The following is a 55,300-nucleotide window of genomic DNA, read 5'->3' on the forward strand; positions in this document are numbered from 1 at the left end:
CGCCTGGGCGGTGGCACCCCGCTCGCGGGCGACGAGCCCGAGCGCGAGCAGACAGGTCGCCCCGGTGCGGGTGTTGCCGAGCGCGTGAGCCCGGCCGACGCCGTCTTCGAACAGCTCTTGCGCGCCGGCGAGGTCGCCCCGGCGCAGCCGCATCAGGGCGAGCTGGAGCACGCACGCCAAGGCGAGCCCATGGTCCCCGATGCGCTCAGCCGTCGCGTGCGCGAGCTCGAACTGGCCGGTGGCGGGATCGAGCTCGCTGTCGCCGACGAAGATGCCGCCGAGAACGAGCCGCGTGGTGGCGACGAGCTGGTCGCTGCCCAAGCGTTCCGAGAGCGCGATCGCCGAGACCAGCGCCTCCCGGGCGCCCGCGGGGTCGCCCAGCGAGGCGTGGATTCGCCCCAGCTGCTGCTGTGCGACGATCCGGCCGCGCCGGTCGTCGAGGGCGTCGGCGCACTCGGCGAACATCTCGTAGGTGGACCGCGCGTTCTCGTACTCGTGCCGGTTCACCTGGACCTCGCCGAGCAGCTGGAGGCAGGACGCCTGCAGCGGAACGTCGTGCGCCTCCACCGCAAGGCTTTCCGCCAGCTCGAGGTGCTCCTCGGCGTCGTCGAGCAACCGCCTGGTCAGCGACACCGCCCCGAGCTGCAGCGACGCCGTAGCGACCAGCCGGCACATGTCGAGGTCCGCCGCGTCCATTTCCAGGGCCAGCAGGCCGTGGCGCTGGGCCTCCTCGACTTCGCCGACGGCCGCAGCCACCGCGGCGAGCTCGAGGTTGGCCGACGTGTCCGCCGCCTCCTGCTCGATCTCCCGGGCCAGTTCGAGAGCTCCCAGGCTGAACCGCTCGGCGCGGTCGTCGTCGCCGGATCCGAGCGCGAGGCCGCCGAGCCGCTGGTAACAGCCGGCGAGGAGCACACGGGCGTCGATCCGGTCGGCGACCGATGCTTGGCGGACGATCGCCATCGCCCGGTGGTAGGCCTCTTCGGCACCGCTGTTGTCGCTTCGCAGCTGAGCGATCGTGCCGAGTTGCTGGAAGCCGACGGCTGTGGCGATGCTGTCGCCCGAGGTCTCCGGCATCGCCTTGCGCTGGCACGATTCGGCGACCGGGAGCGCGTGCCGCCGCAGAGCGATGACAGACATGCGGTGGTGGAAGACACGCGCGTCCGGTGAGCCCGGGCCGATGCGCTCGATGATCTCCTCGCACAGCGACCATTCCCAGTCCTGCCTGCCGAGCCGGTCCAGGACCGAGCACATCTCCGCGGTCACGGCCACCGCTTGGGCCGGCAGGTCCGCCGCCCAGCTGTGGTGGCGGGCCTCCTCCAGGAGCTCGACCTGCACCGCCGGTTCCCGTACCCACAGCTGGGCCCGCGACCGGTGGTACGCCGCGGCCCGGGTGTGCGCCGCGGCCAGGACCGCGGGATCCACGTGGTGCGCCAGTTCCCGCGCCGTCCAGCGGTGGACCAGGTACTGCTCCGGCGGCGGACCGCCGTCGTCCGCCGGCTGCCGGATCGGCGCGAGCAAGGTCAGCTCCAGCAGCCGGTCGCGGGCGGCGGCCAGGCCGGGGCGCTCGGGCGGCTGAGCCATGACGGCGAGGTCGCGGATGAGCTGCTCGCACTGGTCCCGCGGCAGTCCGCGTCCCTCGCGCAGTGCCCGGTGGGCCTCGGTGAGCCGGTCGCGCATCGCGGGGTCCTCGTCCAGGGACCGGACGGGCGTGACGGCCCACAGCAACGCGGCCGCGTCGACCGGCACCCGGTACACCGATGCCGCCACGAACAGCTCGGCGGCCAAGGGAAACGAGGCGGTCAGTTCGTCATGCAGCCGATGCAACAGCACGTCGGACGCGGTGATCGCCACCGTTTCCGCAAGGGCGGAGTCGAAGGTGCGCTCCCGCCACCAGGACCCACTGTCGAGGCCTTCGGCCTGCAGCGCCAGGCCGATCCGTTTCATCACGCCGTCGAACTGCGCGCCTGACCCTTTCCGGGCCTCCAGCGGCCGGCCACCGCGCAGCACGGCGTCCAGGTACTCGAGGGCCCGCGGATGACCGCCGAGGTCGTGGTGGACGCGCCGCCGGTCCGCCGCCGGCAGCCGGTCCAGAGCGGGCAGCCGGAAGATCAGCTTCCGGGTTTCGGCCGCGGACAGCGGCCCGAGGTGGTGAACGCGCAGGCGGTGCCCCGCACTGCCGGTCAGCGGTTCGCGGTGCCGCGAGGTCACGATCAGCCGGGCGAGTTTCCCGAGCCCGAGCCACGCGTCGAGGAAGTCGACGAGACCGGCTTCGGGTTCGCCGTACTCACTGCCGTCCCGCGTCCCGGACTCCAGGGGATCACCGATGGGGTCGTCCAGCACCAGCAGGATTCCGGAACGCAGTGACGGAAGGACGTACGCCGCGAAGTCGTCAAGCCGGTCCCGCCACGGCACCTCGTCGTCCACGAGGTCGGCGAGGACCTCCCGGTCGCGGCCGGGCTGGTGGCGGAGACGCTTGGCCACGGTGCGCAGCACGCGGTCGACGGTGCACCGGCCGTGCAGCGTGACCAGGACGGTCCGCTCGTCACGCACCATGTGCACCAGCTGGGCAGCGAGACTGCTCTTGCCGACCCCGCCCATGCCGTGAATGAGCACACCACCGCTTACGCGCAGTGTCCGGGCCAGCTCGCGCAGTTCCACCCGCCGTCCCACGAAATCGCCGAGCCGAAGATCCACGATGCCCCGCAGACCGACCCGGTGGGCCCGGCTGCCGGGCTCTTCGTGCTTCCCGGGGCCAATCAGGTCGCCGCCGCGCACGCGCTGGAAATACGCCGGGGTGGCCCATTCCGCGAGCAGCAGGCCCCGGTCGTCCCTCCGGCGCCGCTCGAGTTCCCGGCGCGCGATCGCCACGGCCGCGAGAGGGTCGGACCCGTCGCGCTGCACGGCCAGCTCCCGGTAGGTGCGTGCGAGCATTTCCGTGGCGTAGTCGTCGCTCACCGAGGCCGTCATCGCCAGCACCGAAGGCACGCCGCGCTCCAGCAACGCGTGGGCGACGCTGGGCAGGCCGTCCGCCCGGCCGGCCTGGGCGGTGGAGCACCCGGCCAGGACCACCAGGGGCACGGGTTTCCCGGTGACGGCCAGTTCGTCCGCGAACCGCTCGGCGCGGACCCGGTCCACCCCGCCGTCCTCGGTTTCCAGCAGCAGTTCGCCCGGCCGGGCGTGGCAGGAGACGTGCAAGACGTGGAAGCGTTCTTCGGTGAGTGCCTCGCGGATCGCCGTCAGGGAGCCCCAGTTGAGGATCCGGACGTACGCACCGGCGTCCTGGCGAGCGGTTTCGACTTCGTCCAGGATCCGCGAGAGCTCGTACTCGTAGTCCAGCAGTTCCCCGCCGCCGGTGTCCGGGCTCGCCACGGCGGCGAGCAAGCGCAGCGGGCCGGGCACGTCGGGCCGCACGGTGGGCCCGAGGCCCGCGACGTGCCGATACAGGCGCACCGAAGCCTGCAGGCACAGGGGATCCGGGTCGCCGGGGAGCACGACACTCTCCCACGGCAGGTTGCTCAGGCTGTCGTCGAGGTGCAGAGCGAAGTGGACGATCCGCCCTGCCCGCGCGACCTCGTCCAGGTGCTCACGGACCGCGGTGAGCACCGGTCCCTTGAGGAAGTCCTCCGCCAGCCGACGGCCGACGGCTCGGCAGGCGTCGTCGAGATCGGGCGTGGTGGCACCGCCCTGGCCGGGCCCGCGGGCGCGGAAGGTCCGGTCGGCGCTGCGCCGCACCCGGTCCATCGTCCACAACGCGTTGCGCAACGCCTGGGTCGGTCCTCCGTGGGTCGCGGAGACCGGATCTCTGCCCTCGACGGCCAGAACCGACTCCCGGGGACCGACGCGCAGAGTCGTCCACACCGGCGAATCCACGACGCGAGCGGTGTCCGGAGGCACCGGGAAGCCGGTCTCGACGAAGCCGCGAGCGCGGCGGTCGCGCAAGGCGTCGGCCAGGATCCCCACGCGCGCACGAAAAGCTTCGGTGTCCGCCACATCGGCGAAGCTGAGGGGTACCTGGTCGCTCAGGTGGGGCGGGAGGTGAACCTCCAGGCCGTCCGCCCGGAGCACCGGGACCAGTCTGCGCAACCGCCTGGCGTTGAACTGGCGAGCGAGGGTCCGGTATTCGTCCGTCACCCCGTGCGAAGCGTGCCCGACGACGATGACGGCGCTGTCCGCCCCGGCAATGCCCTCGTCGGTGCGCCCGATTTCGGATTGGCCCGCCGTGATGTCCCACGCGCGCAGGAACACACCGAGGCCGAGTTTTTCCAGTTCGCCGCCGAGGTTCTCGGCGAACTGCTCGTCCGCCTTGCAGTAGGAAACGAAGACATCCCAACGAGTCAGATCGGTGTCCTTTCGGTGGGGGTGACCATGGTGACACCGCGGGGATCGGATCGGCAAGGTCGCGCCGGAAAAACGATTCCGGAATCCCTCCGTTCGGCCGAATCGGTGACCGAGTCCCCCTGTGTGCCGCCGGTCGGGGTATCGTCTTCGACGCAATAAAGATGACCATTGCGCAAATACGTCTCGTGATTGATTTGGCCGGCTTCGACCATTTCCGAGGAGATCCGCTCCGGTGAACGCCTCTGCACACGAACACATCGACCCGGCCGCGAAAAAGCCGTCGAGGACCTTCGGTATCGACCTGGGCACCACCTACTCGTGCATCTCCTACGTCGACGACAGCGGACGTCCGACGATCGTCAAGAACGCCATCGGCGAGGACACCACGCCATCGGTGGTGTTCTTCGAGACCGAGGACAACGTGATCGTCGGCCGCATCGCGAAGAACTCGCAGAAGACCAATCCCGAACTCGTCGCCTCGCTGATCAAGCGGGACATGGGGGAGAAGACGACGCTGTCGTTCCACGGCACGGAGCACAGCCCGGAGTCGATCTCCGCGCTCATCCTCCGCGAAATAGCCGCCGCCGCCACCGCCGAGCTCGGCGAGCCGGTCCACGACGTCGTCATCACCGTGCCCGCCTACTTCGGCGTCAGCCAGCGGGAGGCGACCCGGCACGCCGGCGAGATCGCCGGTCTCAACGTCGTCGACGTCGTGCCGGAACCGGTTGCCGCCGCCCTGCACTACGAGGCCGCCGGCGGCGGCGACCGCACGATCCTGGTCTACGACCTCGGCGGCGGAACGTTCGACACCACCGTCATCCGGCTGGTGGGCGACGACATCAGCGTCGTCTGCACCGACGGCGACCACCACCTCGGCGGTGCGGACTGGGACGAGCGGATCAGCACGTGGCTGCTGGAGTGTTTCCTCGCCGAGAACCCCGCCTCGGCCGCCGGCGAGCACGAGGATTTCCTGCAGAGCCTCGCGACGTCGGCCGAGGAGATGAAGAAGGCGCTGTCGCGGAAGACCGGTCAGAAGCAGCCGATGCGCTTCGCGAGCGAAGTGGCGACCGCCGAGCTCACCCGCGAACGATTCGAGCAGCTGACCGCGGACCTGCTGGAACGGACCTTCGACATCACGGCGCGGACGATCGAGACCGCCACGGCGAAGGGCGTCGACCACTTCGACGACGTCTTGCTCGTCGGCGGCTCGACGCGGCTGTCGGCGGTCGCCGCCGGGCTGCGGGCGCGGTTCGGGTTCGAACCACGGCTGCACGATCCCGACCTGGCCGTGGCGAAGGGTGCCGCGCTGTTCGCACTGATCCAGACGGTCAAGACCGCCTTCCCGGAGGGGGACGATGCAGCTCCGTCCGCCGTCGCGATGGTCGCCGACCAGCTGGGCATCGCCCCCGAAGAGGTGCGCAGGCTTTCGGAAAAGAAGGTGGTGACCGTCGCGCCCCGGGCCTTCGGCATCAAGGCGCTGCGGGCGGGCAGCCTCACCGATTGCTACGTCGACCACCTGATCAAGGCCAACGACGTCCTGCCGGCCACGCCGCCCGTGCAGCGGTACGCGACGGTCCACCCGGACCAGACGAACATCCGGATCGAGGTGTGGGAACAGGCGGGTGCGGTGGCCTCGGCGGATCTGGAGCACAACAACCGGATCGGTGAGGGCAACATCGCGAACCTCCCCCCGCTGCCCAAGGGATCGCCGATCGACGTGACCTTCAACATGGCCCAGAACGGCACCCTGCGCGTGCACGCCGTGGAGACGACCACCGGCGGGGACCTCGACATCGAACTGCTCATCGGCGGCCTCAACCGTGACGAAGTCGCGCAGGCCCGGGACGCGGTCGCCCGGTACTCGGTCGGCGGGTAACGTCGATGCCGTCCGAGTTCGACACCTACCGGGTCACCGTGCTGGACGCGGCCCGGCGGGCGGGCAACATCCCCCCGGCCGACCTGTTCCTCCGATACGACATCGACCCGAACCGGGTCCGCGACCCGGCGGAGTTCAAGCGCCGGGTGGCCGCCATCGTGAAGTTCTGGCGGTCGCTGAAACACCAGCGCAAGTACCTCCCGCTCGCGACCGCCCTGCTCACCGCCGACACCGACCTGAGCCGGCGTGGCAAGCTCACGCTGGAGGCCTTCGCCGAGCAGCACGCGGAAGGCCGCAGCCGCGCACGCGCCAGGATGGACGATCGGATCGCCGCGATCGCCCACTCGGCGTCGTGCCTGACCGTGTCCGGTCTGCGCCGGCTCCTGGCCGTGTTGGACGGTGCGTTCACCGAGCCCGAGGTGCGAGCGGCGCTGGCGGAGAAGAACATCACGGTGATCGAACCGCCGTGGGACCTCCCGGCGGCCCCGCCCGCTCCTTCGGCGCGCTCGCTGACCGGCCCGCTGAGGGCTCTCGGGAGCCGGCTCTCGCCTGACGTGGTGTTCGGCGCCGACGCGGTCCGCGCGGGCTTCCGGCTCAAGGACGGCTTCCGGCTCGCGGCCGACGGGAAGACGGTGACGCACGCGGAACTGCTCTCCCTCCGGGAAAAGAATTCGCGGAGCAAGCACGACGAGCACAAGACCGCGGTGGAGACCGTGCTTGCGATCCTCATCGGGCTCGCCGAGCAGACCGACGCACTGCACAAGCTGTTCCTGTGGGAGGTGGCCGAACAGCTGCGCCCCGACGTGGAAGCGGGATTGCCGGTGCGGGTGGTGACCCAGAGCGCCACCGATCTCGGGCTGGATCCGGCGGAGGCGGTCGAACTGGCCGTTACGCTGACGGCGGGCACCGGCCGCCCGGCCAGGGACGACACTGCGGGACGGCGGATCGCCGAGGCGATCCGGTGCGGTGAGCTGAATGAGGCGCGAAGCTTGCTCGACGAGGTGCCGTCCGGCGAATGCCGCCAGGAGCGGGCCGAACTCGAGGCGATCACGTGCCGGGTCGCCGACCTCACGCGTCAAGCCGAAAGCGCGCTGGCCGGCGGGAATTCCGAGGAAGCTGCCGCGCTACTGGCCGAGGCGTCGTCGGCGGCGGCGGACGACGAAAGCCTTCGAGCACGGCTGGCGGCCATCCCGCCGCCACCGCCGTGCGAGGTCACGGCCGGGATCGACTGCGTCCGCGGGCGGATCCACGTTCGGTGGGCACCCAGCAGGGCCCGGACGCCCGAGGTGCGCTACCGCGTCGTCCGCACTGCCGGGTCTCCCGCGGTGACCAGCACGGCGGGAACGACGGTCGCCGAGACCACGGGCAACGAAGCGGAAGACGAGCTGCCACCCCCTGCCATGCCCGTCTGCTACACCGTCTTCGCGTCGCGGGGAGGCGAAGCCTGGTCGGCGGGCGTGGCCGCGTCCCCGGTCGAGTCGGTGCCGGGGGTGGCCGACCTCGAACTCCGCGCGACGGAGCAGGCGGTGGCCGGTTCCTGGCAGACGGCGCCCGGGACCTCGGGCGTGCTCGTCACGCGGAGCGCGGTGGACGCCGTCGAGGAGGATTCCGGCGAGCCCGTGGCCGTGCCGGCCCGGGGGACGTCGACGTTCACCGACCCGGCGGTGCGGACTGGGGTGACCTACGAGTACGCGGTCACCGCGCTCTACAGGTCCCCGTCCGGCGAGGAGCGCCGATCGGCTCCCGTCCGTGCTCTCGCCACCCCGACCGCGCTGCCGACCGCGGTCGAGGAGCTGCGGTGGACGGCGGCCCAGGACGGCGGCGCTTCGGTCGTCGAGCTGAACTGGCCCAGACCACGTAGCGGGACGGCGGAGATCAGGGTCTCGGCCGGGAAACCCGAGTGGCCGGTCGGGACGGTCGTGCCCCGGGCCACGGCCACAGGTATCGGCAAGCTGGTCAGCGGCACGGTGACGACCGACGACCGGGGGTACGACCACCTCGTGTTCCGGCCTCCGCAGGGCCGGGTGGTGCTGACGGCGATCACCGTTTCGGGGGACCGGGCCGCGATCGGGGCCGGCACGACGGTGTCCTTGCTCGATCCCGTCAGCGACCTGCGAACCTGGCGCCACGGCGAAGTCGTCCGGCTCTTCTGGACCTGGCCGCCGGGTGCGAGCCGGGTGCGCGTCGCGTGGTGGCCGACCGCGACCGGCTCGCCGTCGGCGCCCCTCGGCGAGTTCGGCGCTTCCCTGCGCGAGCACACCGCGTCCGGTGGGGTCACGTTCACCGCGAGGCCCGGACCGATCACCGTCTCGGTGCGCACCGTCACCGGACGGCCCGGTGCCGACGAATCGTCCCCGACCGTCACCGCCATGATTCCCGGCGAACGGGCGAAGGTCACCTACGCGGTCGAATCCACGGGACTGCCTGGCCGGCGGCGGCACGAAATAGTCCTCACCAGCGACCAGACGTGCCACCTGCCGGCGGTGCTGGTCGTCCACCGCAAGGACGGCATCCTCCCGCTGCGCGCCGGCAGCGGCACCACCCTCGCCACGATCACCGCGCGCGAGCTGGCGGGGGGCCAGCGCGTCTCGGTACCGCTCGAAGTCCTGGTGCGTCCCTTGTCCGGCCTCGCCTGCTTCCTCGATCCGTCTTCCGCCGCTCCCGACGAGGTGATCCTTGTTCCCGCTACGCCGCAGTGATCTGACCTGCCCCTACTGCTACCAGCGCTTCCGGGTCAAGGAGATCCTGTTCCGCTGCTCCGGGCTGCCCGGCCGCCGCAAGCGGTGCTCGACGTCGGTCGACCACGTCCTGGGCGAGCAGATGGAAGAGTTCGAGCCCAAGCCCCCCACCTTCGCCGCGGACGGGCGGCGGCAGGAGGCCGTGCACCCCGAGTGCGAGGCGGTGACCCACTACCGGCTCTGCCCCCGCTGCCACAGCACGCTCCCCGTCCAGTACGTGGAGACCGACAACCGGCTGATCGCCTTGGTCGGGGCCAAGGAGAGCGGCAAGACGGTCTACATGACGGTGCTGCTCCACGAGCTCGCGAACGCGGTCGGCGAACGGTTCGGCGCTTCCCTGCTCGGTGCCGACGAGCCGACCAGGACGAGGTTCGAAGATGACTACGAGAAGCAGCTGTACGAACGGCACCAGCTCTTCGGGCCGACGAAGTCCGCGGTCGCGACCGCGGGCGGGCGGCGTCCGCTGGTGTTCAACTTCGCCGTCGGACGGCCGAAATCGCGGGCCCGCGAGGTCACCCGCACGACGCTGTCCTTCTTCGACACCGCGGGCGAGGACATGCGGAGCGACCGCGACGTCGACCAGCACGTGCGGTACCTGTCCAGCGCCGACGCCATCATCCTGCTGCTCGATCCGCTGCAGCTGAGCGGGGCCCGGCCGCTCGCGGACGCCGACGCCCTCCTCCCCGCGGAGGGGCGGGCCGCCGACGGGCCCGCCGCGGTGCTGAGCAGGATCATCGAGCTGCTGCAGGCCAGCGGGGCCGCGCACGCACAGCGGAAGATCGACAAACCGCTCGCCGTCGCGTTCACGAAGATGGACGCCCTTGCCGGCACGCTGCCCGAAGGCAACCCGTTGGCGCACCCGCCGTCCGGCCGGCCGGTCTTCGACGACGCCGACGGGCTGGCCGTGCACCGCTACATGCAGGCCCTGCTGCGTGATTGGACGGGCCACAACATCGAAACCTCGCTGGCGAACAACTTCGCGCGCTACCGCTTCTTCGGTTTGTCCGCCCTCGGGGAAAGCCCCCGGTTGGACCAAGAGGGCGGCATGCAGCGCGTGTCCAGCCCGCACGGCTGGCGGGTGGAGGACCCGCTGTTGTGGCTGCTGACCGAGTTCGGCGTCATCGACAAGGCCGGCCGCCGATGAGCGCGGCGTTCGGGCAGCTCTACTACACCTCCTGTGAGAACGGGCTCGCCGGTTATCCGGGTTTCCAGTTCAACGCGTCGACGCCCGGCCTGCGCCCGGACGTCCTGGCCGACGTCGAAGCCCTCGCCGGCTACGAACCGCCGCGGGAGCTGGCCGCCGAGGCCGGGGTGGCCCGGCTGGACCGCTACCCGGTCAACCTCTGCTACCGGCCGGGGCCGCAAACGCTGCTGGCCAACACGGTCTTCGTCGGCAACGACTATTCGCACCGGTTCGGCAACTACTTCGCGCACGCCCTGGTCAGCGAGGACGCCGAAGCGTCCCTGGGTGACTTGCTGCCGATCGAACTGTGGCGCGCGCCGTTCTGGACCAGTTCCGCAGTGCCCGATCCGGCACTGCCCGAACTGCCCGCCCCTCCGCAGCGGGGGCGGCTGGACCGCGCCGGCGTCGACAAGTTCGTGCGGTCGCACCCGTGCTGGGAACGGCTGCCCGACCTCCTCACCGCGGTGGACGCGGCGGTCCGTGGCGGCGAGCGCAAAGTCGTGCTCGTCGAGCACGACGCCGACGCCGTCGCGCAGTGGATCGCGGCCGTCTCCTACCTGCTCCCGGAGGACCTGGTGCGCCTCATGTCGTTCGCGACCTACCTGCACCAGCCGCAGTACAGCAGGCTCGACGTCATCGGCACGGTCCCGGGTTCCGACGTGGACCGCTCGGCGTTCGACAGCTACCTGCTCTTCGACATGGTCGCCGGGCGCAGCAGCCCGATCGCTCCGCATCGGCTGGCCGGGCTGCTGACCGAAATCGGCCTGCTCGACGCCCCCGCGGTCTGGGACCGCGCCGGACCGCTGGCGGACGGAACCGAGCAGGGCCTCGACGACTGGCATCCGGTCGTGGCGGCCGCCGTCATGCGGCCGGGCTTCGGCGAGCCGGCCGACGCGGCCGCGGTCGCACCCTGGCTGGCCGGGCGCGCCGGCCGACTCGGCGCGCACGTCGTCGGCGACATCGGCGCCCGCGTGCTGGCTGCCGCCGCTTCCTGCGCCGACGCGGCCGGGGCCTTGCGATCTCTTTCCGAAGCCGCGCGAACCGCGGGGGCGGACGGTCTTCTGAGGAGGATCGAATTGGACTGGGCCGATGTGGTCCTCCGGTCCGCTCTTCGCGGCCGGCGGGAGTTCGACGGTGACCTCGAGCTGTCCACGGACGAGGCACGCACTCGAGCGCGCAACACACTGGCTGAAGAATTGCCTCGAACGAGCCCGGAGAACGCCGTGGACGCGTTGATGTGGGCTGCTCGCTCCGGCGTCGAAGTCGGCGAGCGTACCCTCCGCGACACCGGGTACCACGTCTTCGGTCCGCTGGTGCTCGAGAACCGGACGGACGAGCGGAGCCGGTCACTCCTCGGCGCGCAGCCACCGCTGTCCTGGGGCGCGGTCGACCACCTCGTCACGGTCGCCCGCACGGACATCGGCGCGGTGGTCGCCGTGCTCGGCTCGGGGATCGGTGACCTGCTCGAGGCCGGCAAGGAACACGAACTCGTCGCGGCCGTCGCGGTCGCGGACGTCCGCCGCGGCAGGCTCACCCCGGCCGAGGCACTGCGGGAGATCACTCCTGTCGAGGTCGACGTCGCGGTGCTCCGGTTGCTGTGGCCGTCCGGTGGCTGGACGCACGGTGAGGCACTGGATGTGCTGGGTGCCCTGCGTCCGGAGGATTGCCGGGCTCCGATCGTGCTCGAGTGGCTCACGAGGTCGGTCACCGGTCCACCGGTGGTGGGCCAGGAGCACCTGTTCGACCGGTTGTGCGGCCGGCTGGACGAGACCGGCCTGTACCACGACCTGCCGGCCGTGGTCCGCGACCGGATCGACACCCACGCCACAGTCCGGCGGCTGATCGACGAGATGACGGGCGCCGGTGAGCGGAGCTTCGGGACGTTGCTCGACGCCGTGTCCCGCAGCTACCGGTCCTCCGGCCCGCAACGCCGCGAAATGATCGTGCGGTGCCTCCTAGGCCGGATCGACGAGCTCCCGAATCACCAGCGGGCTCAGGTACTGGTTCGGTTACCGGACCTCCGGCAAACCTACCTCCGCATCCACGGCTCGGCCGGGCGGCCCGGGCTGCTCGACCTCAAGAACCACGTGCTCGTCGCGTGGATGATCGCCCGGATGAGCGGTGATCGCACGTCCCGTCCGGCATTCGATGAGATCTCGCAGGTGGTGTTGGAGCTGCGCGACCTGTTGCCGCGCAGAGACGTCCGCAAGGTCGTCACTCTGATCGAGCGTGCGGATCCCACCGCCGCGGTCTGGTTCGCCGAGCAGCCGCGGCGGACCAGAACCGGGTTCTGGCCCTTCCGGGCACGGACGCGACGGCCGTAGGGGAGGAGGAGCCGATGCTGATCACCGCGTTGACGGTCGCCATCTGCCTGGTCCTGGCGTTGCCTGCTATCCACGGCGTCCGGTACGCCACCGTCATCCTCGGCGCGTCCGGCCGTGCCTTCGCCCGGGCGATGGGCCTCGGCAAGGAGCCCCTCACCGCCGAGATCCCGAAACCGGCCAAGGGCGTGGCCAACCGCGAGTACGCGCACGAGCGTTATCTGCGCAGGCAGTCCTGGCGCGACTTCCGGCACGCGAACGTGCGAGTCTGGTCCGAGGTCGGAAAAACGATCAAGTCGTGCTGGGAGAAGCTCCGCGTCCTGCACCCGGCACAGGCCAATCCGCCCCGGCCGGAGTACACCACGTTCCGGCGCACCGCCGGTGCCGGTGTGCTGATCGGCACCGCGGTCGCCGCGGTGGTGATCGCCGGGCTGGCGCTGGCCGAGGCGGTCGCGCTCGGCGTGCTCTTCGTCGCCGAGTACGGCTTCCTATGGGTGCTCGCAGGCGTGGACGCGCTCGTGCTGCGCGTGCGCGGGGTGACGATGACGTGCCGGAACTGCGGACACCGGCTCACGTGCGCCGAATACACCTGCCCGGGGTGCAAAGTCCGGCACCACAACCTGCGGCCCGGCCGCTACGGGTTGCTGCATCGCACGTGCGGCTGCGGGTACCGGCTGGCGTCGACGGCGTTGTCGAAGAACTACCGGCTCGAGAGCTGGTGCCCGCGCTGCGACAAGCCGCTGGCCAAGGAAACCGGCCTGGCGGGCGAGATCGTCATCCCGCTGTTCGGCGCGCCGGGCGCGGGGAAGTCTCAGCTGATCACCGTGCTGACCGTGGCGATCGAGACGCTCGCCGACCGCACCGGCGGCACGTTCGCCTTCGCCGACGACCAGACGCGCGGCAACGCCACGAAGGCGTGGCGCGGCCTGGTGACGACCAAGCGGTCGGAGAAGACGACGCTGGTCAGCGGCGCGACGACCGTTCCGGCGTACTCGATGTACGTCAAGCCGCGGCGCGGTCAGAAGAAGCTGCTGCACGTGTTCGACGCCCAGGGCGAAGTCTTCTACCGCTCGGACAAGATCCAGCAGCTGGAGTACCTCAGGGTGGCAAAGACGTTCGTGTTCGTCGTCGACCCGCTGTCGATCGACCGGCTCTGGACGTCGATCGCCGAGTCGCACCGCCCGGAGATGGAGAAGATCCGCGCGCAGCAGGAACCGTCCAAGACGTTCGACGAAACGGTGATGACCGTGATCGCCATGGGAATCGACCTCCGCAAGGTGCACCTGGTCGTGGCGCTGAGCAAAGCCGACCTGATCAAGGATTCACTGCGCACCGTCGACCGGACCGACGACGGTTCCATCCGCGCCTGGCTCGTGGACAAGCTGGCCCAGGGCAATCTGGTACGGGCGATGGACAACAACTTCAAGTCGGTTTCGTTCTTCCTGACTTCGGCGCTGGCGACGGGGCATGACACCGCGGACAGCAGTGTCGAGTCCTTCGCCGAACGCACACTCGCGACCCAGGGGTTCAAGCTGTGACCGCAGAGGATCCTTTCCGCCGGTGGCGCGTGTCAGTGGTCGTGATGGTCGCGACGACGGCACTGATCGTGGCCTGCCTGTTGGTCATCGCTGTTGTGAACGCGGTCCTGGCGGTTCTGTCCCGTGTCACCTGACGAGGTGGGCGTTCTGCGTATTCGTACGCAGAACCGCGACAGCTGCTCCAGTAGACAGTCGGCATGCTTGATACCGCGTGGCCTCCCACTACCTTCGCTGGCCAGCTGACCACCGCCGAGCTGGACTGGGCGCTGACCACGGGCAGTCAGGTCCGCTACGAGGCCGGCGAGTGCCTGACGACCGAGGGCGACGTGCTGCTGATCTGTCACGGCGAGGCCAAAGTGGTGGCCGAAGGCGAGTCGGGACAGCGGCTGCTCGGATTCCGCGGCCCGGGGGACCTGGTCGGCGAACTGGCCTATCTCGCCGACCCGCAGTGGGTGCCTTCGGTGATCGCACTGCGGCAGCGGCCGGTGTCCGTCGTCCGCCTCGACCGGGACCGGTTCACGGCGTTCCTCGACATCCACCCCCGCGCGGCGCTGGTCCTGGCACGGACGATCGCTGAACGGCAGTGCGCACTGGAGCGAAGCCGCCTCGTGCCGTCCAGCCTGCCGATGGAACGCAGGGTATCGGCCGTCCTGGCCGAGCTGGCCTGGTTGTCCGGCGCGGGCTCGCGTTCGGCGGACGTCGACATCCCCCTGACCCAGCTGGAGATCGCGCAGCTCTTGGACGTCGCCCAGGTGTCGGTCCAGCGGGCATTGCGCACTCTGGCCGCGCAGGAACTCGTCCGGCCCGGTTATCGCAAGATCCGGGTCCGTTGCCTCGCCTGCGTCCAAGATGCGGCCGGAAACCTGGTCGCGGGGTCATGTCGCCATTGAGGGATGCGCTGTGCGTTTCCGGAGCTGCGACGATCACGGCAGAGATCGTGGTGGAACCGGGTGCGGTGCCGGCTTGTGGCACCGCCCTCCGCTTTCGGCCTTCGACCGCGCGCAACCTGCGTGGGTCGGTGGCTCGGGCCGCTCGGCCGTTGTCCTGCTCGCAGGCAGTCGCTGCGGCTCCCGCCGTCCGCGTGCTGTACCCGCGACGTTCGTTGCCTCCATCCCGCACGCTCGCAGTAGCCGAAGGTCCTGACCTTGATGGGTACAGATGGCCATCCATGTCCCGCTTCGCTGGCCGGGAGCCGCCGCCACGGCGCTTTAACTGCAACTCTCGGAGCGGTAGCGATACAGGCAGCCCCGCCACCAGCTTGGACGGAGATGGCAGCGCTGGCCATGCGATGCAATCGCTGAACCAGGCGAGTGCACCGAAGCCGCGCCCGAGGACTCAACCGAAGGACCGGCTCGGGCGTGAGGGGTTCGGCCGGTCCGCGCGGGCCCGCCGGTTCACCAGGGGAGGAAACGTGGGTACAGGGTTGAAGATACTGGCCGCCGTAAGTGTGCTGGTGGTCGCCGCGCCGGCGGTGGCGTCCGCGGCGGAGCTCGCTCCGGCAGCGGTGTGCCGGGTGACCGAGCTGCCCGGGTCGGTCGCGGGCGAGGAGGTCTACCCGGCCGGTACGGACGACCACGGCACGTTTGTCGGTCTCGGGCGGTCGCACTTCGGCGACAACGAACACGGACTGCTGTGGCGCGACGGTGTCACCACGGACCTCGGAACGTTCGTCCCGTCCGCGATCAACTCCGGCGGGGTGATGGTCGGTTCGCAGTTCGCCGACGGGACGCAGCGCGCCGCGATCCGGTCGGGTGGCGTGACGACGTTCCTGCCGGAACCGGGCGAGCCGGGCTCTGGAGCGACCGACATCAACGCCCGCGGCGACGTCTCCGGGTATGCGTGGGTCGGTGGCCTGTCCCGCGCCGTCGTCTGGCCGGCGGGCACGCGGACGCCGCGGGTGCTCGACGACGGGCCGGTGTACACGATGGCGCTGAAGGTGGACGACCTCGGATTCGTCCTCGGTTCGGCGGGGTTCGCCGGCGACGAGGTGCAGACGGTCTACCGGCTGGACGGCACGGTCGTGCGGTCGTTCCCGGTGATCGGCCCGGGCGGGCACCGCGCGTCGGACCTGGCGGGCGGTGTGCTGATCGCCGACCGCGGCGGCGCCGAAGGCGACGAGCTCACCTTCATCGACGTGGTGACCGGGGCTGAGCACCCATTGCCTGACAGCACGTATGCCCAGGGCGGGGTCCTCGCGGCGAACGGCGTCGTCGCGGCGAAGAACCGCTCCGGGTTCCCGGCCCGCTGGAAGTACGGCCGCCAGCTGCAGCTGCCCCAGCTCGGGAGCACCTACCCGCTCTACCCGACTGCGATCAGCGCTGACGGGCGGCAGATCGCGGGGGTCAGCACCGACAACACGCGGCAGATCGGCACGCTCTGGACGTGCCGGAACTGACCTCGCGGTCGAGCGGCAGTGGCCGTGGCCACTGCCGCTCACCTCAGGCGGGGAAGTCCGCGTACTCGATGTTCGGCCCGTACAGCGCTTCCTTGACCGCTTCCAGCAGTTCCTCGAGGCTGACCTGCCTGGCGACCCCGTCCGGCCCGGTGAGGGTCCAGGTGTCGGTCCAGGTGATCGTGTACACCTCGTGCCGGTAGTTCTCGAACTCCACGAACAGGTCTTGCCGGCCCTCGCCGCGGGTTACCGTGCTGATCATCGACTTGAGCCCGGCGAACCCGCGTTTCGCCTGGACGGAACCCGTGGCGCCGCGGTAGCGGTACTTCAGGTACGGGGACGGCGGGCGGTCCCAGCGGGTGCCGCGGATGCCGCTGCCGCGGCTGTAGCGGTACTCGGCGTCTTGGAGGTTTTCGTCGCCGGCCACTTCGCAGCGGTAGACCGGGATGACCGCTCGGACGGCGTCGTTCATCTCGGGGTCGTCCGGGTACAGGCGGTGCAACACCGGGGCGGCCGCGGCCACCGCGTCGAAACCGGATCCCGGGTGGGAGAAGCCTTCGGCCAGTGTCAGCGGGGCGTCGGTGGTCAGTTCGGTGCCGTGCGAGCGGGCGAAGGACAGCAGTGCGACGGCCAAGCCCTCGTCGTACGAATCCAGGGCGTAGGCCTGGAACGCGCGCTTGCCGTCGTCGTACAGGGCGGCGCAGGAATCGAAGCCGGGGGCGGTCGCCCAGTGCCAGGCGTCGGGCAAGTCGTCCAGAGCGGCGACGTCGGGCATCGCCGCGTAGGTTTCGCGTGGGTCCACTGTCCGCCTCCCGATCTTGCGCTTGTCAGTGCAAGGTACACGGATGCCGCGGTCCCGGCTCCGTCTCCGCGTAGCGGTCGGTGAGCTGCGCGCCTTCGGACGAGTTCTGCGATCTGCCCATCGCTTCCATGTCGTCGGTGTTGTTGTACCAGGCCTTGCGTTCCTCATCGGTCATGTTGTGGCCCTCGTCGCGCCAGTGCTCGACGACCGGCGGAACGTGTTCGTAGGTCAGGTTCCGGTTGCCGTTCGCGTCGTAGTACGGGATCGGGCGGCCCTGCGCGTCGACCCAGTGCAGCTCGTCGTGGGGAATGCGGGCACCGCTCGCGTCGCGCGGGACGTCGCCCAGTGCCCGGCCCTCCGTGGTCCACTTCGCCGCCATCGCGTCGTGGGTCGATTGCCAGTAGCCGCCGGGGTATTCGGTGCCGCGGTTGTGGATGTGGTCGGCGGGCGGCAGCGCGGGGTCCCGAGCCCACTGCTGGCTCGCCGGGTCCCGGTAGCCGGCCAGGCCCAGCGGGTCGGCCACCGCCAGGGGGTTCGGGACGTACGTGTAGTGGTTCGCGGACGGGGTCAGCCCGATCGGGTCCGGCGACAGGTACCGCGCGGTGTGCGGGTCGTAGTAGCGGTGGACGTTGTAGTGCAGCCCGGTTTCGTCGTCGTGGTACTGGCCCGGGAAGCGGAGCGGACAGCCCGTTCCGTCCGAAGTGGACATGGCGATCGTGTTGCCCCAGAGGCCGCTGGTCCGGTACCAGGCGACCCGGCCGGAGGCGTCGACCAGTTCGGTCGGTGCGCCGATAAGGTCGGCGACGATGGCGTGGAAGCGGGTGTCGATGACCGCGGCGGGAGCGTCCGCCAGCCAGGAGCGGGTGGTCTGCGCGATCGGCTCGGCCGAGCCGCCGCGGTAGTCCCAGGACGTGACTGTGGTCCGGCCGTCGACGGTGCGGGCGGCTTCGGCCAGGACGGCGCCGTCCCAGGAGAACGTGGTTTCCTCGGCGATGCCGCCGTCGGGGGCGAGGCGCTGCTTGGCGATCCGGCGGCCGAGCGGGTCGTAGCGGTAGCGCCAGCGGGTGCCGTCCGGGGTGGTGACGCCGATCAGCTGGTCGCGGTCGTTCCACGTGTAGTCGCGGGTCCGGCGCCGCCCGGACAGGCTGCGGCGGACTTCCCGGACGACCCGGCCGGCAGCGTCGTAGGAGTAGGCGGTACGGCCCGCGCTGCGCAGCAGCATTCCTTCCACCGCGCGGGGACCGGCCACGTCCAATTCGTCCTCAGTGGACGGACCGGGCTGGGCGGAGACCAGGTTTCCCAAGGCGTCGTAGGCGTACTGTTCGGTCCAGCCGGCGGCTTGCACGCCGGTGACCCGGCCGCCGGGGGTGAGTGCGAAGACGCGCGCGCCGTGCACCCGGTCGTCGATCGCGAGCACCTGACCGTCGGCGCGGTACCGGAAACCGCGTTCCTGGAGCACGCGATCCGGTTCGCCGGTGGAAGAGAGCGTCTGACCGGCGAGGCGGCCCAGTTCGTCGTGGCGTTGGGCCAGGATCGCGTTTTCGCCGAGGCGGCGGAGCACCTCCAAGCCTTCCCGGTATTCGAAGGCGATCGTTCCCGCGGTCCCGGTCAGCGCGGTTTCCCGGCGCAACTGGTCGTACTGCCACCGCGCTTCGACGCCGGACGGGGTGATCCGCCGGACGCGGCGGCCGGTCAGGTCGTACTCGCTGCGCAGCACCCGGCCGTCGACGGATTCGGCGACCGGGCGGCCGAGCAGGTCGCGTTCGTAGGTCACTTCGACCGCGTCGTCGGCGACCCGGCGCAGCCGGCCGCCTTCGTCGTAGTCGTAGGCGACGGTCGTTCCGCCGGAGGTCTGCCGGGACACCCGGCCGCGGACGTCGCGGGTCAGTTCGGTCACCGCGCCGCCCGCTTCGGCGCGCGAGATCATCGCGCCCATCGCGTCGACCCGGTATTCGAGCGCCCGGCCGGTGAAATCCTGTTCGCCGACCAGGTTTCCGGCCGGGTCGTAGCGGTAGGACCAGGTTTGCCCGGCCGGGTTGCGGACGCCGGTGAGCCGCAGTTCGGTGTCGTGGGTGAAGGTGTGCCGGACGCCGTCCTGGCCGGTGCGCGCGGTGAGCAGGCCGAACGGCCCGCGTTCGAACACGGTGGTCGCGCCGGAGGCCGAGCGGGCCCGGACCAGGCTGCCTTCGAGGTCGTAGAACCGTTCCTCGCGGTCGCCGTTGGCGGCGGCGTGCCAGGCCAGCGCGCCTTCGCGGGTCCAGCCGTACCGGGTGGTGCGGCCGCGCGGATCGGTCGCTTCGATCGCCCGGCCGAAGCCGTCGAGCCGGAACGTGGTGGTTTCGCCGTCCGGCGAGGTGATCGACAGCGGACGGCCGGCGCCGTCGCTGGTGTACGTCCAGCGGGCGCCGTCCGGTTCGACGGTGGCGGCCAGGTGGCCGCGCTCGTCCAGTTCGCTGGTCGCGACCGCGCCCAGCGGGTCCACTGTGGACACGATGCGGCCGGCGTCGTCGTAGGTGTGCCGCCAGACCGCGCCGTTCGGCTGGGTCACGGTGACCGGCAGCCGCCAGCGCGGGTCGTACTCGATGGTGAGCGCGGTGCCGTCGGGGTAGTCGATCCGCGTCGGGTCGCCGTTCTCGTCGCGTTCGTAGCGGGTGACCGCGCCGTTCTTGTCCGTGAACGACAGCAGCCGGTGGAACCGGTCGAACTCGGGACGTTCGACGCCACCGTTGGGGTCGACCACCGCGGTGATGTGGTTGTGCTCGTCGTAGTGGTATTCGGTGCGCCCGCCGAGGCTGTCGGTGACGACGGTGACCCGGCCGGCCAGGTCGTAGTCGAAGGTCGCGTCGAGGTAGCCGTCGACGCCGGTGCCGCGGACGACTCGGCCGTCCGGGCCGTAGGCGTACTCGTACCGGTAGCCGGTGCGGTCGGTCCAGGCGACGATCCGGTCCGCGTCGTCGTAGTCGTACTGGTACGGCGCGCCGGTCGAGTTCACGATGCCGGAGAGCCGGCCGCGCCGGTCGTAGCGGAACGACACGATCGGCACGTCTTCGCCGTGCTCGCCGCCGCCGAGCAGGCGGTACCCGGCGATGCGGAGGCCGTCCGCGCCGTCGACGGTGTCGACGCCGACCCGGTAGCCGCCGGAATGCGTGACCGCGAGCGGGCGGCCGGTTTCGTCGCGCAGGTAGTCGACGCGGTGCCCGCTGCGGTCCGACAGCGAGCTGATCTGCCATTCGCCGGGCGCCGTGGGGTGCGCGGCGAACCGGCGGGTCCAGCCCGACTCCTCGTCGACGATCAGGTAGGTTTCCGCGGCGGCGTCCCAGCTCAACGGCCAGCGGGCGCCGAAGCTCGGCAGCACCGGCGAGCCGTCGCGGGCCGGGTGGATGTAGCTGAGCACTTCCGCGTCCACGCCGTAGTACCGGACGAAGTCGTCGGTCAGCACCAGCCGCTGGTCCACTGTGGACGCCCAGCCGGGGCCGAAGGAACGGCCGTCGGCGTAGCCGGAGGCGTACGCGCGGTTCAGCACCAGCGGCAGCAGCCCGGGCAGCTCGACGTCGGTGCCCGCGGTGATCATCTGGCCGGACACCGCGTCGACCGGGTCGCCGCCCTTGCCGTCGCAGCCGCCGGTGCCCTCGGACTTCTGCCCGCCGGCCGCCTCCGGGTCGTGGCTGCCGGGCGCGGCCGGGTCGGTGCCGTGGCTGCCGGGCGGGGTGCCGTCGGGGACGCTGCCGTCCGGTTCCGGCGCGGACGACGGCGACGTGCCCTCGTGCGGGGCGCCGGGTTCGTGCGGCGCGGAGTGGCCGGGCTCGGCCGACGAGACGTGCGTGCCGCCTTCGCCGGGACGTCCGTGCAGCTCGGACATCACCTTCTTGACCGCGGCGAAGATCTCTTCGAGCTTCGACATCAGCGGCCGCAGCTTCTCGACCGAGTTGATCAGCTTCTTGACCAGCGCGCCGATCTTCTCGATCCACGCCGACACCTGCTCGACCACCTGCGCCACCACGACCGGCGTGCCGAGCCCGAGCGAGCAGACCTCCTCCAGCGCGTCCTGGATGAAGTCGCCGACCGCCTGGGTGATCATGTCGCGGACCATGGCGCGCACCGCGGCGGTGATCACCCCGACGACCTCCACCACGGTGCTGATCCCGTTCGCGCAGGTCGCGGCCGCGTTGAGGTGGTCGATCTTGTCCTTGACGTTCGCGCGGTAGGCGTCGGCGGCCCGGCCGGTCCAGTGCGCGGTGTCCTTCTGCACGCTGTCGCCGAGGTCTTTGGCCGCTTTTTCGACGGCCTTCGCGATGTTGCCCCAGGTCTGCGCGTAGGCGGTGATCTGGTCGGCGTCGCCGGCCAGCTGGTTAAGCGCGTCCTGCAACGGCTGGACGTGCTCGATCAGCCAGTTGAGGCCGTAGGAGATGAGCGTGCCGACCGGGTTCATCGCGATGGTCAGCAGGTCCATCGCGGTGCCGAGCGCCGCGATGCCGCCCTCGATCCACGAACCCGACTTGATGCCGTCGTAGGCGCCGATCGCGTCGTCGAGGACGTTGACGCCGGTGTGCCAGGTCGTCGAGTCCGGTTTGGCAGCGACCAGCGGATTGCTCACGACAGGTCCTTGCCGAGGCCGGTGATCCGCTGCGAGTGCGCCTGTTCGGCGTCCTGGTAGGTCTTCGCCGCCTGCCGGACCGACTGCGCCAGCGTGCCCATGGCATCCTGCGCGGCGCCGAGGGTGATCATGCCGGGCGCGCTGACCCCGAGCACCATCGGCACGAAGAGCGGGCCGCAGATCAGGCCGTACGCCTGCACGCCCATCGTGACCTGCTCGGCCGCGGCGAGCGCCTGGCCGAGCGTCTGCCCGACCTGCTCGACCGCTTTCGCGTGGGTGAGCAGTTCGTCCGGGCGGACCTGGTAGCCGCCGCCGTTCGCCGCACCGTCCGGCATGATCGCCTCCGTCCGGCTATTCGCGGATCATGACCGGGCCGCCGAAGCCCTCGTCGTCATCGTCGGGTGGGGCCGGCCGGCGGGGCGGGCGCGGCGGCGGTGGCGGCGCTGCCTCGGGTTCATCGGCGAGCCGGCCGATCCGGCTGGTCGGCGGCGCCGGGGTTTCGTCCGGCTCGGGTTCGGGCTCCGGGAACTTCGCCCGGTAACTGCCGACGATGGTGTCGCGGGTCTGCGGATCGTCGCCGATGGTGTCCGCCATGACCTCGTCGAGCGTGTCCGGCAGCTTCGCCTGCGCGGTGCGCAGCGCGGACAGCACCGCTTTCGCGACCTGGTCGCCGGACATCTCCCGGACGCGGTCGGTGATCCGCAGGTCGGTGACGTTCCCCGCGGAGTCGACGGTGACCGTGGCGGTGCCGTCTTTGCTGGCTGCCGACACCGAAACCCGCTCGACGGCTTGCTGCATCGCGCGGTAGCGCAGCGCTTTTTGCTTCGCTTGCGCGACCAATTGATCGACGCGGGCCGTCGCATTCTCCGCTTTGTCCGATATCGGATCGCTCATCCGGTTGTCCGCCCCCCGTCGCCAAGCCAGGTACGAGGAAACCATCGGAATCCGGCCGGTGTGCGGCGGACGTTCCGGAATTACCCCGAATGGCGCAAGGCCAGGGAAAAGCTGCGTTTCTCGGACGGGGTGCCGGGTGGTATCCGGTTTTCCGCGGATTTGACCTGGCCGGCGAATTCGGGCCAGCCGAATCAGGACCACGATCAGTCCCGATAGGACGATAACCGCCGGCCGGCGGCGCCGGCCCCGGCTGGTCGACTCGGCGTGCACCGCGCCGGCCGCGAACAGCGCGATCAGCGCGGGTACCGGGTACACGTCGGAACTTCCAGGCGTCGCTGGTGATTTCGCGCAGATCGGGCTTGCTCGGCTGCCAGCCGAGTCTCGGTGTGACTTCCGGCTGGAGGCCACCGTGGAGACCGCGTCGCCGTCTCGTCTCGGTGCGAGCTTGACCGGGACCGGTCGCCCGGTGACCTCCCGGTCCCAGCCGGCTCACCGCGCCGGAGAACACATCCGGGCGGGTCACCGACTCCGCGACCTCGATCAGACCGGCTCAGAGCCTCCCACCTGGAGGACGACCTTGCCGCCGGGACGCTGGGACTGGCTCAGCTCGATGGCTTCCCGCCAGTCGGTGAGGGAAATGACCCTGGCGACCGGGATGCCGAACCGGCCCTCCGCGGCGAGCTGGGCACACTTCTCGATGACGTCGTAGCGGTGGCCCAACGGTCCCTCGGTGAACGCGTCGCGGGCGCCCAGCTCGCGGGCTGCGGCCAGGTTGCTGATGGTCAGGACGTGCTTGGGGTCGGTGACCGTGCGGAGGAGTTCGGGAATCGTCGCGTCGTCGGGCGGCGATACGTCGAGGACGACGTCCACCGGCCCGCTCGCCAGTTCGCGTACCCGCTCGGCCATGCCCGTGCCGTACGGGGTGACCTCGGCCCCGATCGCGCGCAGGGCTTCGGTGTGGGTGGGGCCTGCCGTCGTGAACACGCGGGCGCCGCTCAGGCGGGCGAGTTGTACGGCGGCGAAGCCGGTGGTCGTGCCGCCGCCGCTGATGAGGAGGGTTGTGGCTGGGGTGACGGCCAGGAGGTCCAGGCCGAGTTGTGCGGTGTCCACGGCCATGGGCAGCGCGGCGGCTGCCGCCGGAGTCAGTGCGGGTGGCCGGGGGAACCAGGTGTCGAGCACCGCGTGGTCGGACGCTCCCGCGGTCGGGCCGGTGAACGGGGCCGGGCCGAACACCGCGTCCCCGAGCCGGACGCCGGTGACGTCCTCGCCGATGGCGTCGACCGTGCCGGCGACCTCGAGCCCGATCCCGCGGGGCAGGTCGCCGGGGTAGAGGCCCCGGCACAGCGCCAGGTCGGCGGGGTTGATCGTGCAGACCTCGACCGCGACCCGGATCTGTCCCGGGGCCGGGTGGGGCGGCTCGGCTTCCTCGAGCCGCAGGACGTCGAGGGGTTCGCCGGTGTGGTGGAAACGCAGGGTGCGCATGACGATCTCCTGACCGAGACTGAGTGACAGCAGATGCTGTCGTCACTCGACGGTAGCACAGCGATGACAGCATCTGCTGTCGCTATGCTGGGGCCATGGCTCGGTGGGAAGGCAACACGCGTGAGCGGCTCGAGCGGGCCGCGTTGGAGCTGTTCCGCGATCAGGGCTACGACCGCACCACGGTCGCGCAGATCGCCAAGCACGCCGGGTTGACCGAGCGGTCGTTCTACCGCTGGTTCACCGACAAGCGGGAGGTGCTGTTCGCCGGTGACGAGCTGCAGGCCTGCCTGGAAGCGGGCATCGACGAGGTGCCCGCGGGCACCGGCGCGCTCGCGACGCTGATGGCCGCGTTCACCGCCGTGCCCGACGTGCTGCGTCCGCCTGAACTGCTGATCGAGCTGCGTGCCGTCATCGCGGCCAACCCGCCGCTGCGCGAACGCAGCCTGATCAAGGAAGCGATGCTGGCCGAGGTGACCACCGCGGCGCTGTGCCGCCGCGGCTACGACGAACAGACCGCACGGCTGGCCACCGCGCTCGGCATGGCGATCCTGGCCTCGGCCACCCGGCGGTGGGTGCTCGGCGAACGGGCCGACTTCCCGGCCCTGCTGGCCGACAGCGCCGCCGACCTGCTCGCCGTCGCCGCCGACCTGCCGGGCGAACCGAAGTAGCCGATCAGGGCTCGGTGCCCCAGGCGAGGGCGCCGGCCTGGTAGGCGGTGACGGTGGCGAGGTCGGTGAACGACGCCGCCGCGCGGTAGCTGTAGTCGTCGGCCTGGTTGAACGCCGCCCAGTCGGCCTTGGCGACCCGGATCTGGAGCTCGCCGGTGCTCGCGCCGGCGGCGAGGGTGCCGCCGGCGAAACCGGCCTCGACGTAGGCGTCGGCTCCCGCCCGCGGCGTGCTGAGCTTCACCACGCGCAGCGTGACGTTGGCGCAGCCGGCCACCGCGTAGTCGCACCAGATCTGATAGCCCGGGTTGGTCGCGTCGCCGGTGAACCAGTAGCGCGCGGTGACGCCGTTCAGGGCCACGGAGGTGGTGCCCCGGTTGACGATCTGGAGGCTGGTGCGGATCTGGTTGTCGGCGGCGCCGCTGCCGGAACGCTGCTGGACGGCGAGCGAGCCGGTGCCGGTGTTGCCGCCCGTCGTCGTGGTCGTGACCGACACCGGGCCGCCAGGCGGAGACTGGTTGCCGGCGGCGTCCCGGGCGCGCACCGAGAACGTGTACGCGGTGCCGGGGGTGAGGCCGGTGACCTGGTAGCCGGTGCTCGTGGTGCTGCCGATCGTCGCGCCGGCCGCGTTCAGCACGTCGTACCCGGCGACGCCGACGTCGTCGGTAGCCGCGGTCCACATGAGACTGACGCTGGTGCTGCCCGCGACGGCCGTGATTCCGGTAGGTGCCGACGGCGGGGTGGTGTCCTCTGTGGATGGTCCGGGTGGGCTGCCCCACAGCACGGTGGAACCCTGGGCGAGCACCAGCCGCGAGGCGTTCGCGGGCGCGGAACCGCTGGGGGCGAGGCCGGTGTGCGACCAGTCGTTGCCCGGGTCCCAGGTGCCGGTGCTGGTGATCCGGAACTGCACTTCCTTGCGGTAGCGGGACTGCCCGCCGGGCGCGACACCGCCGGAGCACGACACGTCGACGTAGTAGACCGAGCCGGAGAACTGGCGCACGGCCGGCGCGTCACACTGGTTGTACGCGGAAGAAACCGAGATCTGGCCGGGCGTGGTGGCGCCGTCGAGCGTGAAGTAGTACCGCAGCGAGCCGGTGAACGTGCGGGCCGGCCACGCCGACTTGTTGATCACATACGCTTTGACCTCGGTGAACGTGCCGCCGTCGGGCTGGTTGAGCGCGCCCTGGGCCAGGATCTCCGGGCCGTCCGGGGTTTCCGTCGGCGGGAAGGACGCCAGCGGCGCGCCGCCGTACTCGCCGTAGAGGCGGGCCAGCGCGCCGGTGAAGCCGGCGTTGTAGTCGAGTGCCACCTCGTTGGTCGTGTAGTTGGTCCGGTCGTCGGTGTACGCGTCGTTGGGCGAGGAAGGGCCGCCGACGAGCGCGCCGTACAAGGTGTGCCGGCTCTGCGCCGGTTCGTTGATGCTGTCGGACCAGGAGCCGTGCGCGGTGCGGTGGTGCGGGTTGCGGGGCGGGTTGACGCCGAACCCGACCTCGAAGCTCGCGCCGCGGGGGTTGTCGCCCAGCGCGTAGTCGATCTGCCGGACGCCGAAGGCGTGGTACGTCGCCGCGCGCGTGGGATCGCTGGAGCGCAACCAATCCGAGTACGTCAGCGCCACGAACGCGGTGTTCGCCGCGTAGCGCAGCGAGCCCCACTGGTCGAGCACGGCCTGGCCGCCGGGGGAGTAGGGCACGCGCTGGCCGTTGACGCCGGTGGTCCACCAGTCCAGCCAGCGGTTGGCGTCGGCGACGTACTCGGGGTCGCCGGTGAGCTGGGCGAGCAGGACGTAGGCGCCGTAGGACTTGTCGTCCCAGGCCAGCGTCCAGCGGTAGGACCGGGTGGTGGTCTGCGGTTCGGTGGACAGCTTCTCGTACTCGCTGCGCGCCTTGGCGAGGTAGGCGCTGTCACCCGTGGCCTTGTAGAGCCAGATCGCGCCCCACACCAGCTCGTCCTGGTAACCGCTCCAGGACTTGTAGAAGTTCTGGGCGTCGGTGATGCAGTTCGAGTAGACGCCCCGGTGGTTGTCGGCGAACGAGTACAGCTGCTTGGCGTGCGTGAGCAGGGTGGCCGCGTAGGCGGGATCGTCGGCCTGGAACACCAGTGAGCCGGAGGCCAGCTGCGCGGCGGCCTCGCCGGCGAGGTCCGAGCCGGGGCAGGAGTCGTCGACGCGGTAGGCGGGCCGGGCCATGGTCATCGTCTCGGCGGGGCCCCACCACTTGTGGTCATCGTCGCCCTTGCCGACCTGGCCGTACAGCACGTCGGGCTGCGGGTGCGCCTTGATCAGCCAGTCGGCGCCCCAGCGCAGGTTCGCCAGCAGGTACGGCCACTGGCCGGAATCCCGGTAGGCGACGCGGTTTTCCAGGCCGCCCCAGGCGAGCATCGTCATGCTGAACTCGAACGGCAGCCCGAACTTGACGTGGTCACCGGCGTCGTAGAACCCGCCGGTCAGGTCCAGGCCGGCGTCCTTGCCGTCGTCGAGGGCGGACGGGCCGCGCCAGGAGACCCGGTTGCCGGCGGGCAACACGCCGGAGCGCTGGGCGTCGTAGAACCAGACGGCTTTCTGCAGTGCCTCGCCGTAGTCGAACTTGCCGGCTGCGGCAGCGGTACCCGCGGGGATCACCAGGCTCAGGCCGAGCACGAGCAGTGCGACGACCACCCGGGAAATCGCCTTCGTCGTCGAAGTGCGCACGCCGCCTCCTGGCATCTGGGAGCGCTTCCAGTCCGAGGGTATGGAGGTGGGGCGGGTTGTGTAAAGAGGCGGCGTCCGGACTGCGCGGTGACGCACCGGTGACGTCCGGATCACAGCGTCGCGACAGGCCTGCTGGCATCCTGCTCCGAGCCGATCGACGAAGGCGCCGGATGCCACCACCTCTCAAGGCCCTCAGCCCGCGACCGCTGGTGTCGCCGGCTGTGGTGCCGGCGTCCCCGAAAGCGCGCGGCGTCACGGAGGTCGCCCGCCCGGTGGCCGGCAACGCCGCCGTGACCGCGGCGATGAGCGGGCTGCCTCGCGGTGCCGTACCCACCGCGTTGCCGGTGCCGGTGCGCCAGGATCTCGTCGGCAACCAAGCCGTCGCGGGCCAGGTCTCCGCGGGGCCGCGCTCGCCGGGGACGGATCCCAAGTTCAAGGCCCTCAAGAAAGACGTCGACACCAAGAAGAAGGCCGTCGGCTCGAGCCATCCGCCAGCTGCCGCCGAAGCGGGCGCCGCCCAGGATGCCGCCGAAGCGCCCGCCGACGACCGGGAAGCCCGGGGCAAGGCGGCCCACGCGGCGGACATGGAAGCCGCCCAGCCGAAGGAGTTCGACAAGCAAGCCTTCGTCGAGGCGGTCAAGAAAGCCGTCGCCGACAAGGCGCCGAAGAACCTCGACGAGGCCGACAACTTCAGCGGATCCGGCAAGGCCGACGAGGTCAAGACCGAAGTCCAGGGCAAGGTCGGCGAGGGCAAGGACGCCTCGGCGCGGGAGATCGCCGACACGACCGCGGCACCGCCGAAGCCGGCGCCGGATGCCAAGCCGGTCGTGCCCATGGCCGCGGACAAGGTGCCGGGCAAGCCGGGCGCGCCGAACCCGGCCCGAGCTGCCCCGGACCCCCTGCCGCCGGAAGCCACGGACATGTCGGCCGGTCCGGACCGGGTCGACCGCCAGATGGCGGACGCGCAGGTCACCGAACAGCAGCTGACGTTCGAGCATTCCCGTGAACCGCAGTTCGACAAAGCCGTCAAGGACAAGAAATCCCTGGACGCCCACTCCGAGGCCGCCCCGCGGAAACTGCGCGCCGGCGAATCGCGCGAACTCGAGCAGGTCAAGAACACCGCCGCCGCCCAGGGCTCCGTCGCGATGGCCGGTATCCACGCCGCCCGCGTGAGCACCGGCCGGCGGGTGGGCACCGGCAAGCAGGGCACGAAGATAACCGACGAGGACAAACGCAAACAGGTCACCGCGCTCCTGCAGGAGGTCTTCGACCGGACCAAGGGTGACGTCGAAAAGATTCTGGCCGACCTCGACACGAAGGTCGACGACCAGTTCACCACGCAGGAAAAGCGCGCCCGGGAGCGGTTCACCGTCGAGCACGAACTGGGCATGCGCCGCTACAAGGCGGAACGCTACGGCGGGTGGGACGGCCCGTTCCTCTGGGCCAGGGACCTCTTCCTGCCGCTGCCGGACGAGGCCAACCGCGTCTACGTACGAGCGCGCGACAACTACCTGGCGGCGATGGACCGGATCATCACCGAAATCGCCGGCACGGTCGAAACCGAGCTGAAACGCGCGAAAGACCGCATCGCCGATGGCCGCAAAGAACTGAAGACGGCCGTCGACAAGCTTCCGGCGGATCTGAAGGCATTGGGGCGCGAAGCGGCGTCGGACTTCGACGGCAAGTTCGACGAACTGAAGGACACAGTCAACGACAAAGGCACGGAACTGGTCGACACCCTCGCCACGAAGTACACCGAAGCGGTCAAGTCGGTGGACGACGAGATCGCCGCCGAGAAGGAGAAGAACCGGGGCCTGCTCGCGAAGGCCGCCGACGCGATCGGCGGGGCCGTCAAGGCCATCATCGACCTGGGCCGCATGCTGCTGGACGTCCTCCGCAAAGCCGCGTCGGCGATCGGCGCGATCCTGAAGGACCCGATCGGCTTCCTGGGCAACTTGGTCACGGGTGTCGGCGGCGGCCTCAAGCTGTTCATGCGCAACGCCGGGCGGCACCTCGAGGCGGGCGTGCTGGCCTGGCTGCTGGGCACCGCCGCGACCGCGGGGCTGCAGCTGCCCACCAGCTTCGACGTCCTCGGCATCCTGATGATGATCGCCGCGCTGCTGGGCCTGTCGTGGGCGAACATCCGGTCCCGCCTCGCCCGCCGGGTCCCGGACCAGGCCCTCGTCGCCGCGGAAACCGCCGTGCCGCTCGTCGCCGAGGTCAAGCGCCGGGGCGTGGCCGGCCTGTGGGACGACCTGAAGACCCGCGTCGGCGACCTCAAGAAGACGCTGATCGGCGACCTGGTGTCCTACCTCCTGCCCACGATCATCATCGCCGGGGTCACGTGGATCGTGTCGCTGTTCAACCCGGCGTCGGCCTTCATCCGCGCCTGCAAGATGATCATCGACATCATTCGGTTCGTCGTGACCAACGCGCGCCAGATCATCGACTTCGTCAACGCCGTCCTGGACGCGGTGCTGGCCATCGCCCGCGGCGGCACCGGCGGCGTGCCGGCCCTGGTGGAGCGTGCGCTGGCCCGCGCGATCCCGGTGCTGATCGGCGCGCTGGCCGCGTTGCTGGGCATCGGCGGCATCGCGGGCAAGGTCCGGCAGATCTTCCAGAAGCTGGCCCGGCCGGTGAACCGCGCCCTCGACGCGGTCATCAAGAAGATGGCCGATCTGGTCAAGAAGCTGTGGGCCAAGCTCAAGCCGAAGAAGAGGCCCGGGAAGAAGCAGCCGGACAAGAACTTCGACCGGATCCTCGCCGCCGCGTTGCGCGACGCCGGTGCGCTCACGCGCGCACGGCTGCCGGTGGACAAGATCCGGTCCCGCCTGCCCGCGATTCGCGCCCGGCACAAGCTCCGGAAGCTGGACCTCGTCGTCGAACGCGTGCAGGGCACCCGGCAGCTCGTCCACTTCGAGGCGGCGATCAACCCCAGGCAGCGCGGTGTGACTTCGTCGATCCCGCTCGGCCGGAAGAAAGTCCAGGAGCAGTACGGCATCCTGATCCGGAACCAGGTGAAGTTCCAGGCTTTCGCCGACGAAAAGAACGTCGTGGTCGACGTCCGGCCGACCAACCCGGACTCGGTGCGGCACCTGCTGCTCAAAGGAAAGGCGCGGGCGCTCTACAAACCGCAGGCGATCAAGCCGAAGACGATCAACGCCGCCGATGTCCTGCTCAGGGTGAAGGAGGCCTACCTGGGGCTGGTCGGCTTCTTCCACACCAAGCCGAAGATCAAGGCGGGACTGGGCGAGGCCGAGCACGCCAAGGCGGACGAGCGCCGCGAGCAGCGGGAAAAGGAGACCGCCGACCACGGCGAGAAGATGCGCGCCTTCGCGAGGAAGCCGCGCGGTCCCGGCCGGTACGAGGTCCAGGAGCGCGTCGTCTACGGCTACGATGAGAAAAAGCGCAGGCGGCCGCTCGCGGGCGACCACGACCTGTTCAGCCTGCACCGGCCGGAAGGCCCGGAGCTGGGCCAGCACGAGGTCGACGAACTGGTCGAGGACCTGCGGTTGCGGCGGGCCGGCGTGATGCACGGGACCGTCGTGGAATGGGACACGCACGATCCGGTCGAGCTGAGAAGCCGGGACGACATGATCGAACAGGCACGGATGGAGGGCGTCGTCCGGTTCGTGCCCGGCGGGAAACGGGTGCTGATCGTGAAACCCGACGTGCAGTTGTGAGCGAACCGGACCCCGCTGTCGAGCGGGCGCGGTTGATGGCGGAGGCGAATCGCCTGCGCGCCCAAGCCGATCGCCACGACGAAGCCGGCCGGATCAAGAAGGCGCTCCCGTTGTGGCGGCGGGTCGAGGAAATCTTCCGCCGGTACGAGGAACTGCTGCCCGAAGTGACCGTCGCCCGGTGCCCGGACAGCGGCGAACCGGTGCGCTGGCGCATCGACACCTTCGGGCTGGACGGCCGGTTCTGGGAGTACGACACCGCCATCCGCCACCTTCCCGAGCGTCTGCCCCGCGCGTGGCTGGCCATGACCGGCGCGATGCGGCTGGCCGAGCCCGTGGAGCACACGCCCTACGTCGTCAACCCGGGGCCGGGTGTGCCGTTCGTGGTGCCCCGGGTCCTCACCAACCCCGGCATCCGGGCGGTGATCGCGGAGGTGCCGGTCGGCGCCCACACCGGCTGGGCGATCAGCTACTTCGGCCCGAAACCGCCCGTGCGGCTCGTCAACACCTGGGGCAAGGCCAGCTACCCGGTCTTCCGCGACGGCGTCCGCGGCGGCTGGGACGCCGACAGCCCCAGCCGGGCCGACTACGACTTCGCCCTGACGAAGTGGCTGCGCAGCGGCGCGCTGTTGTGGATCGCCCCCGGCGACGAGTCGGCGACGCTTCGGGAAGGGCTCGCCGGCTGCCCGTTCGTGGCCTTGCCGGGGCCGCGGAAAGTACCGCTCATCCTGAACGGCAGCGTCGAGTACTGAGGTGCTACCGCGTGGCGGCGCGGTAGCGGCCGGGGGTCTGCCCGACGAGCTCGGTGAACGCGTCGATGAAGCTGCCCGGGTTCGCCCAGCCCAGCCGGATCGCCGTGTCCGTCACCGACGTGCCTTCGCCGAGTTCGAGCAACGCCCGCTGCACCCGCAACAGCGTGCGCCACTGGTGGAAGCCCATCGACAGCTCGCTGCCGAACAGCCGGCTGAGGGTCCGCTCGCTCGAGCCGGTCCGGCGGCCCAGCTCCGCCAGCGTCGCCGGGCTGGCCGGGTCGGCGTGCAGCAGGTCGGTGACGGCCTTGAGCCGGTCGTCGCGCGGTTCCGGCAGGCGCAACGGTTCCCGCCGGGCGCGGGTGAGCTCCGAGAGGACGACTTCCAGCAGCAGCCGCCCGCGCGGGCTGTCGGCCGGGTCGCCGAGCTTCGCCAGGTACGCCTCGCGCAGCAGCGGACTCGCCTCGAACACCGACGGCTCCGCCGGCAGCTGCCCGGCCAGTTCCGCCGGAACCTCGAGCAGCCGGATGTCGGTCCGGCCGTGCGATCGGCTGCTGTGGACGTGGAACGGCGGCACCCACGTGATGCGGTTCGCCGGCGCCACCCACGTACCGGCCCGGGTCGAGGTGACCAGCGCCCCGGACGCGGCGTACCTGAGCTGGCCGAAGTCGTGGAAGTGCGCGGGCACGACGTCGCCGTGGGCCAAGGGCTCGCACACCGCCGGATCGCCGGCCCGGACAAGTTCGATCATCGGCACCCAGCCTAGCTTGGCGGGTTATCGGAAAGTTCTGGCGCGACACCGGTGGTACGCCCGCGCGGCGGTGGCCATCGTCGAGGTATGCGAATCATCACCCAGCACACCTTCGGGGGCCCGGAGGTCCTCACCGTCGAGGACGCGCCCGCGCCCCGGGTCGGGCCGGCCGAGGTCCTCGTCCGCGTCGAGGCGATCGGGCTGAACCCGCTCGAACCGCGCCTGCGCGCCGGCGAATTCCCGTTGCTCGGCCCGCCGCCGTTCGTCCTCGGCTGGGACATCAGCGGCGTGGTCGAGGCGTCGCCGCAGACGTGGCGGTTCAAGCCCGGCGACGAGGTGTTCGGCATGCCGCTGTTCCCGCGGGCGGCCAACGGGTACGCCGAGTTCGTGGCGGCGCCGGCCCTGCACCTGGCGCACAAGCCGGCGGCGCTCTCCCACGTCGAGGCGGCGGCGCTGCCGGTCGCCGGGCTGACGGCGTGGCAGGGCCTCGTCGACCTGGGCGGGGTGACCGAAGGCGACCGCGTGCTGGTCCACGGCGGTGGCGGCGGTGTCGGCCACATCGCGGTCCAGCTCGCGAAATCCCTGGGCGCGCACGTCATCGCCACCGCCGGCGGGAGCAAGCGGGAGTTCGTCGAGGGGCTCGGCGCCGACGAGGTCGTCGACTACACGGCGGTCGACTTCACCGAGGTGGTCTCCGACGTCGACCTGGTGCTCGACACGCTCGGCGGCGACACCGCCGAGCGCTCACTCGCGGTGCTCCGCCCCGGAGGTCACCTCGTGACGGCGGTCGCCGACGAGGACACGGAGCTCATCGCGAAGGTCGAGGCGGCGGGCCGGCGGTTCAGCGGCATCGCGGTCGACCCCGACCCGGTCGCCCTGCGCGGGCTCGCCGACCTCGCCGGCCGCGGCGAGCTGCGGGTCCACGTGCAGGAGACCTTCCCGTTCGAGCGCATCGCCGACGCGCACCGGCTGATCGAGCGCGGGCACCTGCGCGGGAAGGTGGTGCTCACCGTCTGATCCCCGGCGGGCGCGGCGGCGGTGGGAGCGGCAGGTGCGGGTCGAGCTCGATGCCGCCGGCGCGGAGGGAGTCGTCGAGGATGCGCCAGATCCAGTGGGTGAGCAGGTCCGTGAGCTGGGTCCGCGTGACGCCGCGGGGGCTCTCGAGCCATTGCGCGGTGGACGAGTCGACCAGGCCGACGACGCCGAACGAAAGGACTTCGGCGAGCCGCGCGTCCAGCTCGAACGCCGTCAGGTAGAACTCGAACACCTGCGTGAGCTGGCGCGCGATCACCGTCTTGACGTCGGAGATCGCGTCGCGTCCGCCGATCTGGGCGTGCCGGGTCAGGTAGCGGTAGAGGTTGCCGTGGCCGGCGAGCCAGCCGGTGTGCGCGTCGACCGCGACGGTGATCATCTGCAGCGCGCTGCCCTGCGGCTCCCACACCGGCAGCAGCGCGGTGGTGATGAGCCCGGTCGCCCGGTCGGCGATCGCCCGCTTCAGGTCGGTCGCGTCCTCGAAGTGCTTGTACAGCTGGGGACGCGCCACGCCGGCGACGTCGGCGATGCGCTCGGTCGACACGTCGGGGCCGTGCTCGGCGATCGCCCGCAGGGCGGCATCGACGAACTCGCGACGCCGGCGCTCGCGCTGCCCCGCCCAGCGGGCCGCGCGGCCGTCGCCGGGTTGCGCTGAGGAGGACGTCACCCGGGAAACCCTACCGGGGAGCAGGGTAGGGGCTACGCTTCTGTATCTGTTACTTTGGGGCCCGAATAATCACGGAGCGTGTCGGCGGGGGAGATCGGAGTACGCGATGTGGGGAGCGTTGGACGACGGCGGACCGCCGGACGCCCGGCTGATCGCCGACTTCCGCCGGGGTGACGCCGGCGCGGCCGAGCGGCTCTTCCGCCGGCACGCCGAACCCCTGCGCCGGCTCGCCGCGGACCGGGGCGGCCGGCCCGCCGACTGGGACGAACTGGTCGCCGAGGCGTTCACCTGCGTCCTCGCGGTGCTGCGCGCCGGGGGCGGGCCGCGCGAGTACCTCCGGCCGTACCTCGTCGCGACGATGCGCGATCTGGCCGGCCGGGGGAACGGGCCCCGGCCGGTGCTCACGGACGGGGACGACGAGCTGGCCACGGCGGCTTTCCACGCCCTGCCGGCCCGGTTGCGGACGGCGCTGCGGAGCACCGTCGCCGACGGGCGCACGGCGGCCGAACTGGCGCCCGTGCTGGGGGTTTCGCCCACCGGGGCCGAGGCGCTGGCCGCGCGCGCCCGCGAGGCGCTGCGGCACGCCTACCTGCAGGCCCGGCGCTTCCCCGCGACAGGCGAGCGGTCGTGTCCCGAAGCCCGGCGCCGGCTCGGCTCGTGGCTGCGCGGGGAGCTGACGGACGACGAGGCGGAGCCGGTCGCCGCCCACGTCGAGGCCTGCGTGACGTGCCGGGCCGCCGTCGACGCCGTCGACCTCCGTACCCCCGTGCCCGGGAAGCGGCGATGAACCCCACCGCCACGCCCATCTTCGACGCGGTGGTCGCCGAGACCGGCCTGCAGTGGCCGGGTCCCACCGCCGACGGCGACGAGCCCGACCCTCCCGAGCCGCAGGTGACGACCGCCGGACCGTGACCGGCCCGGTAGCCCCTTCGGGATCCCATCACTCTTCCGGGTTAACTCAGCCGGCGGGTTCGGGGCCGTCGTGGCGTCACGGCCGGCGACGAGCGCCCTCGCACTCCCGAGACCGACGGGAGGGCGGGCCGGTGGGTGATCGAGAGGGCGTCGGCGAGGCCGTGTGGCGGCTGCGCGACCGGTGGCGGCGGGCGAGCTTCACCAGCGGGTGGCGGTTCCCGAGCGACTGGGCGGTGCCCGAAGTGGACACCGTGTGCAGCTCCGCGCTGTTCCACGGCGACCTGACCGCGGCGCTGACGGTCCTCGGCGGATCCCGGGCGCGGACCGGCGCCGGGCTGGACGTGACGCTGTACGACGTCGCCGCGCTGCACGCGGTCCTGGACGGGGACGTGGACGCGCCGCCGTTCGCGATGCTGCGCGCGGCCGCGGTGGGCTGGGCCGACGTCGCGACAGCCGGCCTGGCCCGCCCGGAACGGAAATAGCGCCGGGCTCGCCCCCTACGCGAGCCCGGCGCCTGCGTCCGTGAAACCTCGCCACCCCGCCGACGTGACGTGCTCGCGGCCCGCGAACACCCTCGCGGGGGATGTCCGGCACGAAAAAGCCCAGGCCACCGGCCTGGGCTTTCCGTCCGAGCGTCAGCGCGTGAACGTGAACCAGTTGATGTTGACGAAGTCCGCCGAGCCGCCGGAGAACGTCAGGTACAGGTCGTGGACGCCGGTCGCCGCGCTCACGACGTTCGCCGGGACCGACTGCCACGACTGCCAGCCCCCGTTGTTGGCGAAGTCGATCTCCGCGAGCACCGGGCCCGACGTGCTGTCGATCCGCGCGCGGATCGCGCCGCTCACCCCCGCCGCCGCGCCCGACGCCAGCCGGGCGACGAACTGGCGCGGCGAGCTCGACCCGAAGTCGACGCCCGAATACTTCAGCCAGTCGCCGTTGGCGATCCAGCCGACGTCCGTGCCGCCGCCCGTGTCGCTGCACGCCTCGTTCTGCGTGCCGCTCTGGGCGCTGAAGGACTCCGCCTGGATCGTCGAGTACGCGCTCGTGCCGGTCGGCGGTGGGGTGGTGCCGCCCCCGCCCGCACCCAGCGCCACCGTCCAGGACGTCGGGGCCGGGTCCTGGAGGTGGCCGTCGACCGGCTGGCTGCCCGTCGGGCCGACGTCGTCGTACGGGAAGGCGTAGCCGATCGACGCGTTCTGGTGGACCAGGCGCGCGTAGTGGTTCGTCGTGGCGTCCTTGTAGTACTGCGAGGGGGAGACGCCGTCGGGCTGGTTGTTGCCGCCCGCGACCAGCAGGCTGCTGCGGTTGAGCGCGGCCGCGAGCCGGGCCGCGATCGCGCCGCGGGCGTCGCCGCCGGAGTTGTACAGCGGCCCGCTCGCGCAGCCGAAGATGTCGATCGCGCTCGGCTTGGTGAACGGCACGCCGTTGGTGTTCAGGCCGGCGAACACCAGCGTGTCGCCGCTGACCGTGCCCGTGTACGACCCGATGCTGCCCTGTCCGTTGATCGTCAGCGGCGTCGAGCGGTAGTGGTCCCAGACGGCGTTCAGGTACCCGCTCCAGTAGCCGCCGAAGTCGGTCGGGGAGTGGCCCGGCGCGAGCACGCGCACCACCTTGCCGGACGAGTCGGTGACGACCAGCTGGTCCCACGGCGCGCCGTCGGCGGAGTGCTGGGCGCGCAGCCCGTCGGCGATGGCGCCGAGCGCGCCGCTCGGCAGCGGGCTGACCGACTGCGACCCGGCCGCGCCCGTCGTGGCCATCGACACCGGCAGCGCGACCATGTCGACGTAGCTGATGTTCGCGTAGAGGTTCGCGCTGTTGTAGGTGAACTCGGCGAACGTCCAGTTGGTCCGCCAGTTCGGGTCCGAGCTGGTGAAGCCGGGCTGCACCAGGCCGGGGCCCGGGTTGACGAAGAACTGGATCTTCTGGTCCGCCGAGAACCACACCCGGCCGCCGATGATGTAGTCGCGCAGCGTCACCGTGACCTGGGAGCCCGAGCCGTTCAACGGGATGGAGTAGTCGGGGATCGGGGTCACCGGCGAGGACGGGTTGGACAGGCGCTGGAACTGGCCGCTCGCCGTGACGAACCCGGGCCAGCCCGAGGTGTCGGCGCCGCTGATGTAGGCGTAGACGGTGCCGTTGCCCGAATTGTTCTTGAGCGTCAACGGCAGGTTGGCCGCGGCCCGCGCGTCCGGGGCGGTGGCGGCCGACCACAGCGGCGCGCCGGCCACGGCGGCCAGACCGGCGGTGACGAAGGTACGCCTGGACAGCATGGCGCCTCCTCGGGGGAGAGCGGCACGTGCGTGGCGGCGGCACGCGTCCGCGACAGTGGGGACAGTCGAACGCTAAGGACGCCTCGCCGCAATGGTCAAGACCATTCGGCGTGGTCTGGTACGGGCGGCCGGAGAGCCTGCCCGCTAGTACACCCGGCCGCGGCTACTCCATCCGGGGCCGGATGCCTCCTCCTCGATCAACTTAGGTTGTCGGCGCCAGCGACCTTTTCCGCTAGCCGCAGCACGTCCCGGCCCGGGAAGCTCAGTACCGGAGCACCGCGCGCGGGCCGGAGGGGGAGATCGATGACCGGGGGACAGCGCGGCTCCGCGCCGCCGTGAGCGGCCGATGACCCGGCGGGAGCACTCCCCCCTCCCGCCTGCGAGGTACGACGTCCGGCGCACCCAGCCCCCAGTACGGCGCGCCGGACGTCGTGCCGCTTACGCTGCTGAATGATCCACAAAGGACGGTCAGCCGACGGCGGCCGCGGCCTTCAGGTGCCGGCGGGCGTTGTCGGCCAGCTCGTCGATGTTGCGGTCGAGCAGCGACTCCAGGTAGCCGGGGCCGATGCCGAAGTCGTCGAAGCCGGTGACCAGGCCCCGCAGCTTGTCGATCCGCACCTCGCCGCGTTTGGCCGGCATGTCGACCAGCTTGCGCTCGGCGCGGGTGCCGAGACGCTCCTCCAGGCCGTCGACGATGTCCTCGATGGTCTCCGACCGCCCGGACGCGACGTTGACGACCTCGTCGCGGACGCCGCCGGTGAGCAGCGAGTCGGTCATCCGCATCATGTCGTCGACGTCGAGCAGGTCGCGCGAGACCCCGGAGTGCAGCGTGACCGAGCCCGCGAGCAGCTGGCGGGTCAGCGACGGCAGCAGCTGGTGCGGTGACTGCCCCGGCCCGACGATGTGCGACAGCCGCAGCACGAGCCACCGCGCACCCGAGAGCGCGCAGACGTGTTCGAGGCACAGCTTGTGCCGGCCGTACGGGGTGAGCGGGAAGACCGCGCCGCCCTCGCTGCCGACCGACTGGTCGGCGCCGTACATGCCGGTCGACGCGGTGGACAGGAAGATCACCGTGCGGCCGGCGGCGCGGCAGCGGCGGATCACGTCGTAGACCAAAGTGGACTCGCGCTGGAACGCCGAGACGTCGTTGACGAGCACCGTCGAGACGCCCGCCGCGATGAGGGTGACGTCCGGGTGCCGGTCGCCGAAGTACCGCCGGGTGTGGCGGGCGATGAAGCCGGTGCCGATGATCTCCATCAGCGGGTCACCGCCCCGGCCTGGGTGAACACTTCGCCGGCCAGCCGCGCGGTGGCCACGGACGAGGCGAGCCAAGCGGCTTCGGAGTCGTCGCGCCCGGCTAGCGCGGCGACGGCGAACGAGCGCAGCGACAGCTCGAACTGGTGCGCCGGCGGCAGCCAGAGCTCTTCGACGTGGTCCTGTTCTTCGATGCGCAGCACGGGTTGCCGCCCCGGTGGCGGGGTGAAGGCGCGGTCGAGCGACAACGCGGCGGCGCTGCCCCAGAGCTCGTACCGCGACCGGTAGCTGTGCTGGAACCCGAAGTCGAGGGACGCGGTGACCCCGGTCGCCGACGTGAGCAGCGCGTGCCCGGCGACGTCCACGCCGGTGTCGTCGAACCGCAGCGTGGCCCCGGTGACCCGGAGTTCGGGGCCCAGCAGGAAAAGCGCGGCGCGCAAGGGGTACACGCCGACGTCGAGCAACGCCCCGCCGCCGAGCTCGGCCTGGTAGCGGATGTCGGCGGCCGGCAACGGCGGGATGCCGAACGACGCGGTGAACGTCCGGAGCTCGCCCAGCCGGCCGCCGTCGAGCAGCTCCCGCACCTTCGCGTGCTGCGGGTGGTGCACGAAGGTGAAGTTCTCGCGCAGCACCAAGTCCTGCTTCGCCGCCAGCTCGGCGAGGTCCTCGGCCTGGTCGAGGGTCAGCGTGAGCGGCTTCTCGCACAACACGTGCTTCCCGGCCAGCAACGCCTTGCGCGTCCACTCGTGGTGCAGGGCGGTCGGCAACGAGATGTAGACGGCGTCGACGTCGGGGCTGTCGAGCAGCTCGTCGTAGGTCGACGCGGTGACGCCGAAGCGCCGGGCGAAGTCCACGGCCTTCTGCGGCAGGCGGGCCGCGACCTCGGTCAGCTCCAGCTCGCGGACGGCGGCCAGCGCGGGCAGGGTGCGCCGCGCGGCGATCGACGAGCAGCCCAGCGCGCCCAGGCGCAGCGGCCGGTTCACCGCAGCCCCCGCAGGCACGCGATCAGGCTGCGGGCCTGCACGTTGACGTAGTGGCTGTGCCGCAGCAGCTCGTTGAGCTGGTTGAGGGTGAGCCACCGGAAGTCGGCCAGCCCGGCGTCCGGGAAGTCCGCGGGCACCTCGATGATCTGGTAGTCGCTGTAGGCGTGGTGGAACCGGCCGCCCTCCTCGGAGAGCTGGGCGGCGAAGAGCACTTGGTCGTCGCGTCTGCCCAGCACCGTGTCGAGGAACGGCGGCCGGTCCGCGGCCGGGGTGAACACGTAGTTGTCCGGCGTGCACTGCACGGTCGGCGCGAGCTCCACCACGTCGAGGTAGCCGGGCTCGACCCGCGCGTTGAGCAGCGCGTGCAGCACCCCGTCGACGCGTTTGACCAGCAGCGCCACCACACCCGCGCCGTGCGGGCGGACCAGCGGCTGCGTCCACCGCGCGACTTCGCGGCCGTTGGTGGTGATGTCGACGGCGATGATGCTGAAGAACAGGCCGAGCTCGTGGGAGATCGCGGCCGGCGTCCGGACCCAGTTCGCGACCTCGCGCAGCGGGAGCGAACTGGTGCGCACGACGTGCTGGGCCTGGCGCGAGGTGATCCAGCTGAGCACCTCGGTGCGCGTGTGCAGGCTGCCGCTGTGCTGGGCCGACGAGCGGGCCACCGACGCGGCCAGGTCGCTCACGGCGTCGGCTTCGAGGCCTTCGAGCCCGGCGGGCATGCACGACAGCACCGTGCGGGCGTCCATGTTGACGAGGTTGTCCTGCTTGAGCAGCTCGTGGAGCTGGCCGAGGGTGAGCCAGCGGAAGTCGTCGGGCAGGTCGTCTTCGCCGGGGAACTCCGCCGCTTCGACGATCATGTTCCGGTTGCGCTTGCGGTAGAACCACGAACCCTGCTCCGACTGCAGGACGTCGGCGAGCACGGTCTCCGGGTCCGGGTCGCGGAAGTGGTCCAGGTAGGGGACCGGCCGCCCGCCGTGCACGCGGGTGTAGTTGCTCTTGGTCGCCTGGACGGTCGGTGAGATCTGGACGCCGTTGACGTTGCCCGGCTCCGACTTCGCCTGCATCAGGCAGTGCAGGACGCCGTCGATCTCCTTGACGAGGATGCCGAGGATGCCGATCTCCGGCTGGTTGATGATCGGCTGCGACCAGTGCGTGACGGGCCCGTGGTCGGTGTCGACCTCCAGGCCCTCGACGCCGAAGAAGCGGCCGCTCTCGTGCCGCAGGTTCCCGCTGCCGGCTTCGAAACCCCATTGCCGGAGTTCGCCGAACTCGATCCGCCGGACTTCGTGGCGGTGGGCCAGGTTGCGTTCGGCGATCCAGCCCGCGACGAGCGCGTTGGGGGTCGCGACGCCGCCGGTGGCGGCCGCCGACTTGGCCAGCCGGTGGGGCAGCGTCACGTCCGGTTTGCGGAGCAGGCCGGTTCCGGTGGGGCGCTCCATGGATTTCACCTCGCGTGGCCGGCGGACGGGATGTCCTAGTTCTAGCCGGGGAAATCTAGGAGGAATGCTGGTCTTCGGGCCGCTTTCGCGGGGACACTAGGCGATTCACCGGATTTCCTGTGCAGCCCCCCGGGGCGGGCCGCGCGCCGACCTAGGGTGACCGCCGTGGACGTCTCCGGCGGGCATGTCGCCTTCTTCGGTTTCCCGGGCTTCGGTCACCTCCGGCCGACGCTGCCGGTCGTGCGCGAGCTGCTCGCGCGCGGGCACGAAGTGTCTTATGTGGTCGCCGAGCGGTTCGCCGGCGTGGTCGCCGAAACCGGCGCGACGGTGCTGACCTACCCGTCCGCGTTCCCGGAGTCGGTGCCCGACGTGCACACCGCCGACGACCTCGCCACCGTGCTCGCGCACTACCTCGACGAGGCCTACGCCCCGCTCGCCACCGCGTGGCGCGCGTTCGCGGACCGCCCGGTGGACCTGGTGGTCGAGGACGTGCTGAGCACCGACGTAGGCGGGCTCGTCGCGCGGCGCGCCGGCTGCGGTGTCGTCCGGCTGTTCGCCGGGTTCGGCGGCAACGACGAGGTCCCGCTCAACGGCAGCGAGGTCGAGCTGGCCGGGCCGCCGCTCGACCCCGCGCACCCCGCGCTGGCGGCGTGCGGCGAGCGCATCACCGCGCTGCTGGCGGAGTTCGGCCTCGACACCCCGCCCCACTTCCCGCGCGGGGGCGGGGAAGTCGTGGCGAACCTCGTGTTCGTGCCCCGCGCGTTCCAGCCGCGGGCGGAGTGCTTCGGCGACGAGTTCGTGTTCGTCGGCCCGACCGGCGACGACGGCGGGGCCGCCGGCAGCTGGGCGCCGCCCGGCGCCGACGTCCCCGTGGTGCTGGTGTCGCTGGGCACGTCGTCCAACAGCAACCCCGGCTTCTTCACCGCCTGCGGGCAGGCGTTCGCGGGCACCGGCTGGCGGGTCGTCATGACCACCGCGGGCCACGTCGGCGACGACGTCGCGGCGGCCATGCCGGACAACGTCGAACTGCACTCCTGGCTCGACCACCGCGCGGTCCTCCCGCACACCGACGTCGTCGTGTGCCAGGCCGGGACGGGCTCGCTGATGGACGCGTTCGGCCACGGCGTCCCGGTGGTCGCCGTGCCGCAGCGCCCGGAGGCGCGGGTGACGGCGGCGCAGGTCGAACGGCTGGGCCTGGGTCGCGCGCTGCTCGACGACGTGACCGGCGACGACGTCCGCGACGCCGTCCTGGCGGTCGCGGCCGACGCGGCCGTGGCCAAGGAGGTCGCGCGGATGCGGGCCGCGATCCGGGCGTCCGGCGGTGCGAAACGGGCGGCGGACGTGCTCGAACGCGCCGTGCGGGCCGGCGATGGGGAAAAGGCATGAGCGACGACGACAAGCTGCGCGGGTACCTCAAGAAGGTCACCGCGGACCTGTACCGGACGCGCGAGCGGCTGCGCGACGCGGAAGACCGCGAGCACGAGCCGATCGCGATCGTGGCGATGAGCTGCCGCTACCCCGGCGGCGTCCGCTCGCCGGAGGACCTGTGGGACCTCGTGGCTTCGGGCCGCGACGCGATCTCGGGGTTCCCGGTCAACCGCGGCTGGGACCTCGACGCGCTCTACGACCCCGACCCCGAGCGCGCCGGCAAGTGCTACACGCGCCACGGCGGTTTCCTGCACGACGCCGACCAGTTCGACCCCGAGTTCTTCGGCATCTCCCCGCGTGAGGCGCAGACGATCGACCCGCAGCAGCGGCTCCTGCTCGAAACGGCGTGGGAAGCGTTCGAACGCGGCGGCATCGACCCGGCGTCGCTGCGCGGCAGCAGCACCGGCGTGTTCGCCGGGGTCATGTACAACGACTACGCGACGCGGCTGACCGACCTGCCCGCGAGCCTCGAAGGCTATGTGGGCAATGGAAGCGCGGCCAGCATCGCGTCCGGCCGGGTGGCCTACACCTTCGGTCTCGAAGGCCCGGCCGTCACCGTCGACACGGCGTGCTCGTCGTCGCTGGTGGCGCTGCACTGGGCCGCGCAGGCCCTGCGGCGCGGCGACTGCTCGCTGGCGCTGGCCGGTGGCGTCGCGGTGATGTCGACGCCGGTGACGTTCATCGGGTTCAGCCGGCAGCGCGGCCTTTCGCCGGACGGCCGGTGCCGGTCCTACGCCGACGCCGCCGACGGAACGGGCTGGGGCGAAGGCGCCGGTTTCCTCTTGCTGGAACGGCTTTCCGACGCTCAGCGCAACGGCCACCCGGTGCTCGCGGTCGTGCGCGGTTCCGCCGTCAACTCCGACGGTGCGAGCAGCGGGCTGACCGCGCCGAACGGGCCGTCGCAGCAGCGGGTCATCCGCGCCGCGCTCGCCGACGCCGGGCTGTCCACTTCGGACGTCGACGTCGTCGAGGGGCACGGCACCGGGACCACGCTGGGCGACCCGATCGAGGTGCAGGCGCTGCTGGCGACGTACGGCCGTGACCGCGCGGGCGAACCGCTGTGGCTCGGTTCGGCCAAGTCGAACCTCGGTCACACACAGGCCGCGGCCGGTGTCGGTGGCGTCATCAAGATGGTCATGGCGTTGCGCAACGAGCTTCTGCCGCGTACGTTGCACGCCGAAGTTCCCTCGTCCAAAGTGGACTGGGAGGCCGGTTCGGTCCGGCTGCTGCAGGAGGCCGTCGCGTGGCCGGCGGGCGAACGTCCGCGGCGCGCTGGGGTCTCGTCCTTCGGTGTGAGCGGGACCAACGCGCACACGATCATCGAGCAGGCACCTTCGTTCGAAGCTGCCCCTGGTGAGCCGGGTGTTCCCGGACTGGTTCCGGTGGTTCTCTCGGCGAAGAGCCCCGAGGCGTTGCGTGCCCAAGCCGAGCGTTTGCTGTCGCGTGTGGACGGTCTGCGGCCGGTGGACGTCGGGTACTCGCTGGCCACCACGCGGGCCGCGTTCGAACACCGTGCGGTCGTTTTGGCTTCGACGGTGGAGGAACTGCGGGAGGGTTTGGCCTCGCCGGTGATCGGCGAGACCATCTCGGGTAAGACGGCGTACGTGTTCCCCGGCCAAGGGGCGCAGCAGCCGGGTATGGCTCGTCAGCTGTACGCCGCGTTCCCCGTGTTCGCGCGAGCCTTCGACGAGGTCTGCGCGGGCTTCCCCGGGCTGCGGGAGCGGGTCTTCGGCGGCGACGAGCTGGACCGCACCGAGGTGACGCAGCCCGCGCTGTTCGCCGTCGAGGTCGCGCTGTACCGGCTCCTGGAGTCGTGGGGCCTGACACCGGACTTCGTCATGGGCCACTCGATCGGCGAGCTGGCCGCCGCGCACGTCGCCGGGGTGTTCTCGCTGACGGACGCCTGCCGGCTGGTCGCCGCGCGGGCGCGGCTCATGCAGTCGGTGTCCGCGGCCGGGGCGATGGCGTCGGTGCGGGCCACCGAGGACGAGGTGCGGCCGCTGCTGCGCGACGGCGTGGCCCTCGCGGCGGTCAACGGGCCCGAGGCCGTGGTCGTCTCCGGGGACGTCGAGGCCGTCGAGGAGATCGCCGCGCGGTTCGCCGGGTCGAAGCGGCTGCGCGTCAGCCACGCGTTCCACTCACCGCACATGGACGCGATCCTTGACGAGTTTCGGATGGTCGCTTCGACGATTTCCTATGCCGCGCCGAAGATTCCCGTGGTGTCCAATGTGGCCGGTGAACCCGCCAACGTCGCTTCGGCGGAGTACTGGACCGAGCACATCCGCGCCACCGTCCGGTTCCACGACGGCATGCGCTGGCTCGCGGCGAACCGCGTGACCCGCTTCGTGACGCCCGGCCCGGGTGGCGCCGCCGCCGCGATGGCCGGTGACTGCGTACCGGAAGCGCTGGTGGTCCCGGTGCTGCGCCGGGACCGCGACGAGGTGCGCACCTTCACCGAGGCCGTCGGCAAGCTGCACGTGGCCGGGTTCAGCCCGGACTGGTCGTCGGTGTTCGCCGGTCGCGGGGCGCGGGTCGTGGACCTGCCGACGTACGCGTTCCAGCGGGAGCGCTATTGGCTGGACGGGCAGCGGGCGGTCGAACCGGCCGGCGCCTTGTACCGCGTCGCGCAGGTTGCCACCTCGGCCGAGGCCGTCGAAGCGGTCGACTGGCACGAGCTGGGTCCCGACGTCCCGCCGGTGGTCTCCTTCCGGTGTGAGGCCGAGGACGACGTCGTCGCGGCTGCGCACCGGCTGGCGCGGGAAGTGTTGGAGCTGCTGCAGACTTGGCTGGCCGATGATCGGTACGCGCGTTCGAGGCTGCTTTTCGTCACGCGCGGTCCGGCCGGGGCCGCGGTGCGGGGGTTGGTCCGGTCCGCGCAGGCCGAGCACCCGGGGCGGTTCGTCCTGGCGGACGTCACCGGTGAGCTGCCGGGATCGTTCGTCACGGAGGAGCCGGAAGCCAGTTACGTCGATGGTGAAGTCACCGTGCCGCGGCTGGTCGCGTCCACTTCGGACGGATCCGGTCGTCTCGAAGGGACGGTGCTCATCACCGGCGGGGCGGGCTCGCTCGGCGGCCACGTCGCCCGGCACCTGGTCCGGGCGCACGGCGTCCGCAGCCTGGTGCTCGCGGGCCGCCGCGGCCCGGATTCCCCCGGCGCGCGGGAACTGCGGGCCGAGCTGGCGGCCGAGGGTGCCGACGTGGTGCTGGCCGCTTGCGACGTCAGCGACCGTTCCGCGTTGGCCGGGCTGGTCGCCGGAATCCCGGAGTTGACCGGGGTGATCCACGCGGCGGGGGTGCTGGACGACGGTGTCGTCGCGACGCTCACGCCCGAGCGGCTGGAGGCGGTGCTGCGGCCCAAGCTCGACGCGGCGTGGTACCTGCACGAGCTGACCGCCGATCTCGATTTGTCGGCTTTCGTGCTGTTCTCGTCGGCCGCGGGAGTCCTCGGCGGTGCGGGGCAGGGCAACTACGCGGCGGCGAACGCGTTCCTCGACGCGCTCGCCGAGCACCGGCGAGAGCTGGGCCTGGCCGCGGTATCGCTGGCGTGGGGCCCATGGGTCCCGGACGGCGGAATGACAGGCCGCCTGGCGGAGACAGAGGTGGCCCGCATGCGCCAGGGAGGCGTGCGACCATTGGCGGCCCGCGACGCACTGGCACTGTTCGACCGCGCGCTGAGCGGCTCGGAGGCGGTCTTGGTACCGATCGACTTCGACCTCGAGGGTTTGGACACCACCCGGCCCCTGCTCGCCGAGCTGGCCGGGCCCCGTTCCGAGCCGGCTGCGCGCCTCGGCGGCGATCCAGCACAGTCCGGCTTCTCAGACCTCTCCGAAGCCGACCGGCCCGCCGCCGCTCTCGACCTCGTCCGGGCGCAGGTTGCCGCCGTGCTCGGTCATGCCTCCGCCGCCGTTCGTGCCGACCGGCCGTTCGCCGATCTCGGGTTCGACTCGCTCACCGCCGTCGAACTGCGCAACGCCCTCAGTCGCGAAACGGGCCTTGCCCTCCCCACCACCCTGGTCTTCGACCACCCCACCCCGCGCGCCCTCGCCGACCACCTGCTCGGCGAGGCGGATCTCCGCACCGCGGGGGCGAGCGGCGGCCTGCCGCGTGCGCTCGCCGACTTCGGCCCCGCCGAGACCACCGGCCCGAGCGCCGCGGTGCCGGGTGCGCCCGCCGACTCCGAACCCACCCGCCCCAGCGCCGGCGAGCCGATCGCCATCGTGGCGATGAGCTGCCGCTTCCCCGGCGGTGTCAGCACGCCCGAACAGCTCTGGGACCTCCTCGAAGCCGGCCGCGACGTCATCTCGCCGTTTCCCAGCGACCGCGGCTGGGACCTCGACCGCCTCTACCACCCGGACCCCGACCACCCCGGCACCTGCTACACCCGCGAAGGCGGCTTCCTCGACGACGCCGCCGGCTTCGACCCGGAGTTCTTCGAAGTCTCGCCGCGCGAGGCCGTCGCCATGGACCCGCAGCAACGCCTGCTGCTGGAGACCGCCTGGGAAGCCTTCGAACGCGCCGGGCTCGACCCGACTGCTCTGCGCGGCAGCCGCACCGGCGTCTTCGCCGGCACCAACGGCCAAGACTACTCGACCCTGCTGCGCGACTCCGCCGACGACGTCGCCGGGCACCTCGGCACCGGCAACGCCGCGAGCGTCCTCTCCGGCCGCGTCTCCTACACCTTCGGGCTCGAAGGCCCGGCCGTCACCGTCGACACCGCGTGCTCGTCGTCCCTGGTCGCGCTGCACCTCGCAGCGCAGTCGCTGCGGGGCGGCGAATGCTCGCTGGCACTCGCCGGCGGTGTCACCGTGATGGCCACGCCCGCCGGCTTCGTGGAGTTCAGCAGGCAGCGCGGCCTCGCCGAGGACGGCCGCTGCAAGGCCTTCTCCGACGACGCCGACGGCACCGGCTGGTCGGAAGGCGCCGGAATCCTGCTGCTGGAACGGCTTTCCGACGCGCAGCGCAACGGGCGCCGCGTGCTCGCCGTGCTGCGCGGCTCGGCCGTGAACCAGGACGGCTCGAGCAACGGCCTCACCGCCCCGAACGGCCCGTCGCAGCAGCGGGTCATCCGCGCCGCGCTCGCCGACGCCGGGCTCGCACCGTCCGAAGTGGACGCCGTGGAAGCGCACGGCACCGGCACGCGGCTCGGCGACCCGATCGAAGCCCAGGCGCTGCTCGCCACCTACGGGCAGGACCGCGACCGTCCACTGTGGCTCGGCGCGATCAAGTCGAACCTCGGTCACACCCAGGCCGCCGCCGGGGTCGCCGGCGTCATCAAGACGGTCCTGGCGCTGAACCACGAGGTGCTTCCGCGCACGCTGCACGCCGACGTCCCCTCGGAACGCGTCGACTGGACCGCCGGGCACGTCCGGCTGCTGACCGAGCCGGTCGCCTGGCCCGCCCAGGGACGGCCGCGCCGGGCCGCCGTGTCCGCGTTCGGCTTCAGCGGCACCAACGCGCACGCCGTGCTGGAAGAAGCGCCGCCGGCCAGCAAGTCCATTGTAGACAAATCGACGGTGAAATTGTGGCCGCTGTCCGGACACACCGAAGCAGCGTTGTCCGCCCAGGCCGCCGCTCTGCTTCCGCTGGCCGAACAAGGAGTCGAGGGCATCGGCGCCGCGCTGGCCGCCCGCACGGCGTTCGACCACCGGGCCGTCGTCGCGGCACCCGACCCGGCGACCGCCGTGCGGAACCTCCGGCTGCTGGCCGAGGGCGGCGAAGGCGTCGTCCGCGGCCGCGTCACCGACGAAGGCCGCTCGGCGTTCCTGTTCACCGGCCAAGGCGCCCAGCGCGTAGGCATGGGACTCGCCCTGTGCGAGGAGTTCCCCGTGTTCGCCGAGGCTTTCGACGAGGCCTGTGCGCGGTTCGACCTCCCGTTGCGCGAGGTGATCGCCGAGGGTGGCGAGCGACTCGACCAGACGCGGTTCACCCAGCCCGCGCTGTTCGCCTTCGAGGTGGCCCTGTTCCGCCTGCTCGAGTCGTGGGGCTTGAGGCCGGACTTCGTGATGGGCCATTCGATCGGTGAACTCGCGGCCGCCCACGTGGCCGGGGTGCTGAGCCTCGACGACGCCTGCACGCTGGTCGCCGCGCGCGGCCGGCTCATGCAGGAACTGCCCGCGACCGGCGCGATGGTGGCCGTGCGGGCCACCGAAGACGAGGTCCGGCCGCTGCTCACGGCCTCGGCGGACATCGCCGCCGTCAACGGTCCGGCGTCGGTCGTCGTGTCCGGTGTGGAAGAAGACGTCCTCGGCATCGCCGCGCACTTCACGCAGCAGGGCCGCGAGACCAAACGGCTGCGCACCAGCCACGCGTTCCACTCCCCGCTGATGGACCCGATGCTCGCGCGGTTCCGCGAGGTCGCCCACGGACTGTCCTATCAGGACCCGAAGATCAAGGTGGTCTCGAACGCCACCGATCCCGAGTACTGGGTCCGGCACGTGCGGGACACCGTCCGGTTCGCCGACGGTGTCGCCTGGCTGGCGGCCCGTGGCGTGACCCGGTTCGTCGAAGTGGGGCCGGACGCCGTGCTCTCGGCCCTGGTCGGCGACTGCGTCGAAGACCAGGTGTTCGTCACCGCGACCCAGCGGCGGAAGCGTCCGGACGTCGAGACCCTGCTGACCGCGGTGGCGGAAGCCCACGTGCACGGCTTCTCCCCGGACTGGACGGCCCTGCACCCGGCCGGCGCCCGGGCCGACCTGCCCACCTACCCCTTCCAGCGCCGCCGCTTCTGGCCGAGCGCGGGACGGACTGGTGACGTCACGACCGCGGGGCTCGCCGCCAGCCCGCACCCGTTCCTCGGCGCCACCACCGAACTGGCCGGGTCCGCCGGCGTCCTCGGCACCGGCCGGCTCTCGCTGCGCACCCACCCCTGGCTCGCCGACCACGGCATCGGCGGCTCGGTGCTCTTCCCCGGGACGGCGTTCGTCGACCTCGCCGTCGACGCGGGCGACCGCGCCGGCCGCCCGCAGGTGGAAGAGCTGACCCTCGGGGCGCCGCTGGTGCTGCCCGCGGCCGGGGGCGTGCAGCTGCAGGTCCTGACCGGCGCGCCGGACGAGTCGGGCGCATGTGCGCTGACCATCCACTCGCGGCCGGAGGACGCGGCGCCCGACAGCCCGTGGACGCTGCACGCGACCGGCCTCCTGACGACGGCGGTCCCGGCCCGCGGCGACGACCTCACGACCTGGCCGCCCCCGGACGCGGAGCTTCTCGACACCGATGGGCTCTACGACCGGCTCGCGGACAGCGGATTCGGCTACGGGCCGGTCTTCCAGGGGCTGCGGCGGGCGTGGCGGCACGGCGAGGACGTCTTCGCGGAAGTCGAGCTGCCCGAGGACACGGACGCGTCGGCGTTCGGGCTGCACCCGGCCCTGCTCGACGCCGTGCTGCACGCGGCGGCGTTCCTCCCGTTCGCGCCCGCCCCGCACGGCCGGCTGCCGTTCTCCTGGCGTGGGGTGGCGCTGCACGCCGAAGGGGCGCGCGGCCTGCGTGTGCGGCTCACCAAGACCGGCGCCGAGTCCCTCGCGATCACCGTCGCCGACTTCGCCGGGCGACCAGTGGCCACTGTGGACTCGCTGACGCTGCGCGAATTCGAACCGGACCGGCTGGCGGCCCGGCCCGACGCGCTGTACCGGCTCACCTGGCCGATCCACGACGGCGACCGGGAAGATCCATCGTGGACAGTCGTCGACTCGCTCGCCGATCTCACCGACGTTCCCGACGTCGCCGTGGTGCCCTTCGCGACCCGGCCCGTACGAGAGGCGACGCACGACGCGCTGGCCCTCGTCCAGACCTGGCTCGCCGACGACCGCTTCGCCGCGGCGAAGCTGGCCCTGCTCACCTCGGGCGCGGTCGTCACCGAAGACGGCGACGGCCCGGCCGATCCCGCGCTCGCCGCGGTCTGGGGCCTGGTGCGCTCCGCGCAGTCGGAGCACCCCGGCCGGTTCGCGCTGGTCGACTCCGACGGCTCGGCCGAACCCGCCGCCGCGCTGGCGACGGGGGAGAACCAGGTCGCCCTCCGCGCCGGCACGGCCCGCGTGGCGCGGCTGGCCAAGGAAACGGACGCGTTCAGCGTCCCCGCCGGGCCGTGGCGGGTCGACATCGCCGAGCGCGGCACCCTCGACGGGCTGACCGTCGTGCCCTGCCCCGAGTTCGCCGAGCCGGTCGCGCCGGGCGCGGTGCGGATCGCCGTCCGAGCCGCCGGGGTGAACTTCCGGGACGTCCTGAACGCGCTGGGCATGTACCCGGGCCCGGCCACCTCGCCGGGGCTGGAGGGCGCCGGGGTCGTCACGGCGGTCGGCGCCGGCGTCACCCGGTTCGCGCCCGGAGACCGGGTGATGGGCTTGTTCGGCGGCGCGTTCGGGCCGGTGGCCGAGGTCGACGAGCGGATGGTCTGCCGGCTGCCCGCCGGGCTGTCGTTCGCGCAGGGCGCGTCGGTGCCGGTGGTGTTCCTGACCGCGCTCTACGCCCTGACCGACTTGGGCGACCTGCGGCCCGGCGAAAGCGTCCTGGTGCACGCGGCGGCCGGCGGCGTCGGCATGGCCGCCGTGCAACTCGCGCGGCTGCTCGGCGCGGACGTCTACGGCACCGCGAGCGTCGGCAAGCAAGACACCCTGCGGGCATCCGGCCTGGCGGACGACCACATCGCGTCGTCGCGCACCCTGGACTTCGAGGCCGAGTTCCGCGCGGCGACCGGCGGACGCGGCGTCGACGTCGTGCTCGACTCGCTCGCCGGGGACTTCGTGGACGCGTCGCTGCGGCTGCTGCCGCGCGGCGGCCGGTTCCTGGAGATGGGCAAGACCGACGTGCGCGACCCCGCGGAAGTCGCGGCCACGCACCCCGGCGTCCGGTACCAGGCGTTCGACCTGGTCGAGGCCGGGTACGACCGGATCCGCGAGCTGTTCGACCGGCTGCTGGGCTGGTTCGAGGACGGCGAGCTGACGCCGGTGCCGGTGACCGCGTGGGACGTCCGGCGCGCGCCCGCCGCGTTCCGGCACGTGAGCCAGGCCAAGCACGTCGGCAAGGTCGTGCTGACCGTGCCCGCGCCGCTCGACCCGGACGGAACCGTGCTGATCACCGGCGGCACCGGCGGGCTCGGGCGGCTGCTGGCCCGGCACCTCGCCGGGTCCGGCGCCCGGCACCTGCTGCTGACGAGCCGGCGCGGCCCGGCGGCCGAGGGTGTCGACGAGCTGCGCGCCGAGTTGTCCGCGCTGGGGGCCGAGACTTCCGTCGTCGCGTGCGACGCGGCCGACCGCGAGGCGCTGGCGAAGCTGTTGGCCGAGGTGCGGCTGACCGCGGTGGTGCACGCGGCCGGGGTGCTCGACGACGGGCTCGTCGAAGCGCTTTCCCCGGACCGGCTGGACACCGTGCTGCGGCCGAAGGTGGCCGCCGCGGCCAACCTGGACGAGCTGACCCGGGACCTCGATCTGTCGGCGTTCGTCCTGTTCTCCTCGGCGGCGGGCGTGCTCGGCGCGCCCGGGCAGGGTAACTACGCCGCCGCAAACGCTTTCCTGGACGCGCTGGCCCGCCAACGGCGTTCGGCGGGGTTGCCCGGACAGGCGCTGGCCTGGGGCCCGTGGCTGCCGTCCGGGGGCATGACGGCCGGGCTGTCCGACGCCGACGTCCGCCGGATGGCGCGGTCGGGGCTGCCGCCGCTGCCCGCGGACCAGGGGCTGGCGCTGTTCGACGCGGCCCTGGACGCGCCCGACGCCGTGCTGGTGCCGATGCTGGTGGACCCGCGGGCGCTGGGGCCCGACGTCCCCGAGCAGCTGCGTGGGCTGGTCCGGACCACCGTCCGGCGCCGCGCGGCCGAGGACGCCCCGGGCCGGCGGGAACGCCTGGCGGCGATGTCCGCCGAAGACCGGCGGCAGGCGCTGCTGGACCTGGTGTGCGCGCAGGTGGGCGCGGTGCTCGGCTACGGCGGCGTCGTCGATCCGGCCCGGGTGTTCAAGGAGCTGGGCTTCGATTCGCTGACGGCGGTGGAGCTGCGCAACCGCCTCACCGCGGCGACGGGCGTCCGCCTGCCGGCGACGCTGATCTTCGACTACCCGACGCCGGCCGCGCTGGCGGGGTGCCTCGGCGGGGAACTGTTCCCGGAGTCCGAAGTGGAGATCCGCGAGGACGACGACTTCAGTGACCTGGACGTCGACGACCTGGTGCGGCTGGCCCTCGGCACCGACGAGGGCTGAAACGGAAAGCGGCCGTCCTGGTGACCCCCCGACCGGGACACCAGGACGGCCGCCGAGCCCGTCCGGAAGTGCTTTCAGGAAATGAAGAACCGGCGCCGGCCCGCGGCCGTCGTCTTGCGGGAGGTCGCGCTGCGGACGAAGAACGCCAAGCCCGCGAGAATCGTCACCGCGCCGCCGATCACGCCGATGGTGTGCTCGCCCGCGTTGAGGATGATCGCGATCCCGCCCGCGACCAGGATCAGCCCCATGACGAGGGAAACGAACGGGCGGCCGCCTTGTTCTTTGGCCATGGGAAACTCCTCGATAACACTCGACGACGAATTGCTTGGGTTCGATTCAAGCACAGCGCGAACTGCGTTGTGAGTCCTCGAAAGTCGTCATTCGACCATCGAAAGTTGACGTTCCCGAGTTGCCGGTCGCACCGCGTGCTGGGAAGATCACGCGGGTCCGGGGGTTGCAACTTTGGTTGCGGCGACAAGCCACCTTGTGCCGTAGCAGGACGGCCGTGGCAGCCGGTTCACTTGACCCAGGCACACAGGATCGAAGTATCGAAGTACGGAGCAGGCGCTTGATCACAGCACGAGATCTGACGAAGCGGTACGGGGACACCACGGCCGTCCACGGGCTGTCGTTCGACATCAAGCCCGGCGTCGTGACCGGGTTCCTGGGCCCCAACGGCGCGGGCAAGTCGACCACCATGCGGATGATCCTCGGCCTGGACGCCCCCAGCGGCGGCTCGGTCACCGTCAACGGCAAGGCCTACCGCGACCTGCCCGCGCCGATGCGCGAGGTCGGCGCGCTGCTCGACGCCAAGGCCGTCCACGGCGCGCGCACCGCCTACCGGCACCTGCAGTGGGTGGCGCAGGCCGGCGGCATCCCGCGCAAGCGCGTCGACGAGGTGCTCGACGCCGTCGGCCTCAGCGACGTCGCGGGCAAGAAGGTCGCGAACTTCTCGCTCGGCATGTACCAGCGGCTCGGCATCGCGACGGCGCTGCTCGGCGACCCGCCGACGCTGCTGTTCGACGAGCCGGTCAACGGCCTCGACCCCGAGGGCATCTACTGGATCCGGACGCTGATGCAGGACCTCGCCGCCGAGGGGCGGACGGTCTTCGTGTCCAGCCACCTGATGAACGAGATGGAAGAGACCGCCGAGCACGTCATCGTGATCGGCCGCGGCGAGCTGATCGCCGACATGCCGATCACCGAGTTCACCCAGCGCAGCGCGCGCAGCCACGTCCACGTCGTCTCGCCGAAGGCGACCGAGCTCGCCGAAGCCCTCGAACGCGCGGGCGCGAAGGTGACGAAGCTGGACGACGGCTCGCTCAACGTCGTCGGTCTGGACGCGCCGGAGATCGGTGACCTCGCGCTGGAGCGCCGGCTCGGGCTGCACGAGCTCACGCCGGTCCGCGCCAGCCTCGAGGCCGCGTTCATGGACCTCACCAAGGACAGCGTGCAGTACCGGTCGCACAGCGGCGCGCCGCCGGCCGAGGAGAAGGTGCTCGAGACGGTGCGGGCGCTCGCGTCGGAAGGGACGGACTGACATGACGACCGCAACGGCCTCGCTGCCGGAAACGAAGACCGCGCCCGGCATCACGAACACGCTCGCCGCCGAGTGGACGAAGCTCCGGTCGGTCCGGTCGACCTGGATCGTCGTCATCGCCGCGGCCGTCGTCAGCGTCGGGTTCTCCGTGCTGTTCAGCTTCCTGACCGAGCAGGACTACCAGAACCTGCCCGCCGGCCAGACCGCGGACTTCGACTCCGCGGGCACCGCCATGGTCGGGATGAACCTCGGGCTCATCCTGATCTCGGTGCTCGGCGTGCTGGCGGTGTCCGGGGAGTACTCGACCGGGATGATGCGCCTGACCCTGGCGATCACGCCGCACCGCGGCCGGGTCCTGGTCTCCAAGGCCGTGGTCGTCGGGCTGCTGGCGTTCGTGCTCGGCACGGTGTTCGCGGCGGCGGCGTTCTTCGTCGGCCAGCTGGTCCTCGGCATCAACCCGAACATCCCCACGCTGGGCCTCGGCGGTCCCGGCGTGCTGCGCAGCCTCCTCGGCTGGGGCGCGGAGTTCGCGGCGTTCGCGCTGCTGGCCCTGTCGTTCGGCGTGATGATGCGCAGCGCGGCGGGCGCGATCGCGACGGCGATCGGCTTCATCTTCGCCCCGGCGATCCTCGGAGCGCTGCTGCCGGCGTGGGTGCAGCGCGACATCCTGGCGTACTTCCCGGCGTCGGCCGCGGAGCAGCTGAGCACGGCCCAGCTCAAGACGGACTCGGCGACGTACCTGGGTCCGCTGACCGGCGGCGGGACGCTGCTGACGTGGGTCGCGGTGGCCTTGGTGGTGGCGTTCTCCCTGATGGGCAAGCGCGACTCCGGCTGAGGTCCGCAGTCTCCCGCGGCGGTCGTGAGTGAGAAACAGGGTTAGAACCCTGTTTCTCACTCACGAC

Annotated in this window: 32 protein-coding genes and 1 pseudogene (1 of these 33 running past the window's edge); 18 read left to right on the forward strand and 15 right to left on the reverse strand. The window is 71.7% G+C overall.

Going from position 1 to position 55,300, the window contains the following annotated elements:
- Together ACIRSS_RS40405 and ACIRSS_RS40410 are read right to left on the reverse strand one after the other, a co-directional pair.
- On the reverse strand, positions 1–3,960 hold the 5' portion of the coding sequence (locus ACIRSS_RS40405; RefSeq protein WP_400905884.1) for a CHAT domain-containing protein. Its footprint begins 1,074 nt before the window's first position; the window shows 3,960 of its 5,034 coding nt (coding positions 1–3,960); it begins with the start codon at positions 3,958–3,960; the stop codon falls past the left edge of the window.
- A gap of 69 nt (positions 3,961–4,029) precedes the next feature.
- A pseudogene (locus ACIRSS_RS40410) lies at positions 4,030–4,596 on the reverse strand (toll/interleukin-1 receptor domain-containing protein); the annotation flags it as partial.
- On the opposite strand from ACIRSS_RS40410, the gene ACIRSS_RS40415 reads away from it, so the two are divergent.
- The 7 genes from ACIRSS_RS40415 (at position 4,571) to ACIRSS_RS40445 (ending at position 16,389) form a co-directional block, all read left to right on the forward strand.
- Complete coding sequence (locus ACIRSS_RS40415; protein ID WP_400904703.1) at positions 4,571–6,214, forward strand: Hsp70 family protein; 1,644 nt, start codon at positions 4,571–4,573, stop codon at positions 6,212–6,214. The pseudogene ACIRSS_RS40410 and the gene ACIRSS_RS40415 overlap by 26 nt on opposite strands.
- 5 nt (positions 6,215–6,219) lie before the next feature.
- Positions 6,220–8,913, forward strand: a complete 2,694-nt coding sequence (locus ACIRSS_RS40420; protein ID WP_400904706.1) for a hypothetical protein — start codon at positions 6,220–6,222, stop codon at positions 8,911–8,913.
- A complete protein-coding gene (locus tag ACIRSS_RS40425) occupies positions 8,891–10,096 on the forward strand; it encodes a hypothetical protein (protein WP_400904709.1) in 1,206 nt (401 codons plus the stop codon). Before ACIRSS_RS40420 ends, ACIRSS_RS40425 begins: the two co-directional genes overlap by 23 nt.
- Positions 10,093–12,459 (forward strand): GTPase-associated protein 1-related protein, encoded by a 2,367-nt coding sequence (locus ACIRSS_RS40430; protein ID WP_400904712.1) that lies wholly within the window; start codon positions 10,093–10,095, stop codon positions 12,457–12,459. The genes ACIRSS_RS40425 and ACIRSS_RS40430 overlap by 4 nt, the downstream gene beginning before the upstream one ends.
- Positions 12,460–12,473: 14 nt before the next feature.
- On the forward strand, positions 12,474–13,994 hold the full coding sequence (locus tag ACIRSS_RS40435) for a hypothetical protein (RefSeq protein WP_400904715.1): 1,521 nt from the start codon (positions 12,474–12,476) through the stop codon (positions 13,992–13,994).
- 197 nt (positions 13,995–14,191) lie between these two features.
- The gene (locus tag ACIRSS_RS40440; protein WP_400904717.1) at positions 14,192–14,884 is read left to right on the forward strand and encodes a Crp/Fnr family transcriptional regulator; all 693 of its coding nucleotides are present in this window, start codon (positions 14,192–14,194) and stop codon (positions 14,882–14,884) included.
- Between the two features lie 521 nt (positions 14,885–15,405).
- A complete protein-coding gene (locus ACIRSS_RS40445) occupies positions 15,406–16,389 on the forward strand; it encodes a hypothetical protein (RefSeq protein WP_400904718.1) in 984 nt (327 codons plus the stop codon).
- 43 nt (positions 16,390–16,432) lie between these two features.
- On the opposite strand, the gene ACIRSS_RS40450 is transcribed toward ACIRSS_RS40445, so the two are convergent.
- The 5 genes from ACIRSS_RS40450 to ACIRSS_RS40470 all read right to left on the reverse strand — a co-directional run bounded on the left by ACIRSS_RS40450 (position 16,433) and on the right by ACIRSS_RS40470 (position 24,158).
- Positions 16,433–17,188 (reverse strand): hypothetical protein, encoded by a 756-nt coding sequence (locus ACIRSS_RS40450; RefSeq protein WP_400904721.1) that lies wholly within the window; start codon positions 17,186–17,188, stop codon positions 16,433–16,435.
- A gap of 25 nt (positions 17,189–17,213) precedes the next feature.
- The gene (locus ACIRSS_RS40455) at positions 17,214–21,782 is read right to left on the reverse strand and encodes an RHS repeat-associated core domain-containing protein (protein ID WP_400904724.1); all 4,569 of its coding nucleotides are present in this window, start codon (positions 21,780–21,782) and stop codon (positions 17,214–17,216) included.
- Positions 21,779–22,117, reverse strand: coding sequence for a type VII secretion target (locus ACIRSS_RS40460; RefSeq protein ID WP_400904727.1), 339 nt, complete (start codon positions 22,115–22,117; stop codon positions 21,779–21,781). The genes ACIRSS_RS40455 and ACIRSS_RS40460 overlap by 4 nt, the downstream gene beginning before the upstream one ends.
- 16 nt (positions 22,118–22,133) lie before the next feature.
- Positions 22,134–22,991: a YbaB/EbfC family nucleoid-associated protein gene (locus tag ACIRSS_RS40465; protein WP_400904730.1), complete on the reverse strand. Its 858-nt coding sequence runs from the start codon at positions 22,989–22,991 to the stop codon at positions 22,134–22,136.
- Between the two features lie 225 nt (positions 22,992–23,216).
- Positions 23,217–24,158: an NADP-dependent oxidoreductase gene (locus ACIRSS_RS40470; protein ID WP_400904733.1), complete on the reverse strand. Its 942-nt coding sequence runs from the start codon at positions 24,156–24,158 to the stop codon at positions 23,217–23,219.
- 95 nt (positions 24,159–24,253) lie between these two features.
- On the opposite strand from ACIRSS_RS40470, the gene ACIRSS_RS40475 reads away from it, so the two are divergent.
- Complete coding sequence (locus ACIRSS_RS40475; protein ID WP_400904736.1) at positions 24,254–24,826, forward strand: TetR/AcrR family transcriptional regulator; 573 nt, start codon at positions 24,254–24,256, stop codon at positions 24,824–24,826.
- A gap of 4 nt (positions 24,827–24,830) precedes the next feature.
- Here the strand turns inward: ACIRSS_RS40475 and ACIRSS_RS40480 are convergent, their stop codons facing one another.
- On the reverse strand, positions 24,831–27,509 hold the full coding sequence (locus ACIRSS_RS40480; protein ID WP_400904738.1) for a glycoside hydrolase family 9 protein: 2,679 nt from the start codon (positions 27,507–27,509) through the stop codon (positions 24,831–24,833).
- On the opposite strand from ACIRSS_RS40480, the gene ACIRSS_RS40485 reads away from it, so the two are divergent.
- Both ACIRSS_RS40485 and ACIRSS_RS40490 read left to right on the forward strand, forming a co-directional pair.
- The gene (locus tag ACIRSS_RS40485) at positions 27,464–31,192 is read left to right on the forward strand and encodes a hypothetical protein (protein WP_400904739.1); all 3,729 of its coding nucleotides are present in this window, start codon (positions 27,464–27,466) and stop codon (positions 31,190–31,192) included. The two genes, ACIRSS_RS40480 and ACIRSS_RS40485, sit on opposite strands and share 46 nt — an antisense overlap.
- Complete coding sequence (locus tag ACIRSS_RS40490; protein ID WP_400904741.1) at positions 31,189–31,941, forward strand: hypothetical protein; 753 nt, start codon at positions 31,189–31,191, stop codon at positions 31,939–31,941. Before ACIRSS_RS40485 ends, ACIRSS_RS40490 begins: the two co-directional genes overlap by 4 nt.
- 4 nt (positions 31,942–31,945) lie before the next feature.
- Here the strand turns inward: ACIRSS_RS40490 and ACIRSS_RS40495 are convergent, their stop codons facing one another.
- Entirely contained in the window at positions 31,946–32,689 is a 744-nt protein-coding gene (locus ACIRSS_RS40495; protein ID WP_400904744.1) for an AraC family transcriptional regulator, read from the reverse strand.
- Positions 32,690–32,776: 87 nt separating this feature from the next.
- Between ACIRSS_RS40495 and ACIRSS_RS40500 the strand changes: the two genes are divergently transcribed.
- Positions 32,777–33,706 (forward strand): NADP-dependent oxidoreductase, encoded by a 930-nt coding sequence (locus ACIRSS_RS40500; RefSeq protein WP_400904745.1) that lies wholly within the window; start codon positions 32,777–32,779, stop codon positions 33,704–33,706.
- Here ACIRSS_RS40500 and ACIRSS_RS40505 read toward each other — a convergent pair.
- Positions 33,696–34,388 carry a TetR/AcrR family transcriptional regulator gene (locus ACIRSS_RS40505; protein ID WP_400904748.1) on the reverse strand — a complete coding sequence of 231 codons (693 nt, stop codon included), beginning with the start codon at positions 34,386–34,388 and terminating at the stop codon, positions 33,696–33,698. The two genes, ACIRSS_RS40500 and ACIRSS_RS40505, sit on opposite strands and share 11 nt — an antisense overlap.
- Positions 34,389–34,494: 106 nt before the next feature.
- Here ACIRSS_RS40505 and ACIRSS_RS40510 point away from each other — a divergent pair, with 106 nt between their 5' ends.
- The 3 genes from ACIRSS_RS40510 to ACIRSS_RS40520 all read left to right on the forward strand — a co-directional run bounded on the left by ACIRSS_RS40510 (position 34,495) and on the right by ACIRSS_RS40520 (position 35,782).
- Positions 34,495–35,175 carry a zf-HC2 domain-containing protein gene (locus ACIRSS_RS40510; protein WP_400904751.1) on the forward strand — a complete coding sequence of 227 codons (681 nt, stop codon included), beginning with the start codon at positions 34,495–34,497 and terminating at the stop codon, positions 35,173–35,175.
- Complete coding sequence (locus ACIRSS_RS40515) at positions 35,172–35,300, forward strand: hypothetical protein (RefSeq protein WP_400904752.1); 129 nt, start codon at positions 35,172–35,174, stop codon at positions 35,298–35,300. Before ACIRSS_RS40510 ends, ACIRSS_RS40515 begins: the two co-directional genes overlap by 4 nt.
- Before the next feature lie 131 nt (positions 35,301–35,431).
- The gene (locus ACIRSS_RS40520) at positions 35,432–35,782 is read left to right on the forward strand and encodes a hypothetical protein (protein WP_400904754.1); all 351 of its coding nucleotides are present in this window, start codon (positions 35,432–35,434) and stop codon (positions 35,780–35,782) included.
- Positions 35,783–35,935: 153 nt separating this feature from the next.
- Here ACIRSS_RS40520 and ACIRSS_RS40525 read toward each other — a convergent pair whose 3' ends face one another.
- The 4 genes from ACIRSS_RS40525 to ACIRSS_RS40540 all read right to left on the reverse strand — a co-directional run bounded on the left by ACIRSS_RS40525 (position 35,936) and on the right by ACIRSS_RS40540 (position 41,249).
- Positions 35,936–37,570, reverse strand: coding sequence for a beta-1,3-glucanase family protein (locus ACIRSS_RS40525; RefSeq protein ID WP_400904757.1), 1,635 nt, complete (start codon positions 37,568–37,570; stop codon positions 35,936–35,938).
- Between the two features lie 468 nt (positions 37,571–38,038).
- Positions 38,039–38,827, reverse strand: coding sequence for an NAD-dependent epimerase/dehydratase family protein (locus ACIRSS_RS40530; RefSeq protein ID WP_400904760.1), 789 nt, complete (start codon positions 38,825–38,827; stop codon positions 38,039–38,041).
- Positions 38,827–39,825: a Gfo/Idh/MocA family protein gene (locus tag ACIRSS_RS40535; RefSeq protein ID WP_400904763.1), complete on the reverse strand. Its 999-nt coding sequence runs from the start codon at positions 39,823–39,825 to the stop codon at positions 38,827–38,829. The genes ACIRSS_RS40530 and ACIRSS_RS40535 overlap by 1 nt, the downstream gene beginning before the upstream one ends.
- On the reverse strand, positions 39,804–41,249 hold the full coding sequence (locus ACIRSS_RS40540; RefSeq protein WP_400904766.1) for an NDP-hexose 2,3-dehydratase family protein: 1,446 nt from the start codon (positions 41,247–41,249) through the stop codon (positions 39,804–39,806). The genes ACIRSS_RS40535 and ACIRSS_RS40540 overlap by 22 nt, the downstream gene beginning before the upstream one ends.
- Before the next feature lie 165 nt (positions 41,250–41,414).
- Here ACIRSS_RS40540 and ACIRSS_RS40545 point away from each other — a divergent pair, with 165 nt between their 5' ends.
- Together ACIRSS_RS40545 and ACIRSS_RS40550 are read left to right on the forward strand one after the other, a co-directional pair.
- Positions 41,415–42,635 (forward strand): macrolide family glycosyltransferase, encoded by a 1,221-nt coding sequence (locus ACIRSS_RS40545; RefSeq protein WP_400904768.1) that lies wholly within the window; start codon positions 41,415–41,417, stop codon positions 42,633–42,635.
- Positions 42,632–52,858 (forward strand): SDR family NAD(P)-dependent oxidoreductase, encoded by a 10,227-nt coding sequence (locus tag ACIRSS_RS40550; RefSeq protein ID WP_400904771.1) that lies wholly within the window; start codon positions 42,632–42,634, stop codon positions 52,856–52,858. Before ACIRSS_RS40545 ends, ACIRSS_RS40550 begins: the two co-directional genes overlap by 4 nt.
- Positions 52,859–52,932: 74 nt before the next feature.
- Here the strand turns inward: ACIRSS_RS40550 and ACIRSS_RS40555 are convergent, their stop codons facing one another.
- On the reverse strand, positions 52,933–53,148 hold the full coding sequence (locus ACIRSS_RS40555; RefSeq protein ID WP_400904774.1) for a hypothetical protein: 216 nt from the start codon (positions 53,146–53,148) through the stop codon (positions 52,933–52,935).
- A 278-nt stretch (positions 53,149–53,426) separates the two neighbouring features.
- Between ACIRSS_RS40555 and ACIRSS_RS40560 the strand changes: the two genes are divergently transcribed.
- Both ACIRSS_RS40560 and ACIRSS_RS40565 read left to right on the forward strand, forming a co-directional pair.
- Positions 53,427–54,398, forward strand: coding sequence for an ABC transporter ATP-binding protein (locus tag ACIRSS_RS40560; protein WP_400904776.1), 972 nt, complete (start codon positions 53,427–53,429; stop codon positions 54,396–54,398).
- Between the two features lies 1 nt (position 54,399).
- The gene (locus ACIRSS_RS40565; RefSeq protein ID WP_400904779.1) at positions 54,400–55,233 is read left to right on the forward strand and encodes an ABC transporter permease; all 834 of its coding nucleotides are present in this window, start codon (positions 54,400–54,402) and stop codon (positions 55,231–55,233) included.
- The last annotated feature ends 67 nt before the right edge of the window (positions 55,234–55,300 follow it).

The sequence above is a fragment of the Amycolatopsis sp. NPDC101161 genome (genome assembly GCF_044768185.1).
In the GTDB taxonomy this organism is placed as follows: Bacteria; Actinomycetota; Actinomycetes; order Mycobacteriales; family Pseudonocardiaceae; genus Amycolatopsis.

Excerpts from the sequence above, each read along its gene's own strand:
- ACIRSS_RS40420 (WP_400904706.1), top strand. The coding sequence starts at position 6,220 with ATGCCGTCCGAGTTCGACACCTACCGGGTCACCGTGCTGGACGCGGCC.
- ACIRSS_RS40430 (WP_400904712.1), top strand. The coding sequence starts at position 10,093 with ATGAGCGCGGCGTTCGGGCAGCTCTACTACACCTCCTGTGAGAACGGG.
- ACIRSS_RS40435 (WP_400904715.1), top strand. The coding sequence starts at position 12,474 with ATGCTGATCACCGCGTTGACGGTCGCCATCTGCCTGGTCCTGGCGTTG.
- ACIRSS_RS40440 (WP_400904717.1), top strand. The coding sequence starts at position 14,192 with ATGCTTGATACCGCGTGGCCTCCCACTACCTTCGCTGGCCAGCTGACC.
- ACIRSS_RS40460 (WP_400904727.1), bottom strand. The coding sequence starts at position 22,117 with ATGCCGGACGGTGCGGCGAACGGCGGCGGCTACCAGGTCCGCCCGGAC.
- ACIRSS_RS40470 (WP_400904733.1), bottom strand. The coding sequence starts at position 24,158 with ATGCGCACCCTGCGTTTCCACCACACCGGCGAACCCCTCGACGTCCTG.
- ACIRSS_RS40475 (WP_400904736.1), top strand. The coding sequence starts at position 24,254 with ATGGCTCGGTGGGAAGGCAACACGCGTGAGCGGCTCGAGCGGGCCGCG.
- ACIRSS_RS40495 (WP_400904744.1), bottom strand. The coding sequence starts at position 32,689 with ATGATCGAACTTGTCCGGGCCGGCGATCCGGCGGTGTGCGAGCCCTTG.
- ACIRSS_RS40500 (WP_400904745.1), top strand. The coding sequence starts at position 32,777 with ATGCGAATCATCACCCAGCACACCTTCGGGGGCCCGGAGGTCCTCACC.
- ACIRSS_RS40510 (WP_400904751.1), top strand. The coding sequence starts at position 34,495 with ATGTGGGGAGCGTTGGACGACGGCGGACCGCCGGACGCCCGGCTGATC.
- ACIRSS_RS40515 (WP_400904752.1), top strand. The coding sequence starts at position 35,172 with ATGAACCCCACCGCCACGCCCATCTTCGACGCGGTGGTCGCCGAGACC.
- ACIRSS_RS40525 (WP_400904757.1), bottom strand. The coding sequence starts at position 37,570 with ATGCTGTCCAGGCGTACCTTCGTCACCGCCGGTCTGGCCGCCGTGGCC.
- ACIRSS_RS40530 (WP_400904760.1), bottom strand. The coding sequence starts at position 38,827 with ATGGAGATCATCGGCACCGGCTTCATCGCCCGCCACACCCGGCGGTAC.
- ACIRSS_RS40540 (WP_400904766.1), bottom strand. The coding sequence starts at position 41,249 with ATGGAGCGCCCCACCGGAACCGGCCTGCTCCGCAAACCGGACGTGACG.
- ACIRSS_RS40550 (WP_400904771.1), top strand. The coding sequence starts at position 42,632 with ATGAGCGACGACGACAAGCTGCGCGGGTACCTCAAGAAGGTCACCGCG.
- ACIRSS_RS40555 (WP_400904774.1), bottom strand. The coding sequence starts at position 53,148 with ATGGCCAAAGAACAAGGCGGCCGCCCGTTCGTTTCCCTCGTCATGGGG.
- ACIRSS_RS40565 (WP_400904779.1), top strand. The coding sequence starts at position 54,400 with ATGACGACCGCAACGGCCTCGCTGCCGGAAACGAAGACCGCGCCCGGC.